64 protein-coding genes, 3 tRNA genes and 1 pseudogene (2 of these 68 only partly in view) are annotated in these 53,892 nt (G+C 60.5%); 32 read left to right on the top strand and 36 right to left on the bottom strand.

The window, feature by feature from the left end:
• A protein-coding gene (locus ACZ5PA_RS02930; protein WP_464930795.1) for an NADH-quinone oxidoreductase subunit D crosses the window boundary here: on the bottom strand, positions 1-988 show its 5' portion. 266 nt of this gene lie to the left of the window's left edge; the window shows 988 of its 1,254 coding nt (coding positions 1-988); its start codon is at positions 986-988; the stop codon falls past the left edge of the window.
• Between the two features lie 114 nt (positions 989-1,102).
• Between ACZ5PA_RS02930 and ACZ5PA_RS02925 the strand changes: the two genes are divergently transcribed.
• A complete protein-coding gene (locus ACZ5PA_RS02925; RefSeq protein WP_464930794.1) occupies positions 1,103-1,375 on the top strand; it encodes a hypothetical protein in 273 nt (90 codons plus the stop codon).
• A gap of 147 nt (positions 1,376-1,522) precedes the next feature.
• A complete protein-coding gene (locus tag ACZ5PA_RS02920) occupies positions 1,523-1,813 on the top strand; it encodes a hypothetical protein (RefSeq protein WP_464930793.1) in 291 nt (96 codons plus the stop codon).
• A 560-nt stretch (positions 1,814-2,373) separates the two neighbouring features.
• Here the strand turns inward: ACZ5PA_RS02920 and ACZ5PA_RS02915 are convergent.
• A complete protein-coding gene (locus ACZ5PA_RS02915) occupies positions 2,374-3,504 on the bottom strand; it encodes an MFS transporter (protein WP_464930792.1) in 1,131 nt (376 codons plus the stop codon).
• 345 nt (positions 3,505-3,849) lie between these two features.
• Here ACZ5PA_RS02915 and ccsA point away from each other — a divergent pair, with 345 nt between their 5' ends.
• Genes ccsA through ACZ5PA_RS02900 form a run of 3 tightly spaced genes read left to right on the top strand, consistent with a single transcriptional unit; the run spans position 3,850 to position 5,711 of the window.
• Positions 3,850-4,776 carry a cytochrome c biogenesis protein CcsA gene (gene ccsA, locus ACZ5PA_RS02910; protein ID WP_464930791.1) on the top strand — a complete coding sequence of 309 codons (927 nt, stop codon included), beginning with the start codon at positions 3,850-3,852 and terminating at the stop codon, positions 4,774-4,776.
• A complete protein-coding gene (locus ACZ5PA_RS02905) occupies positions 4,773-5,147 on the top strand; it encodes a hypothetical protein (protein WP_464930790.1) in 375 nt (124 codons plus the stop codon). The genes ccsA and ACZ5PA_RS02905 overlap by 4 nt, the downstream gene beginning before the upstream one ends.
• A 45-nt stretch (positions 5,148-5,192) precedes the next feature.
• Positions 5,193-5,711 carry a PaREP1 family protein gene (locus ACZ5PA_RS02900; RefSeq protein ID WP_464930789.1) on the top strand — a complete coding sequence of 173 codons (519 nt, stop codon included), beginning with the start codon at positions 5,193-5,195 and terminating at the stop codon, positions 5,709-5,711.
• 37 nt (positions 5,712-5,748) lie between these two features.
• Here the strand turns inward: ACZ5PA_RS02900 and ACZ5PA_RS02895 are convergent, their stop codons facing one another.
• Positions 5,749-5,985, bottom strand: a complete 237-nt coding sequence (locus ACZ5PA_RS02895) for a hypothetical protein (protein WP_464930788.1) — start codon at positions 5,983-5,985, stop codon at positions 5,749-5,751.
• 252 nt (positions 5,986-6,237) lie between these two features.
• Positions 6,238-6,456, bottom strand: a complete 219-nt coding sequence (locus ACZ5PA_RS02890) for a ribbon-helix-helix domain-containing protein (protein ID WP_464930787.1) — start codon at positions 6,454-6,456, stop codon at positions 6,238-6,240.
• 80 nt (positions 6,457-6,536) lie between these two features.
• Between ACZ5PA_RS02890 and ACZ5PA_RS02885 the strand changes: the two genes are divergently transcribed.
• From ACZ5PA_RS02885 to ACZ5PA_RS02875, 3 genes are read left to right on the top strand one after another with little or no spacing between them, the layout of a single operon-like run.
• Positions 6,537-7,784: an alkaline phosphatase family protein gene (locus tag ACZ5PA_RS02885; protein WP_464930786.1), complete on the top strand. Its 1,248-nt coding sequence runs from the start codon at positions 6,537-6,539 to the stop codon at positions 7,782-7,784.
• Entirely contained in the window at positions 7,781-8,338 is a 558-nt protein-coding gene (gene cysC / locus ACZ5PA_RS02880) for an adenylyl-sulfate kinase (protein ID WP_464930785.1), read from the top strand. The genes ACZ5PA_RS02885 and cysC overlap by 4 nt, the downstream gene beginning before the upstream one ends.
• Positions 8,339-8,341: 3 nt before the next feature.
• Complete coding sequence (locus tag ACZ5PA_RS02875; protein ID WP_464930784.1) at positions 8,342-9,247, top strand: NAD-dependent epimerase/dehydratase family protein; 906 nt, start codon at positions 8,342-8,344, stop codon at positions 9,245-9,247.
• A gap of 16 nt (positions 9,248-9,263) precedes the next feature.
• On the opposite strand, the gene ACZ5PA_RS02870 is transcribed toward ACZ5PA_RS02875, so the two are convergent.
• Entirely contained in the window at positions 9,264-9,548 is a 285-nt protein-coding gene (locus tag ACZ5PA_RS02870; RefSeq protein ID WP_464930783.1) for a DUF504 domain-containing protein, read from the bottom strand.
• A 27-nt stretch (positions 9,549-9,575) separates the two neighbouring features.
• Positions 9,576-10,124, bottom strand: coding sequence for an ADP-ribose-binding protein (locus ACZ5PA_RS02865; RefSeq protein WP_464930782.1), 549 nt, complete (start codon positions 10,122-10,124; stop codon positions 9,576-9,578).
• A gap of 166 nt (positions 10,125-10,290) precedes the next feature.
• On the opposite strand from ACZ5PA_RS02865, the gene yjjX reads away from it, so the two are divergent.
• Positions 10,291-10,824 carry an inosine/xanthosine triphosphatase gene (yjjX, locus tag ACZ5PA_RS02860; RefSeq protein ID WP_464930781.1) on the top strand — a complete coding sequence of 178 codons (534 nt, stop codon included), beginning with the start codon at positions 10,291-10,293 and terminating at the stop codon, positions 10,822-10,824.
• A 121-nt stretch (positions 10,825-10,945) separates the two neighbouring features.
• On the opposite strand, the gene ACZ5PA_RS02855 is transcribed toward yjjX, so the two are convergent.
• Positions 10,946-11,839: a glycosyltransferase family 2 protein gene (locus tag ACZ5PA_RS02855; protein WP_464930780.1), complete on the bottom strand. Its 894-nt coding sequence runs from the start codon at positions 11,837-11,839 to the stop codon at positions 10,946-10,948.
• 148 nt (positions 11,840-11,987) lie between these two features.
• Between ACZ5PA_RS02855 and ACZ5PA_RS02850 the strand changes: the two genes are divergently transcribed.
• The 3 genes from ACZ5PA_RS02850 (at position 11,988) to ACZ5PA_RS02840 (ending at position 14,756) form a co-directional block, all read left to right on the top strand.
• Positions 11,988-12,320, top strand: a complete 333-nt coding sequence (locus ACZ5PA_RS02850) for a hypothetical protein (protein WP_464930779.1) — start codon at positions 11,988-11,990, stop codon at positions 12,318-12,320.
• Positions 12,321-12,417: 97 nt separating this feature from the next.
• The gene (locus ACZ5PA_RS02845) at positions 12,418-13,149 is read left to right on the top strand and encodes a 5-formyltetrahydrofolate cyclo-ligase (RefSeq protein WP_464930778.1); all 732 of its coding nucleotides are present in this window, start codon (positions 12,418-12,420) and stop codon (positions 13,147-13,149) included.
• 188 nt (positions 13,150-13,337) lie between these two features.
• Positions 13,338-14,756, top strand: coding sequence for an oligosaccharide flippase family protein (locus ACZ5PA_RS02840; protein WP_464930777.1), 1,419 nt, complete (start codon positions 13,338-13,340; stop codon positions 14,754-14,756).
• Between the two features lie 340 nt (positions 14,757-15,096).
• Here ACZ5PA_RS02840 and ACZ5PA_RS02835 read toward each other — a convergent pair whose 3' ends face one another.
• The 4 genes from ACZ5PA_RS02835 to ACZ5PA_RS02820 all read right to left on the bottom strand — a co-directional run bounded on the left by ACZ5PA_RS02835 (position 15,097) and on the right by ACZ5PA_RS02820 (position 17,147).
• Positions 15,097-15,225 (bottom strand): hypothetical protein, encoded by a 129-nt coding sequence (locus tag ACZ5PA_RS02835; protein ID WP_464930776.1) that lies wholly within the window; start codon positions 15,223-15,225, stop codon positions 15,097-15,099.
• Between the two features lie 46 nt (positions 15,226-15,271).
• Positions 15,272-15,490: a PIN domain-containing protein gene (locus ACZ5PA_RS02830; protein WP_464930775.1), complete on the bottom strand. Its 219-nt coding sequence runs from the start codon at positions 15,488-15,490 to the stop codon at positions 15,272-15,274.
• Positions 15,474-15,716, bottom strand: a complete 243-nt coding sequence (locus ACZ5PA_RS02825) for a hypothetical protein (protein WP_464930774.1) — start codon at positions 15,714-15,716, stop codon at positions 15,474-15,476. The genes ACZ5PA_RS02830 and ACZ5PA_RS02825 overlap by 17 nt, the downstream gene beginning before the upstream one ends.
• Before the next feature lie 420 nt (positions 15,717-16,136).
• The gene (locus ACZ5PA_RS02820) at positions 16,137-17,147 is read right to left on the bottom strand and encodes an ATP-binding protein (protein WP_464930773.1); all 1,011 of its coding nucleotides are present in this window, start codon (positions 17,145-17,147) and stop codon (positions 16,137-16,139) included.
• A 237-nt stretch (positions 17,148-17,384) separates the two neighbouring features.
• On the opposite strand from ACZ5PA_RS02820, the gene ACZ5PA_RS02815 reads away from it, so the two are divergent.
• Positions 17,385-18,026, top strand: a complete 642-nt coding sequence (locus ACZ5PA_RS02815) for a DUF996 domain-containing protein (RefSeq protein WP_464930772.1) — start codon at positions 17,385-17,387, stop codon at positions 18,024-18,026.
• Between the two features lie 282 nt (positions 18,027-18,308).
• Here the strand turns inward: ACZ5PA_RS02815 and ACZ5PA_RS02810 are convergent, their stop codons facing one another.
• Both ACZ5PA_RS02810 and acs read right to left on the bottom strand, forming a co-directional pair.
• The gene (locus ACZ5PA_RS02810; protein WP_464930771.1) at positions 18,309-18,707 is read right to left on the bottom strand and encodes an acyl-CoA thioesterase; all 399 of its coding nucleotides are present in this window, start codon (positions 18,705-18,707) and stop codon (positions 18,309-18,311) included.
• Positions 18,708-18,730: 23 nt separating this feature from the next.
• Positions 18,731-20,743, bottom strand: a complete 2,013-nt coding sequence (gene acs / locus ACZ5PA_RS02805) for an acetate--CoA ligase (protein ID WP_464930770.1) — start codon at positions 20,741-20,743, stop codon at positions 18,731-18,733.
• A 322-nt stretch (positions 20,744-21,065) separates the two neighbouring features.
• Between acs and ACZ5PA_RS02800 the strand changes: the two genes are divergently transcribed.
• The 3 genes from ACZ5PA_RS02800 to ACZ5PA_RS02790 all read left to right on the top strand — a co-directional run bounded on the left by ACZ5PA_RS02800 (position 21,066) and on the right by ACZ5PA_RS02790 (position 22,681).
• Positions 21,066-21,178 (top strand) — tRNA-Pro (locus tag ACZ5PA_RS02800).
• A gap of 51 nt (positions 21,179-21,229) precedes the next feature.
• Entirely contained in the window at positions 21,230-21,652 is a 423-nt protein-coding gene (locus ACZ5PA_RS02795) for a hypothetical protein (protein ID WP_464930769.1), read from the top strand.
• Between the two features lie 102 nt (positions 21,653-21,754).
• On the top strand, positions 21,755-22,681 hold the full coding sequence (locus ACZ5PA_RS02790) for a hypothetical protein (RefSeq protein WP_464930768.1): 927 nt from the start codon (positions 21,755-21,757) through the stop codon (positions 22,679-22,681).
• Here the strand turns inward: ACZ5PA_RS02790 and ACZ5PA_RS02785 are convergent.
• Positions 22,671-23,372, bottom strand: a complete 702-nt coding sequence (locus ACZ5PA_RS02785; RefSeq protein WP_464930767.1) for a DUF72 domain-containing protein — start codon at positions 23,370-23,372, stop codon at positions 22,671-22,673. The genes ACZ5PA_RS02790 and ACZ5PA_RS02785 overlap by 11 nt on opposite strands.
• 92 nt (positions 23,373-23,464) lie before the next feature.
• On the opposite strand from ACZ5PA_RS02785, the gene ACZ5PA_RS02780 reads away from it, so the two are divergent.
• Both ACZ5PA_RS02780 and ACZ5PA_RS02775 read left to right on the top strand, forming a co-directional pair.
• Positions 23,465-23,770, top strand: a complete 306-nt coding sequence (locus ACZ5PA_RS02780) for a hypothetical protein (protein ID WP_464930766.1) — start codon at positions 23,465-23,467, stop codon at positions 23,768-23,770.
• A gap of 28 nt (positions 23,771-23,798) precedes the next feature.
• Entirely contained in the window at positions 23,799-24,020 is a 222-nt protein-coding gene (locus ACZ5PA_RS02775) for a hypothetical protein (RefSeq protein ID WP_464930765.1), read from the top strand.
• Here ACZ5PA_RS02775 and ACZ5PA_RS02770 read toward each other — a convergent pair.
• The 5 genes from ACZ5PA_RS02770 to ACZ5PA_RS02750 form a co-directional block, all read right to left on the bottom strand.
• Positions 24,017-24,961, bottom strand: coding sequence for an isoaspartyl peptidase/L-asparaginase (locus tag ACZ5PA_RS02770; protein WP_464930764.1), 945 nt, complete (start codon positions 24,959-24,961; stop codon positions 24,017-24,019). The two genes, ACZ5PA_RS02775 and ACZ5PA_RS02770, sit on opposite strands and share 4 nt — an antisense overlap.
• Positions 24,962-24,964: 3 nt before the next feature.
• Entirely contained in the window at positions 24,965-25,483 is a 519-nt protein-coding gene (locus ACZ5PA_RS02765; RefSeq protein ID WP_464930763.1) for a 30S ribosomal protein S4, read from the bottom strand.
• 2 nt (positions 25,484-25,485) lie between these two features.
• Positions 25,486-25,956: a 30S ribosomal protein S13 gene (locus tag ACZ5PA_RS02760; RefSeq protein ID WP_464930762.1), complete on the bottom strand. Its 471-nt coding sequence runs from the start codon at positions 25,954-25,956 to the stop codon at positions 25,486-25,488.
• 21 nt (positions 25,957-25,977) lie between these two features.
• On the bottom strand, positions 25,978-26,562 hold the full coding sequence (locus ACZ5PA_RS02755) for an ATP:cob(I)alamin adenosyltransferase (RefSeq protein ID WP_464930761.1): 585 nt from the start codon (positions 26,560-26,562) through the stop codon (positions 25,978-25,980).
• A gap of 68 nt (positions 26,563-26,630) precedes the next feature.
• Positions 26,631-26,724: transfer RNA gene (locus tag ACZ5PA_RS02750), tRNA-Ala, on the bottom strand.
• 145 nt (positions 26,725-26,869) lie between these two features.
• Here ACZ5PA_RS02750 and hemL point away from each other — a divergent pair.
• The gene (hemL, locus tag ACZ5PA_RS02745; protein WP_464930760.1) at positions 26,870-28,138 is read left to right on the top strand and encodes a glutamate-1-semialdehyde 2,1-aminomutase; all 1,269 of its coding nucleotides are present in this window, start codon (positions 26,870-26,872) and stop codon (positions 28,136-28,138) included.
• On the opposite strand, the gene ACZ5PA_RS02740 is transcribed toward hemL, so the two are convergent.
• A complete protein-coding gene (locus ACZ5PA_RS02740; RefSeq protein ID WP_464930759.1) occupies positions 28,116-29,315 on the bottom strand; it encodes an NAD(P)-binding domain-containing protein in 1,200 nt (399 codons plus the stop codon). The genes hemL and ACZ5PA_RS02740 overlap by 23 nt on opposite strands.
• Before the next feature lie 57 nt (positions 29,316-29,372).
• Here ACZ5PA_RS02740 and hemC point away from each other — a divergent pair, with 57 nt between their 5' ends.
• Positions 29,373-30,272, top strand: a complete 900-nt coding sequence (hemC, locus tag ACZ5PA_RS02735; protein ID WP_464930758.1) for a hydroxymethylbilane synthase — start codon at positions 29,373-29,375, stop codon at positions 30,270-30,272.
• On the opposite strand, the gene gatE is transcribed toward hemC, so the two are convergent.
• A complete protein-coding gene (gene gatE, locus ACZ5PA_RS02730; RefSeq protein WP_464930757.1) occupies positions 30,269-32,107 on the bottom strand; it encodes a Glu-tRNA(Gln) amidotransferase subunit GatE in 1,839 nt (612 codons plus the stop codon). The two genes, hemC and gatE, sit on opposite strands and share 4 nt — an antisense overlap.
• A 69-nt stretch (positions 32,108-32,176) precedes the next feature.
• Here gatE and rsmA point away from each other — a divergent pair, with 69 nt between their 5' ends.
• Positions 32,177-32,863: a 16S rRNA (adenine(1518)-N(6)/adenine(1519)-N(6))-dimethyltransferase RsmA gene (gene rsmA, locus ACZ5PA_RS02725; RefSeq protein ID WP_464930756.1), complete on the top strand. Its 687-nt coding sequence runs from the start codon at positions 32,177-32,179 to the stop codon at positions 32,861-32,863.
• Entirely contained in the window at positions 32,851-33,705 is an 855-nt protein-coding gene (locus ACZ5PA_RS02720) for an MBL fold metallo-hydrolase (protein ID WP_464930755.1), read from the top strand. Before rsmA ends, ACZ5PA_RS02720 begins: the two co-directional genes overlap by 13 nt.
• On the opposite strand, the gene ACZ5PA_RS02715 is transcribed toward ACZ5PA_RS02720, so the two are convergent.
• On the bottom strand, positions 33,702-34,109 hold the full coding sequence (locus ACZ5PA_RS02715) for a class I SAM-dependent methyltransferase (protein ID WP_464930754.1): 408 nt from the start codon (positions 34,107-34,109) through the stop codon (positions 33,702-33,704). The two genes, ACZ5PA_RS02720 and ACZ5PA_RS02715, sit on opposite strands and share 4 nt — an antisense overlap.
• Positions 34,106-35,224: a tyrosine--tRNA ligase gene (locus tag ACZ5PA_RS02710; protein WP_464930753.1), complete on the bottom strand. Its 1,119-nt coding sequence runs from the start codon at positions 35,222-35,224 to the stop codon at positions 34,106-34,108. Before ACZ5PA_RS02710 ends, ACZ5PA_RS02715 begins: the two co-directional genes overlap by 4 nt.
• Positions 35,225-35,254: 30 nt before the next feature.
• On the opposite strand from ACZ5PA_RS02710, the gene ACZ5PA_RS02705 reads away from it, so the two are divergent.
• Positions 35,255-35,680 (top strand): DUF371 domain-containing protein, encoded by a 426-nt coding sequence (locus ACZ5PA_RS02705; RefSeq protein ID WP_464930752.1) that lies wholly within the window; start codon positions 35,255-35,257, stop codon positions 35,678-35,680.
• 12 nt (positions 35,681-35,692) lie between these two features.
• Positions 35,693-36,373, top strand: coding sequence for a phosphatidate cytidylyltransferase (locus ACZ5PA_RS02700; RefSeq protein WP_464930751.1), 681 nt, complete (start codon positions 35,693-35,695; stop codon positions 36,371-36,373).
• Here the strand turns inward: ACZ5PA_RS02700 and ACZ5PA_RS02695 are convergent.
• From ACZ5PA_RS02695 to ACZ5PA_RS02685, 3 genes are all read right to left on the bottom strand, one after another.
• Positions 36,366-36,701, bottom strand: coding sequence for a PIN domain-containing protein (locus ACZ5PA_RS02695; protein ID WP_464930750.1), 336 nt, complete (start codon positions 36,699-36,701; stop codon positions 36,366-36,368). The genes ACZ5PA_RS02700 and ACZ5PA_RS02695 overlap by 8 nt on opposite strands.
• On the bottom strand, positions 36,698-37,426 hold the full coding sequence (locus ACZ5PA_RS02690) for an NAD(+)/NADH kinase (protein ID WP_464930749.1): 729 nt from the start codon (positions 37,424-37,426) through the stop codon (positions 36,698-36,700). The genes ACZ5PA_RS02695 and ACZ5PA_RS02690 overlap by 4 nt, the downstream gene beginning before the upstream one ends.
• 53 nt (positions 37,427-37,479) lie before the next feature.
• Positions 37,480-37,554 (bottom strand) — tRNA-Ala (locus ACZ5PA_RS02685).
• A gap of 113 nt (positions 37,555-37,667) precedes the next feature.
• Between ACZ5PA_RS02685 and ACZ5PA_RS02680 the strand changes: the two genes are divergently transcribed.
• From ACZ5PA_RS02680 to ACZ5PA_RS02665, 4 genes are read left to right on the top strand one after another with little or no spacing between them, the layout of a single operon-like run.
• Positions 37,668-38,366, top strand: a complete 699-nt coding sequence (locus tag ACZ5PA_RS02680) for an HAD-IIB family hydrolase (RefSeq protein WP_464930748.1) — start codon at positions 37,668-37,670, stop codon at positions 38,364-38,366.
• Positions 38,363-39,604, top strand: coding sequence for a TiaS agmantine-binding domain-containing protein (locus tag ACZ5PA_RS02675; RefSeq protein WP_464930747.1), 1,242 nt, complete (start codon positions 38,363-38,365; stop codon positions 39,602-39,604). The genes ACZ5PA_RS02680 and ACZ5PA_RS02675 overlap by 4 nt, the downstream gene beginning before the upstream one ends.
• A gap of 17 nt (positions 39,605-39,621) precedes the next feature.
• Positions 39,622-40,431, top strand: a complete 810-nt coding sequence (locus ACZ5PA_RS02670) for an MBL fold metallo-hydrolase (RefSeq protein WP_464930746.1) — start codon at positions 39,622-39,624, stop codon at positions 40,429-40,431.
• A gap of 57 nt (positions 40,432-40,488) precedes the next feature.
• Positions 40,489-40,644: a hypothetical protein gene (locus ACZ5PA_RS02665; RefSeq protein ID WP_464930745.1), complete on the top strand. Its 156-nt coding sequence runs from the start codon at positions 40,489-40,491 to the stop codon at positions 40,642-40,644.
• Here the strand turns inward: ACZ5PA_RS02665 and ACZ5PA_RS02660 are convergent.
• The 9 genes and pseudogenes from ACZ5PA_RS02660 to ACZ5PA_RS02620 all read right to left on the bottom strand — a co-directional run bounded on the left by ACZ5PA_RS02660 (position 40,641) and on the right by ACZ5PA_RS02620 (position 47,907).
• On the bottom strand, positions 40,641-41,150 hold the full coding sequence (locus ACZ5PA_RS02660) for a DUF359 domain-containing protein (RefSeq protein ID WP_464930744.1): 510 nt from the start codon (positions 41,148-41,150) through the stop codon (positions 40,641-40,643). The genes ACZ5PA_RS02665 and ACZ5PA_RS02660 overlap by 4 nt on opposite strands.
• A complete protein-coding gene (locus tag ACZ5PA_RS02655; RefSeq protein ID WP_464930743.1) occupies positions 41,147-41,860 on the bottom strand; it encodes an MBL fold metallo-hydrolase in 714 nt (237 codons plus the stop codon). The genes ACZ5PA_RS02660 and ACZ5PA_RS02655 overlap by 4 nt, the downstream gene beginning before the upstream one ends.
• Positions 41,861-41,939: 79 nt before the next feature.
• On the bottom strand, positions 41,940-42,941 hold the full coding sequence (locus tag ACZ5PA_RS02650) for a formate--phosphoribosylaminoimidazolecarboxamide ligase (protein WP_464931267.1): 1,002 nt from the start codon (positions 42,939-42,941) through the stop codon (positions 41,940-41,942).
• Positions 42,941-43,981: a formate--phosphoribosylaminoimidazolecarboxamide ligase family protein gene (locus tag ACZ5PA_RS02645; protein ID WP_464930742.1), complete on the bottom strand. Its 1,041-nt coding sequence runs from the start codon at positions 43,979-43,981 to the stop codon at positions 42,941-42,943. Before ACZ5PA_RS02645 ends, ACZ5PA_RS02650 begins: the two co-directional genes overlap by 1 nt.
• Before the next feature lie 73 nt (positions 43,982-44,054).
• Positions 44,055-45,399, bottom strand: a pseudogene (locus tag ACZ5PA_RS02640) (PFL family protein).
• 54 nt (positions 45,400-45,453) lie between these two features.
• Positions 45,454-45,726, bottom strand: coding sequence for an ACT domain-containing protein (locus ACZ5PA_RS02635; RefSeq protein ID WP_464930741.1), 273 nt, complete (start codon positions 45,724-45,726; stop codon positions 45,454-45,456).
• 34 nt (positions 45,727-45,760) lie between these two features.
• Entirely contained in the window at positions 45,761-46,669 is a 909-nt protein-coding gene (locus ACZ5PA_RS02630) for a dihydrodipicolinate synthase family protein (RefSeq protein WP_464930740.1), read from the bottom strand.
• 26 nt (positions 46,670-46,695) lie between these two features.
• Positions 46,696-46,866 carry a hypothetical protein gene (locus ACZ5PA_RS02625; protein ID WP_464930739.1) on the bottom strand — a complete coding sequence of 57 codons (171 nt, stop codon included), beginning with the start codon at positions 46,864-46,866 and terminating at the stop codon, positions 46,696-46,698.
• Positions 46,867-46,896: 30 nt separating this feature from the next.
• Complete coding sequence (locus ACZ5PA_RS02620) at positions 46,897-47,907, bottom strand: pelota family protein (RefSeq protein WP_464930738.1); 1,011 nt, start codon at positions 47,905-47,907, stop codon at positions 46,897-46,899.
• 71 nt (positions 47,908-47,978) lie between these two features.
• Between ACZ5PA_RS02620 and ACZ5PA_RS02615 the strand changes: the two genes are divergently transcribed.
• On the top strand, positions 47,979-49,079 hold the full coding sequence (locus tag ACZ5PA_RS02615; protein ID WP_464930737.1) for an FAD-dependent oxidoreductase: 1,101 nt from the start codon (positions 47,979-47,981) through the stop codon (positions 49,077-49,079).
• A 29-nt stretch (positions 49,080-49,108) separates the two neighbouring features.
• Positions 49,109-50,866 (top strand): ATP-dependent DNA helicase, encoded by a 1,758-nt coding sequence (locus ACZ5PA_RS02610; protein ID WP_464930736.1) that lies wholly within the window; start codon positions 49,109-49,111, stop codon positions 50,864-50,866.
• Here the strand turns inward: ACZ5PA_RS02610 and ACZ5PA_RS02605 are convergent.
• Positions 50,853-51,368 (bottom strand): hypothetical protein, encoded by a 516-nt coding sequence (locus ACZ5PA_RS02605; RefSeq protein WP_464930735.1) that lies wholly within the window; start codon positions 51,366-51,368, stop codon positions 50,853-50,855. The genes ACZ5PA_RS02610 and ACZ5PA_RS02605 overlap by 14 nt on opposite strands.
• 85 nt (positions 51,369-51,453) lie before the next feature.
• On the opposite strand from ACZ5PA_RS02605, the gene ACZ5PA_RS02600 reads away from it, so the two are divergent.
• Positions 51,454-53,256 carry a DNA topoisomerase gene (locus ACZ5PA_RS02600; protein WP_464930734.1) on the top strand — a complete coding sequence of 601 codons (1,803 nt, stop codon included), beginning with the start codon at positions 51,454-51,456 and terminating at the stop codon, positions 53,254-53,256.
• Between the two features lie 19 nt (positions 53,257-53,275).
• Positions 53,276-53,892, top strand: the 5' portion of a protein-coding gene (locus ACZ5PA_RS02595; RefSeq protein WP_464930733.1) for a diphthamide synthesis protein. 310 nt of this gene lie beyond the right edge of the window; 617 of the gene's 927 nt are visible here — the first part of the coding sequence; it begins with the start codon at positions 53,276-53,278; its stop codon lies beyond the right edge, outside the window.

Here is a 53,892-nt window from a genome sequence, read left to right as displayed (position 1 = left end):
GCTCCCTATCCTTCGGGGGTATTTTATGGGCGGCGTTGTGGCCTATCAAGGGCCCGTCCATGGGCATTACCTTGAGGAGCTGTCTGATTATCTTAATGCTCTCCATCACCTCTTCGAACCTCACAAGGGTTCTGGCCAAGGAATCGCCGCCGTCTTGGACCTTCACCTCCCACTCCACTTGTTTATAAACGCCGTACGGCATATCGCGCCTCGTGTCCCAGTCGATGCCCGACCCCCTGGCGCCCGGCCCCGTGGCTAAATACGCGGCGGCCTCCTCCTTGCTGAGATATCCCACGTCCTTCAGCCTGTAGTACCCCACTGGGTTCTTTATGACGAGCCTATAAAATTCGTCCATCTTCCTCTCGAGGAAGTCGAGGAATCCGGCCAGCCTCTCGTAGAACGCCTTCGGCGGCGCCCTCCTGACTCCTCCCGGCAGGACCCAAGTGGGGGTGGTCCTGGCCCCCGTGGCGATGGCCCAGAGGTTCACCAAGAGGTCCCTGAGGCCGAAGCCGTACATGAAGCCCGTCGAGGAGCCTATCATTATGGCGTGTAGCGCGAGGTCGTACAAATGTACAGATATCCTGCTCATCTCGCCGAATAGCGTACGGAGGTATTCGGCCCTCTCGCTCACGTCGTATCCCATCATCCTCTCGACGGCCATGGAGTAAGCCCACGTCACGTTTATGGCGTCCGGCAACGAGAGCCTCTCGAAGAGGGGCACGTTCATTATGAAATGCCTAGTCTCGCCCAACTTCTCCATGGTCCTGTGCACGAAGCCGGGGTCCGGCCTTATGTCGACGATTATATCGCCGTCCAGCTCGACGAAAAACCTAATATGGCCGGATGTAGGGTGCTGAGGGCCGAAGAGGAGTTCCAGAGTCCTCTTGCCGCCGGGCCCCGCCTCGACCTCCTTGAGGACGAGGCCGTATTGCTCCATCTTGAGGCCCATATACCACCCGTTCCCTATTAAAATATCGATTTTGGCCATTGCTAGACCCCCTCCTCGCCCTAAAGGGCGAGGCTTTCAGTTGTACCCCATGCCGGCAGACGTCTCGTACTCAGTCCGATACAAGCTTAAAAAGAGATAGCGGATATAATATTCGTGGAGGACGTAAACGCCGATAATTTATCCGGGTTGTTGAAGCTCATCTTGGACTTCGGCGGTAGGGCCCAGATAGGGGAGTTGGCCAAGAGCTTGCACTTGACGCTGGACGAGCTCTATAACGTGTTGAGCACGGCGGAGGGCCTGGGGGCCGTCAAGCTGGAGAGGGGCTTTGTGACGTTGACGCGAAGAGGCCTAGAATTGCTCCGCATGAGCTTCGGGGATCTACACCACATGGTCAAGCTGAAGGCCGAGGAGCTCCTTCAGCCTTAGCGAGGCGTCTTTTTCAAAAGAACGCATAAATCATTATATGTAAAAACGATTTTGGATTTTTATTCTCTGGATATTATTCTAAATATTAGTAAAAAGTCGGTTTTCTAGGGAAAGAAATATATTTATTTTGGCAATTTGCTGGGAGTAGTGATCCCGAAGGAGCTCTCCGAGTTCGCAAAGACCTTGGCCAGGCAAGTGGCGGAGAGGGCCAAGGCCGAGGGCGCCGATATAGAGGACGTGTTGTACTACGCGTTCTTGTGCACAATAGGCGTGCTCAACGACGAGATGGAGAGGGTTCAAGTCGTCAGAGGCCGTCGGGGCGTCTCCAAGAGGTTGCCGTCGCCGGAGCCCATCGCCGAGGAGATACTGATATGCGTCAAGGAGTCGCTGGAAACGGGAAGGCCTAAGGTCGAGAAGTACGACTACTACGCCCTTTAGCCCAAGGCCTCGGGCCGATCGCGCTAACCCTCGATATTTATGAAAAGGATTTGAGAGTAAAAATAGATAATTATTTATTATATAAATTTAAAAATAAGTTATTATTAGTGGATTTTATTTAAATCTAATAATAATAGTAGACTCAACAATAATAAAAAATATAAGTGAAATATGAAAATTTCGAGGCCACAAGCAGACTGAGGCGAATTAATTGAGCCTGTTCTCTAGTCGGCGCGGTTAAACCGGCGATAGCCCCTGGCGGACGCAAGCTCGATCGAGGCGACGACTTGTCGAGGCAGCGTCGGCGCGAGGACGCTACGCAGGGCGAGGTCGAGGCGGACTGCGCTGTCAATCCTCGTGCTGTGTTAGCTGGTCCCAGCTAGCACGCGCCGTAGTTGAAAAGGTATCAGCTGCCCTATATCAATTCCTTCGCCGATTTTCTTTTAACCTGCATTCACATGAGGCGTTAATATGCTGGTAGTTGAAATATTGTCGCGAACTCGGCGAATGTTAACGGCGACCTCTAAGCGGCTTCCGCGCTCCTGGTAGGCGCGCCCGCCTCACCTCAAGTCCAACAGGATTTGGTATATCAACGCGGACGCCAATATGACGAAGCCCGAGAAGAACCATAGATAACGATAGCCAAGCGCCAATAGGAGATACGCCGCAACGCCCGGGGCCACGGCGCCGGAGAGCTGCCAGAACAAGTTCGCGAGGCCTGCGATGCTCCCCGCCCTCTCTTTACCTATTAGCGAAACGGCCGTGGAGTTGGCCGGCGTTATCACGAACCTGACGAAGCCCATGGCCGCGGCCACAGCGATTATCCACACGCCCTTGAGCGCTCCGAGGAGCATAGCCAATACGCCGTATATCGCCTCGAAGACCACCAAGGTGTTCTTGACGTTCAGCTTGCCGATTATGTAGCCGGCCGCCGCGGTGGACGGTATCCCCAGCAAGGCGAGCAGCGAGTACGCGAGGCCAGCCAAGTAGTCGCCGAATCCCAAGGCCAAGAAGTAGTCGTACGCGTACAACGTTATTATCCAATAAGACAAGAAGAATAGGAAGCCGGAAAGGCTAACGACTATGGCGTTGCGGCTCTTGAAGGCCGAGAAGTCCACGGACGTCCTGCCGGCTCTCGGCGGACTGGCGCCGTCGACGATTAGGCACAACGAGGATACCGCTATCGCCGCGGCCCCGATTATGTAGTACGCCCACCGCCAGCCCAAGCTCGTGCTGATGAAGGGCAACACCGCGCCGGCCAGTACTATGGACAACGGCCACGCGAGGCTGTAGTAGCCCATCGCGACGGGCAACTCCCTGCCCTCGAAGTTCGCGGCTATCAGCTTGACGGTGCCGGGGTATATCCAACCGGCGGAGAAGCCCATGAGGAAGCTGGCCGCGTACTCGACCGACATGTTGTTGCCCAGCCCCGAGATTATGGACGAAGCCGCGAGGCCCATCAACGCGGCCGCGACCACGCGTCTGGGATCGGCCCTATCCGATATCAGCCCCGACGGCAGCTGGACGATGACGTAGCCGACGAAGAACAACGAGAAGACCACGCTGTTCTCCACGACGGTGGGCCTCAACGACGAATAGGCCGATACGATGCTCCAGGCGAGCCTCGAGAAGTAGCTCAAGAAGAACGACGCCGAGGCGATCCCCACGACGAACCACTTCTTGAAGCCCACTGCAGGCGAAACACGCGGACTTATAGATGTGGACCGCCGGAGCTGGCCGTTTGGATGAAACGGGATAGGGGATTATTGGCGTTTCCGAATAGCCGGTCCTCAGCGGGCCCAGACCCGAAGACCTCCAGAGTCGCCGCGTCTGACGAGCTCTCGTCTTCGCCGAGTTGCGCCTCCTTGCCCGCTGTCCATATGCCGCAATTTCCCCCCTCTTTGCGAAGATTTCCTTGTTCACCACTTGGCCGAGACCTATGCGGCTCGACGCGCGAGGCTAAAATCGACTAGACGTAAGGGAAACGTCGAGGGCTATATGATACAACATATATATATAGAGGAATCCTTGCGCGTATGCGGTGGTGGTCTCTTCTCGTGCTTACTGACGTGATCTCTGCTCTTTATCTCGTGAACTGGGGCCCCTTCCCCCTCGTGGTGAAGGAGCTGGGATCCCCCACAGCCTATCTCAACGTGTACGTCCACGTGCCGGCGGCCGTCACGATGTATGCGATGGCCGTGTTGGCCTTGGCGGTGGCCTTGTGGGGGGCGTTGAGAGGTCCCTCGGAAAGGTCGGTGCGGTTGATGGACTTCTCTGCATACTCGGTGGCGATCCTGGCGTGGTACGCCTTCATCAGCGGCACCATCTGGGCGGCTGAGAGCTGGGGCACCCCCTTCGCCTTAGATCCCAGGCAGATGTCCGTCCTAGTCCTCGCTTTAATCTTCTCCCTATACCCGGCCATTAGGAGAGGCGTGGAGGACCCCGACAGGAGCATAAAGCTCGGCCAATCCTATATCATAGCCGGCTTCGTGTTGGCGGTGGCCTCTCTCCTAGCCCCCGTGTTGGTCCAATCGCTCCACCCGGCGCCGGGCACCACGTTGCCGGGTCCTCTGGGACATTACATGGGGGTTAGGATTGTGTTAGTCCTCGCTATTTTCGTCCTACTCATTTGGAAAAAGCCCGACAAGCTCTCCGCGTACATCTACTTGGCGGGAGCCGCGGCCGCCTTGGCGTTGATGTATCCTTGGTTCCTCTACCACCCAGTGCGGGTTATGAACGTGACGTCCTCCTCCATAATCCTAGAGGACGGGAGGGTGTTGGAGGTGCCCCCTGAACAAGTGTTAACTCCTGTGTTTTTCAACGGAACGCCCACGCTTCCCAAGAACTTCGTGGCCCTGGCGGGGGGCCGCGTGGAGTTGGTTAGACACTACAGCGCTTACGTGAACGCCGCGTTGTACTTCGCCGCAATGGCCTTTATATTCTGGACGAGGAGGAGGCTATGAACAAGTGGATAATAACGGCGGCGTTGGCGGCCGTCTTCTTGGCCGCTGGCGTCGCGTCGCTCTACTTGGGCTCCCCGAAGGACGTGTCTGATCTCAAGAACTTCCGCGGAGGTTTTGTGAAGGTGTCGGGGCAGTTGGTGGAGTACGGCAGAGAGGGCGATTACATATACCTAATACTGAGGGGCAGAGACGGCTTCACGATAAAGGCAGTGGTGCCCTACAAGGAGGTCTTGGAGCTCGCCGGCCCCTCCTTCCAGTTCAGCGACGAGGTGGTGGTGGAGGGCGTGTACGACCCCGCCACTAGGACGTTGAACGTGACCGCTATTTTGAAGGGCTGCCACTCCGCATACTACGCACCGGTCAAGAGCTGACGAAGCGGCCTAAAAAGGCGTCGGAGCGGCCTCTCTTCGGATTTTATGACAGGCGCCAAAACCATATTAACAGAGGGCTATCTACACGTGGCCGAGTTGGCCAAGCCGTGGGTCGATTTGGAGAAATACAAGCGGGATAGGCTGAAGGAGGCGTTGTACGAGGCCGAGCTGGCCGAGGAGTTCCTGAAAAACGGCCTCCTCCGCAACGCGGCGGGGAAGGCCTTCCAAGCAGTAAAGGCGTATCTGGCAGCAACGGCGGCGGAGAAGAGGGAGAAGCTCGCCGATAAATTCCCGGGCGAGAGGAGGGCAGGGCCGCGGCGGAAGGTCGCCAAGGTGGACTTGATAATCGCCCTCATGCCCACCACGCGCATGAAGGAGGTGGCCGCGTATTTGGAGGACGCGGAGCTGGAGCTAGTGGTGGAAAAGGCGCTGGACCTCCACCAGTTCCAATACAACGGGGTAGACGCCGAGGGCGTGTACTCCCGCTATCCCAGGACAGAGCTAGTGGAGAAGGACATACGCGATATAGTGCAATACATCAAACGCAAGGCCCCACGCCCCTAGCAGATCCGTCGTCGACTCCTCAACGCCTCCACCGCTCTCAAGCCCTCGCGTTCCTCGGCCCATTACGCCCTCGACGAGGCCGCCGCTTCGACGAGATCGCCCATATCCACGGCGACTTCTTCCCCATCTCGGCGGACGAGGTAGCGTCCGGATCAGGTCGGCGGTATTGATAGTCGTGCAGGTCTAACACCTTGTCCATCTCGTCGACTATGAGCTTGGCGGCGTTAGTCGCGGGAACGCCGAAGACCGAGGCCGCGCCCGTCTGGAAGGCCACAAAGGCGAGCTTGAACTTCTGAGGCCTCCTAGACGACGTAGTGGTGGCGGCGTCAGCGTTTGTCCCCCGGTCACCACCTGGGTCGGCCTCCTCAACAGCTCAGACAAGCCCCACCCCAGCCCGATGCCCACCAACAGCAATGCCCCCATCCCCAAGAAGGCCCTCCTGGAGACCATGGATTTGCGAAAACGATCGTGTTAAATATTTTTATGCTAAATTATAGTTAAATAAAATTATATTGTAAAATTTTAATTATAAATAGCCCAAGGCCTCGAGCTTCTTCCTCAACTGCTCCAGCTCTTCTTGTGTCAGCTCCGGCCCCGACCTCGTCTGTTTCTTCAACGCGACGACCTCTCTGAGCACGTACACCGCGAATTCCGACACAGAGGAGAAGCCTGTCCCCTTTATGAGCTCCTCTATTTGTCGGTAGAGCGAGACGGGGATCGAGATAGTGGTGTACTTCCTGGGCACGTACTCGCGTACTCGCTGCTTTATAACCACACTCGGCGTAATTTAGGATAATGTTTAATAATTTAGAGTAATTAAGCCCCATGCTATTCGTCCTCGCGCTGGACGGCGTGCCCTACGAGGCCTTCGAGCGCATGAGGGACGAGCTGCCCAATTTGGCCGAGATCGCGGACAGAGGCGCTAAGGGCGTCATGCGGGCTGTGGACCCGCCGATCACGGTGCCGGCTTGGGCCTCGATGTTCACGGGCAAGGACCCCGGGGAGCTCGGCATATACGGCTTCCGCCACTTGGACAGAAGGACGGGGCGCGGCTACATCGTCACGTCCCGCGATTTGAGGGAACAATACATATGGGAGAGGAGGGGCCTCCGCTCCGTGGTCATAGGGCTGCCGCCCGGCTATCCCCCGAGGCCTTACGGGGTCTGGATCTCCGACTTCATGACGCCTGAGGGAAGGCCTTGGACCCATCCCCCCGAGCTGGCCGAGGCGATCGGGCGTTATATTTTCGACGTGGAGTACCGCACGGATAAGAAAGAAGAAGCATTCGGCTCCCTTGTGGAGATGACTAAGAGGCGCTTCGAGGTTGCCGAGAAGCTCATGGAGATGTTCGGCTGGGACGTCTTCGTGTTGCACGAGATAGGGACCGACCGCGTCCACCACCTCTTCCAGAAGTACTGGGACCCCGAACACCCCCTCTACGAGCCCGGCAACCCGCACGAGGACAAGATACCGCGCTACTACAAGCTAGTCGACGAGCTGGCCGGCCGGTTGATAAAGCGCTTGCCCCGCGACGCTGAGGTGCTCGTCGTGTCGGATCACGGAAACCAAGCGCAGAGGGGCGTGTTGGCGATAAACGAGGTGTTGGCCCAATGGGGCTTCGTCGAGTTCAAGGCCGAGCCCCGCCGCGGAGTGGACGTAGATGAGGTCGTGGACAAGAGGCGGTCGAAGGCATTTGCTTGGGGCGGGTACTACGCGAGGGTGTTCGTCACGGCCGAGGGCGAGGAGGCCCACGACGTGAAGAGGGAGTTGAAGAGGAGGCTTCGGGTCCTCAAGGCGCCGTGGGGCTATATCCAAAACGCCGTGTACGAGCCGTCGGAGCTCTACAGAGAGGTGAAGGGGGACTACCCTGACCTCATGGTCTACTTCGACTCGGTCAGAGTGAGGCCGGTCCAGACCGTCGGCTACGAATCGCCGTGGCTCGAGGGCAACGACAAAGGGCCCGACGACTCGCTCCACAGCTTCAACGGCTTCTACGCGGCGACGTGGGGCGACAAGCGCAAGAAGGACGTCCACGCGCTGGACGTGGCAAGACTCGTGGAACAAGCGCTATGAAGTGCCTGGAGAGGGGCTTCGTGGTCTGGCTCACGGGCCTGCCCGCCTCAGGCAAGTCCACCATAGCGCTCCTCGCCGCGGCGCTCTTGAGGGAGGCGGGGATTAGGACCGAGGTGTTGGACGGGGATTGGGTTCGCTCCACGATAAACACTGACGCGGGCTTCACGAGGGAGGAGAGGAGGCGACATCTGCTACGCGTCGCGTGGATCGCCCGCCTTCTGGCGAGGAACGGAGTGGCGGTGTTGGCGGCCTTCGTCTCGCCCTATAGGGACGTCAGGGCCGAGGTGCGGCGGATCGTCGAGGAGGAAGCCCCCTTCTTGGAGGTATACGTCAAGGTCTCCCTAGAGGAGGCCATCAAGAGGGACCCCAAGGGCTTGTACAAGAAGGCGTTGGCCGGGGAGATAAAGAACTTCACAGGGGTGGACGACCCGTACGAGGAGCCCGAGAGCCCCGACTTGGTCATATACAACGAGGGCGTCCCGCCCGAGGCGGGCGCCAAGGCGTTGGTCCAGCTCTTGGCGCAGAGGGGTTTAATAAAAGGCAGAATCGAATAGCTAGTGAGGATACTCGTCTACGGCGGCCTCGGATTCATAGGCGCCAACGTCGTCGACGAGCTATCGGGCGAGGAGTTGTACGTGGCCCATAGGCCCGGATCGCCGCGGAGGAGGCCGAGGATAGCCGAGTTCGTCTCCAGCCGTGCCGAGCTTCTCGAGTACAGAGACCCGGCGGCGCCTCTGGAGGCCGTCAAGCCGGACGTGGTGATAAACCTAGTGGGCGAGTACTTCGGCAACCCCGACGTCATCAAGGACGCCAACGCCGAGTTCCCCAAGAGGTTGTGCGAGGCCGCTAAGAGGGCGGGCTGGAGGGGGAAGGCGATACACATATCGGCGGCCACCGTCAGAGGCCCCGTGGGCGATCCCATCGTCGAGGAGGAGGTCCACCTACGAGGGATCGCGCCAGTCTCGGACTTCGACAAGTGGAAGGCCGAGGGCGAGAGGGCGGTGGCCCAGTGCTTCGAGGATTGGGTAATTGTGAGGCCCGTGTTGGCGTACGGCCGTTTCAACGACCACCCGGAATGGGTCGCGCTCACTGGCTTAGTCGAAAGAGGGATAGCCCCGATGATAAACGCCGCCGTCTCGGCCATATCTGCCAGAGAGCTCGCGAAGGCCATAAGGCTCTCCTTGGGCCTCTACAAGGAGTTCTTCTTCGCGACGGAGTGCCAGCCCAGGCGGATCTCCGACTTCGTCCTCGCGATCGAGAAGGCGTTGGGGAAGAGGGCTCTACACGTCCCCGTGCCCGCCGCGATGATGAGGATCGCCGCGCCTAAGGAATTGAAAAGACATCTCCCGTTCGTGAGCCGGAGGTTCAGCTGCGAGAAGATGCGGAGGTTGTTGGGCCTCGCGCCGAACCCCGACTTCCAGAAGGAAGTGGCGGAGATGGTCGAGTTCATAAAAGGCCGCTAGGGGCCGCGGAGGCGCGTCAAGGACGACGCCTTCGGCCCTCGGGAGGTCCCCTCGGCGGGACGTCGTCGGCGAGCGGTCCGCGCTTGAGCAACACGTTTCCCTCGTCGTCCTTCACCTCGACGACTCTGTGATAGGGGATATACGCGCCTCTCTTTGTGGTGAACCCGTCGCGCCCTATCTCCTCCACTTCGTCCGTGGACACGACCTCGGCATCGCCCGGGGAGCCCCTGTTGATATAAGTTATGAGGCCCCGTCGGCCCGTCCACTTGAGCTTGTTCAAAAGGCTTCTGATAGGGTTCACGTCCTCTTCGTAGTCCTTATTATAAATCTACCGCGCCCCGAAGACTCTCTTGAAGGCCTCTACGTAGATCCTATAGGGCTCCTCGCCGTATAGGCATACTATTATCCTCTTCACGCTCCTCAGCTTGGGCACCGCGCGCTTGACGGCCTCGGCGGTCTGCTCGGCGGCCGGCCCGTAGGGGCAACCGAACACGCCGGTGCTGATAGCCGGCAACGCCACGCTGGAGAGGCCCAGCTCGTCCGCCTTCAATATGGCGTTCTCCACCGCCTCGCCGATCTTCTCCACGGGCTCCGAGCCGCAACGGGGCCCGACCGCGTGTATGACGTACTTGGCCTTGAGCCTTCCCGCCGACGTCACCGCGACCCCGCCGACGGGCACCGGGCCGTGTCTCCTAACCCACTCCCTGCTCTCCTCCTGGATTACGTAACCGCCCTTTCTGACTATGGCCCCCGCGACCCCGCCGCCGTGTTCGAGATACGAGTTGGCCGCGTTAACTATGGCGTCGGCCTCGACCTCCGTGATATCCCCTGTGATCAACTCGACGTATATGCCGGGGGCCGCCTCGAATCTCTCCATATCGTCGAGTACGCCTAGGCTTATATAGATGGCGGCCTCGTCCGCGAGGCCCGGGACCCCACCGCCGTAGGTGCCACGAGCGCGGGGTGGCGCCTTGAGGAGGACCCGTCTGCCCTCGCCGCGTCCATGCGCCGACAGTGTTTTAAACCGGCGCGTTGCGGACGACGTGATCGTCGCCGTGGCGTCCAAAAACCCCAACAAGCTGAGGGCCGTCGAGTCGGCATATCGCACGTTCGGCATAAGGGCCCGCGTCGTGTCCGTGGACAAGCCCTCTGGCTTGCCGCAACAGCCGATAGGGCTAGGCGAAGTGGTCAGAGGCGCCGTGGAGAGGGCCAAACACGCCGTCTCGGCCGCACCGGGGGCCGAGCACGGGGTGGGGATAGAGGCCGGTGCCGTCGAGGCCGAGGGCTTCTACTTAGACGTCACGGTCGCGGCGATAGCGGACGGCTCGGGCCTCGTCACGATAGGCGTGGGCCCGGGCTTCGAGGTGCCGGTCGTCTTCTTGGCCGATGTGCTCAAGGGGGCTGAGCTGGGGAGGTTGGCCGAGTCCTTCTTCGGAAGGCCCGCGGTGGGCTACAGGGAGGGCCTCGTGGGGGTTCTCAGCAAAGGGAGAATAGAAAGGAGAGATCTGAACGCGCTCGCCGTGGCCATGGCCCTTTTGCCGAGGTTGCCCTATAATTCCCGTCTGTATAACCGCTAGGGCCCGTCGACAGCGGCCCGCGAAAGAGCCGCGCCGTTTCGGCCGTCGGCACCTCGCTCGCCGCGGTCGTCGCGGACGACGGCTCCGAACGATCGCCGCCCCTAACGCGCCTATGAGTAATTCAAGCCGTCCATCGCCTCTTGATGGCCTTCATGAGGCGTATCTCCATGCGTTTGAGGTAAAGGGCGAGGAGGGCCATGGCGATCGAGGAGATCCCGCCCGCCAGCAACGCGACTGCGATGATGCCCCAGACGAAGTGCTTCACGCCCTCGAAGATCCACTCGTAGGCCACCCAAGACGCGAGCAGGAATCCCGGGATCACGAGCAGGGCGGCCCCGGAGAACATGAGGAATACGGGGTTGTATCGGAGCGAGAGCAAGAGGATATCGCGCGCGATCTGGAAGCCGTGGCGCACGCCCAGCTTCTTCCGGCCGATGCGCCTCCTGTAGGCGATGGGGACCTCGCAGATCTCGCCGCCTGTGGACGCTACATGCGCGGCTATCTCGGCCTCTATGCTGAAGCCTGTCGACGCGAAGTCCATGTCAGCCACGGCGCTTCGCCGCACTGCGTACATCCCACTGAGGACGTCCGAGAGGCGGGTCCCGAAGATTAAGTTGAACCACTTAGTCAAAGCCCAATTCCCCAGCTTGTAGATCGCCCTCTGCGCGCCCGGCTCGACCATCTTCCTCGCGCCGATGACCTCGTCGCATCGCTCGGCCAAGGACAAGAGCTCCGGGACATGGCGAGCGGGGTAGGTGAAGTCGGCGTCCATGAACACGACCACCTCGGCCCTCGCGGCCCTCAAGGCGGTCTTGACCGCCATGGCCTTGCCTCTGCCCTCCTGGAGTATACAACGCACGCCCGCCTGCGCGGCGACCTCGCACGTCCCGTCCGTCGAGCCGCCGTCGACTACCAAGATCTTGTCGCGCGGTATGCCGGACGCGAACAGCTCGTCCAGAGTCGCGGCCAGCCCCTCCCTCTCGTTAAGCGTCGGCAAGACTACGACGAAGTCCATGGCTCACGATGTGCCGAGAAGTCGCCGATCGGCCCGGCGAGGCGAACGGCGTTGCGCGCCTCGGCGAATTCCATACCTTCGGCAGAACGGCTATTTAAAAAACTCCCCTCGGCGGAGAATATATAAATATAGGGCTATAGAATAGGACATGGCCAAGGTCTTGGTAGTGATAATGGACGGCGACGTGAAGATGGAATTGGCCCTCAGGATGTCGGCCAATGCCGTTGAGAAGGGCCTATACGAGGATTTGAAGATCGTGTTCTGGGGCCCCTCGCAGGAAAAGCTCTTGTACCTCTCGGGCGAGCCCAAGGATAATTTCGAGCGCTTGCTCAAGAGAGGGGCCGTGGACAGTGCTTGTATCAACTACGCCAAGGCCAAGGGCATCGAGGAGAGGTTGAGGATGTTGGGAGTGCCGCTAGAGCCCGCCGGGGAGAGGATAGCCCATTACGTGGGCAAGGGCTACCAAGTCCTGGTGTTCTAGAAGGGCCGCTGGCTCGCGCCCGCTGGGCGCCGGGCTCGTCACGGCCTATTGCGAGGCGGGACGCGCTAAAGCTTTATAGCGGCTAGGGTTATTGGGCGTGGCTAAGGACGCGAAGGCGGCCATACGCGAGAGGATATGGCGCCTAATGGAGGAGAGGGGCATAGCCGCCTTCCCCCGCCCCGTCTTCGGTCGGATCCCGAACTTCAAGGGGGCGGAGCGGGCTTGCGAAAAGCTAGTGGGGACTAAGGCCTTCGTCAAGGCAGTCGCGGTCAAGATAAACCCAGACGCGCCTCAACGCCCTTGCCGCGAGGCCGCCCTGGCGGCCGGGAAAATCGTGGTGATGCCGACGCCCAGAATTAAAGAGGGCTTTTTAGTCCTAGACCCCGGGCTAATGCCCAAGAGCGCCTACAAAGAGGCGTCGACTATAGGCGGGGCCTTCAAGTGGGGCAAGCCGACGAAGCCCTGGGACCTCCCCCGCGTCGACTTGGTCGTGGTGGGGTCAGTCGCCGTGAACCCTAAGAGCGGGAGGAGGCTGGGCAAATCACACGGCTACGCCGAGCTGGAATGGGGCATACTCACGGCGCTGGGAAAAGCCGGGGAGGAGACGCCGGTCGCCACCACTGTCCACGACGTCCAGCTCGTCGACGACGAGATACCCAAAGAGCCCTTCGACCTCCTCGTCGACGTGATCGCAACGCCGACTCGCGTTATATACGTGAAGAGGGTCGACCCCAAGCCTAGGGGCATCTACTGGGAGTACGTCACAGACGAGATGTTGTCCGAGATCCCCCTCCTCGCCGAGTTGAGGAGGCTCTTAAAAGGGCGGTGACGGCCGCGCAGGTCGCCCGGGAGAGCCGTCTCCGCGCCCTAACGCGAAGCGGGCCGTAGCCGGCGCAACGCGCGGAGACGCCTTAGCGCCCACGGGCAGGACGCTTAGGCCCCCCCGGGGGGGGGGGGCGTCCCGTCTTAGCTCGGCGAACGGCGGCGGTCTACTTTAAAATAGCCCCTCTGCTTCCCGTGGAATCGCCGGTGAGAGGCATAGGGCTGGGCTATGCCGCGAACGTAGCGAACTACCTCTTCGCCGTGTTGTACGTGGTCGTCCTTACTAGATATATCCCGTTGGAGGAATACGGCCTATACAACTCGTTGCAAGCGGCGTTAGGGCTCTTGGGCCTCCTCCTCCCGAGCTTCGGCGTGGAGATAGCCATAATGCGGACAGGCGCCGCGGCGTGGAGGAAGGGCGAGGACGCCTCGCGCTACCACGCGGCCTTGATCTTAGTTATTTTAACCTTCACCGCCGCCTATTTGGCGTTGGCGAGCGCCCTTCTGCCCCGCCTCCTCACCTCCTTTCCGTCTAAGTACTTCGAGCTGGCCCTCCTCGTCTTGGCGAGCGTAGTTTTTTCAAACGTATCCACTGCTTTGTCCGTTGGGCTCTGGATGGTGGGTAAGTTCGAGAGCCAAGCGGCGGGGGCCGTCCTGTACAGCTTGACGTTCAGGGCCTCGGAGATAGTGTTGATAGTCCTGACTAGGAGCGTATACGCCATACCCATTTCGATAATACTAGGCCAAGCCGCCTCCATCGCCTACTACGCGCGGGCCTTAGGCCGTATCCCCAATCCATTAAAAGGACTGCCCATCCTCAAGTCGGGCTTCAAGCGGTTCTTGAGCCTAGGCGTGCAGGAGTGGGCGATAGCGTACGCTAGCTCGATCGCCTCCAACGCCACGTCGTATCTCCTCTTCCTCCTGGCGGGCCCCTCGGCCGTAGGGCTCTACAACTTGGCGGCGTACGCCGCAGGGGTCGTGTCGGGGCTCGTCAACTCCGTCTACTCGGTATACCTCGCAAGGGCCTCCCAATTCGGAGGCCTCCCAATAGCGCTGGACTATTCGAGGACCTCCGCGATAGCCTCCTCGGTCTTGGCCGCCTCGGCATCTGCGTTTGCTCCGTTGTTGCCCATAATAGGCGTAGTGCACGGCCAATACGCCGCCGCTATCCCATACGCCATGGCCCTCCTCGGCGCCGCGGCGGCCGCGGCCCCTCTCAGCATCTTCAGAGGGTATTTCTGGCTCACCGGCAGGGGCTGGAGGTCTGCGATCATCCTCGCGGCCGGATACGCGGCGGGCGTCGCGGTCGTGGCCATGTCGGCTTCCGCGATGGGCGCGTGGTCCGCCGTAGCGGCCAGCTACGTGTCGGCCGCCGTCGCCACGTCCCTCTTCGTCTCGCAAGAGCGGGAGCTGAGGAGGGGGATTCCTCTTGTCTTCCTATTGCCGGGGCTAGCCGCCTCTTTGTCGTTCGCCCTATGGCCTTGGTCGCAACTGGCCTTCTCGGCGCTCCTCCTCGCGGAGCTCTTAGTCCTTAGGCCGATACCGCGAGCTGCGGCGCTTCAATTGCCGGGATCTCTCAGACGCATCGCTTTGCGCTTCGCCCAGCCCTCGTAGCCCAAGCCCAGACGGCTGGAAATAACAAGCGACGCCTCTCCCAAGCGCTGGAACTTCCGCGGCCGCGATCGGCTAACGGATTAGCGCAACCGCGAGCCGCTCGATTCAAAAACCCGGAAAGACAATACGGGCTGTGATGAGGATTCCACGTATGGAGCCGTGAAGAGGTCCTCGAAGGCTGATCGAGAGGCTCGGCTATACGCCCTCATGACGGCGGCTCTTGCCACGACGCCGCGAGGCGTCCCGGCCCCGGAAGGGGCGACCTAGGATGACGGTCGCGGCCGAGAGGGCGCCGAGGCTTATGAGAGGCGCAAGACAGCGCGGGCCGAGTTGAAAGAGGTTAGACGAAGACCACGCCCAACGACTTGTCCCTCTCTATCGCCCTCTCTAGCTCGGACTCTTTTCCGAAATACGCCTTCACGCCAAGTAGTTTGGCCAACGCTATCGAGTAACAATCGCCGAGAGCCATCGCGTATTTGCGCTTGCACTCGGCCGCCGCCTGGTGGAGCTCCGGCCTAATCCACCACCTTCAAGGCCCGCGACTTGACGAGCAGCTCGACCACGCGTCTGGCCGCTTCGTTGCCCATGCGCTTGCACAATACGTACTTCACCTCGGCCAAGCTCACGGCGGACATGTAGGGTATAAGCCTCCCCGAGGTTATCTCGGCCTCGAGGTCGGAGAGCTCCCCGTCGAGAACGCCCAAGACGACACTTGTATCAAGGACTGCCCTCATCCTCGAGCCTGCCGCGCCTCAGCTCGGGGTAGAGCTCGCCCGGCTTCACGGCGCTACGGACGAGCCGCAACGCCTCGGAGAACGCGCCCATGTCGACGGCGTATTGGTCCAACAAGAAGTTAATGGCCTCGTCTATGCTCACTCTCCTACCCCACTTTGCCTCGAGCTCGCCGATCAATCTCCTGAGCCTCTCTTTCGTCTCCCTCCTAATCTTAATCGATTCCACAAATACTACCCACCTTTAAAGGGCTTCCACGCGGCGCCGACCGGCGTTTAACCCAACGCGAGGCCCGCGGCCTTCTCCTTGGCGGTTTGGAGAGGCCTCGCGATTGTTCCTCGACGGAGCCGCTCATCGAACCGGAAGCGCCCACGCGCGAGAATGGAAATAGACGCGGGCCCACGACTAAGTGGAGACCAGGACATATGCGCCGCTACTCCGCGGACTTCTCGGACCCGCAGGCGTTGCCGCAAGCCCATGAGGCCGCCCGTCGCTGAGGCCGAGGCCTCCTCGTAGCAGTGAAGGCCCCGTTCGGCTCCGCCGTGTTCTACGCGCTCCGCGAGTTCCTCGTTCGGTCTAGGCGCACTAGCGCAAGGCCTCTCGATCGCACAGCTCCTTGCCCGAGCGCCGTCTGCGAGCTTGAGTTCCTTATGTCTCAACGACCCTCCTCACCGCCTCCTTGTGTAGCGGCGTCTGCCAAGCGTAGTAGGTGCCGATGCCTAGCTCGAGGTCCTTCTCGGGCGGCGGCTGGTCGATCCACGTCCTCTGTTCCCTATACCATATTTTGACGATTAAATTGTTCTCGATTAATTTATCCACTAACGGCATTGCCTTAGCCGCCTCTTCGTGGATCACGTCAGGGTCCTCGACAGCCCGCCTCAGTATTTGCACTTGCTCCTTGTCCAAGGCCTTCACCATGATGTCAAGCTCTCTGTCCTTGACAATGTCGTTAATAATGCCGTTAACGTCCCAGCCCGACTTGTACAGTCTCTCCAACATTTCCGGATTCCCCCCGGTCCACCTCCAGACGTCCTCAAACGGCGGCTTCTGCTCGGGCACTCGCTCGTACAACTGTCTAAACCCCTCCTTGGGCATATTCCACACTATCTTTATCTCGGCCCACCTATGACGCCCAACGCGCCTCCAAGTTACTCCTTCGCTCGATGATACGAGTATTACGATTTTTTCATACCTCACGGGAGGGTATTCTATCATGTTCAGAAAACCCTTGACGAGTAGCTCGGCTTTATCGAGCCCCACAGCTTGGAATACGTCGTCTGCAAGCAATGCAATTTTCTTCGCTAGCTTTTTCTTGACGGCGTTGTAGAGAAGCTCCACGGCAGCGTCTATCAACTTCGCCGCGTCTCCGACGAGCAGAGATCCTAGGTCGACGATCAGCTTCCTGAGCCCCTCTGTGAGAACCACTTTATCCTCCCCCGATCTGGACAAAGGGTTTATATACGAGACCTCATAGCCGTGGTCTCTAAGGACCTCTACGGCTTGTTTAAGCAATGCGGTCTTGCCGCAGCCCTCGGGCCCGTAGACCACCAAGGGCCACCAAGTGCCTCTTTCCGCTAATTCCTCTATCTGCCTGATGGCCACTTCCCTATCTACGAACTCGATCTCCTGCCCTGCGAAATTCAGCTTGATGCGCTTCATTTTCGATTCAATCATTGCGCGGTAGCCTAATATGTTTAGATATCGGCTACTATGCTCCTTGCCTCGAGGTCCGGCACGGTCAACTGCTCGCACATGCAATATAGCGGCATCTCAGGACGCGCTTGCCGCGTACGACTCGTTGGTAGGCGAACATAAGTAGCTAAATGCTGCTTATACGGACCGCCGATAGGCAATCGGCTACGTTGCTACAATATTTAATGAAGGCTATGTGCTAACGTGACCTCGAGCGTTGATGTCGAGGAGGTGAGGAGCGCGGGCCTTGTAGGCCTCATCGGCGTGATCTTCATGATCCTCAGCTTCGCGGGCGCGTTTGGGCCGTACACGGCCGCGGGCTTGGGCCTAGCAGGCATCATAATGGTCCTAATAGCCCTCAACAAGCTGTCCAAGGCCTTTGGCAGACCCGGCATATTCAAAAACGCGTTATATGCCGTGGTCGCGATAATCGTCGGAATTGTAGTCGTTATCCTGGCGCCTCTAGCCGTTTTCGCGTCCGCCGTCCCATTCGTTCACATAACCACCTCAATCTCGCCCCATCCACCTTCTACTCCCATCCCATCTGCGACCGCTATCAAATCATCTGTTGCGCCCGTTATCGAACCCTCGACGATCGCTGTCATCGTGGCGTTGGTGGCGGCCGCATATGTGGTAATTATAGTCTCGTATAGATTTCTCAAAAACGCCTACGTGGAGCTGGCCGATGCCAGCGGAGTTGGCGACTTCCGTAGCGCTGCTAAGTGGTATTGGTACGGGGCATTAACGGCCATAATCCTAGTAGGCTTAATATTGATATTAGTAGGGGACGTATACGCGTTGTTGGGCTATAACAAGCTGAGGACCTACAAAGGGCCTATCGCTTGACCCTGGACGGTTGCGACGTCCAACTCCACGTTGACGCTCTAGACGTCATGGGCAAGTTGAGCGTCGGCGTCCCGATACGGCATACCGACGCCCGAGCCCCTTCCAACAAGACGTACGCGGAGAAGTAGGGGGGCTACGCGGGCCGTCCCAGCCCCGCCAACGCCCCTTTAACCCTTATCGCGAACTCCGAGGCCCTCTCCGAGCTCGAGCTCGCGCAGTGGTGTAGGCCTCCGCCGGCTTGTCCAACGCGAGGAACACGAGGCGGCTCCGGCTAACGCCGACTTACTGCTCCACGCTCCTCCAAGCCTCTATGAGCTCCGGCGGGCACCTCGTGGACCTCAGCCTGCCGCCCTCGTTCTCCACGCAGACAGCGACCACGTGCCCGATTGCCGAGAGCGCGCCTGTGGTCTCGTTGTATATCTCGAAGCCGTACTTGACCGCCTTCTCCTTGAGCTCCAAGGGCCTCAACACGACGCGAGCCACATCGCCGCGTCTGAGGGGGGACTTAAACACCGCGTAGGCCTCCACCCTGGGCATGCGGCCGTGCACGTCCAGAACCCCCTTGGATCTGTAGAGCTCCTCCTCGGCGTGTTCCACTATCGCGAAGAACTCCGAGAAGTGGACTATCCCGGCGGCGTCGGTCTGGGACCAGTATATGTGGAATTTAACCTCGAAGGGCATGGACTATCTATCGCATTAAAAAATCAGAGTTGGGCCCCCAGCTCCCTCCTAGCCTCCTCGTACGCCCTTTTCACCTCCTCCACCGATGCCTCGTCCTCCAGCGTGGTCACATCGCCTATCTGGCCGCCGACGGTCACCGCCTTAAGCACTCTCCGCATTATCTTGCCCGAGCGCGTCTTGGGCAACTTCGTGACGAAGAATATCTGCGAGGGCTCGGCTATCGGGCCCACCGTCCTCCTCACGTGCTCCCTCAGCTCTTTCCGCAACTCGTCGGTGCCGGCCACTCCTTGTTTGAGCACCACGAAGGCTATGGGCACTTCGCCCTTGATGGGGTCGGGCACCCCTATCACCGCGGCCTCTGCCACTGCGGGGTGCGAGATCAGGGCGGACTCCAGCTCGTAGGTGCCCAAGCGGTGCCCGGCCACTTTTATGACCTCGTCCGCTCTGCCCAAGACCCATATATAGCCGTCCTTGTCCTTTATGGCGTAATCGCCGGCGTAGAACATGCCGGGGAACCTAGACCAATAGGTCTTTATGTACCGCTCCGGGTCTCCCCAAATGCCGTGCAGCATGCCGGGCCAAGGCCTCTTGATTACCAAATAGCCCTTGACGCCGGGCGGGACCGGCTTGCCGTTCTCGTCGACGACGTCTATGTCATAGCCTGGCCTAGGCGGGCCGTTGGTCCCGGGCTTCATGGGCAATAGGAAGAACGCCGGCGCTATGTCGAGCGGCACGGAGCCGGTCTCGGTCATGCCCCACGTGGAGCCCACGAAGATCTTCTCCCCGCCCAACACTCTGTACATCCACCAGAAGGCCTCTGGGTTCTGGGGCTCCCCCACCGTGAAGACGGCCCGGAGGCTCGACAAGTCGTGTTTCCTGGGCCACTCCTCGCCGTAGCGCATGAACATGCGGATGGCCGTGGGCGAGGAGAAGAACACGTTGACCCCGTATCTCTCTATAATGGCCCACCAACGATCAGGTTGCGGGTAATCGGGGGCGCCCTCGTACATGACCTGGGTGGCGCCTACTAGGAACGGCCCCGTAGCCACGTACCACGCGCCGGTGCCCCACCCGATATCCCCAGTGCACCAGTAGACCTCGTGGTCCTTCACGTCAAAGATCTGCTTCATATCGGCGTAGATAGACACCGCGAATCCGCCCGTGTCGTGGACTATGCCCTTGGGCTTGCCCGTGGTGCCCGACGTGTAGAGTATATGAGAGGGCTCCTCGCTCCTGACCGGCAGAGGCTCCACGTAGGCGTTGTGGGGCACTCCCCGGAGGACGTCCTCCCAGAACCAATCCCTGCCCTCGGTCATGGGCACGTCGTTTAGGCCGAGCCTCTTGACGACTAGAACCGCCTCGGCCCCCGGCGCCTTCTCCAAGGCCTTGTCCACTATGTCCTTCAGCCTCACGACCTTCCCCCTACGCCAGAAGCCGTCCGCGGTTACGATCAACCTCGGCTTGAAGTCAGCCAGCCTATCGGCCAAAGCGTCGGCCGAGAAGCCCGAGAATATAGTAGTGTGGACAGCGCCTATGCGCCATATGGCCAATATGGCGATGAGGACCTCCGGTATCATCGGCAAGTACAAGGCTATGCGGTCCCCCTTCCTTATCCCGAAGTTGTTCCTCAACATGTAGGCCACTCTGTTGACCTCCCTCCACATGTCGTAGTAGGTGAACTTGCGGCGGTCCGTGGGGTATCCCGACTGGTCCACCGGCTCGCCCTCCCATATCAAGGCCAGCTTGTTCTTGCGCCAAGTCTTCACGTGTCTGTCCAACGCTAGGTACGAGAGGTTCAACTCCCCTCCCACGAACCACTTGTAGAACGGCGGGTTCGAGGCGTCCAGCACCTTCTCCCAGGGCTTGAACCACTCGAGCTCTCTGGCTATCGAGGCCCAGAACTCCTCTAGGTTCTCGACGGACCTCTTGTGGAACTCCCAATAGGCCTTTATGGCTTCGGGGCTGGCCTTATATCGCTCGTTGATGACATAGGCGTCGAAGGGGAGCTTCACGTCGAGCTCTTGCCCAGATGACATGTTTAAAGACATGGAGGATAATATATAAATTATTATAGCTTTTTGTCTAAATAAAAAACTTATTGATAAAGATTAATATAAATAGAATTTATTTATTCCGATAAGAGGTAAAGGGTTACTTTAATGTAATTTATATTAATTTATTCTATATTTAATAATTATTAAATATTTTATTAGGAATGAATATCATAATTATAGAAAATAAGATATATAGAACTATTTATCGCCATCGGCCAGCCCTTGCGGCCCGCCGAGCGGAGCTGACCGCGGGCGCGAGCGTCTTCAACAAACTTTATAAACACTCGAGGTCGAGAAGGGCGGAGGGGCCGTAGTCTAGCTTGGGAGGATGCCGGCCTGGGGCTGAGCCCCGTCATCAGATCGCCGGTGAGCCCGGTCGGAATACCGGGGCAAGTTCAAATCCCGGCGGCCCCACCATTTGCGCCGGCCTTTGACAACGCCTTAATTTTTAGAAAAGTGGTTTATGTCATGGAGATCCCCGAGGTCACCGAGGCGGAGCTCGAGAACCCTGCGTTCTCCGCGGCCGGGCCTGCGGAGTACACCGTGTCGTTCGGCACGCCTTGCAAGGTGTCGGCCAACGTGAGGGTTGACGTACTCTTGCTCTCGTGGCCTAGGTTCTATTCGAGGGCCCTCGTAACGGTTTACAAATGCGGCGAGTTCTGGCCGCATTTTGACGTCAAGTCGAGGGCGCTCTCCTTCGGCAAGACCATATACCTCCTCGTGGACTCAGTAGCTAGACATAACGAAAGCGATGCGGAGGTGGTGCCGTTGGAGAGGGGCGTGTTCTGGAGCTATTTGGCCAAGCTAGGCGCCATGGCCTTGTGCAAGACGGTCAAGGAGGTCCTCAACGTGCAGGGCAAGTGCAGGATATACGCCTCAGCCGGTACGTGAACACGTCACCGATCGGCATCGGAGGCTGTCATCCCCGACGGCTTGGACTCCTTAAATAAAAAGTTCACGTAAACGCTTTAAAACGCGTACGCCCGCGTAGTTATGTTGTGCATAAGTCTAGAGGCTTGCCTCTCGGAGTACAAGCCCGAGGCTGTGGACGCCGCGACTCGCGTGTTGGGAGGACGCGGGCTCTTGCAGTTGGCCTCCCGCGTCAAGTCGTTGAGGGTCGTGACGCAAGGCCCTGTCCTCAACAAATTGAGGGTCCTCGAAGTCCTCGACAACTTCGACGTAGAGGCGCGCTACGCTCGGCTCTTCTCTTCGTTCTACGTGTTCCGGGGAGGCGGAAGGACTTGCGCGGCCTTCGGCGGCGATTTGCTGTCAGACGCCGTGGAGGGCTCCTCGAACGGCCTATTCGTGGCCAACTGCGGCGAGGACGCGTTGGGCGCGGCGGATTTGTTCGAGAAGATATGGGCCAAGGCCAAGGGGCTCCTCGAGGTCGATCCTTATCTGTTAGGCCGCACCAAGGACTGGGGCGCTTTTAGAGTCGTGGTCGAGCTGAGGAGGCTCAAGGTCGAGGGCGAGGACGACGAGGAGATAGCGGACAAGATAATGAGGGGGCACGCACGGAGGATATTCGGCATAGACGACCCCGACGAGGTGGCCCGCAGATTTTGGTCGGCCGTCTTCGCGGCGCGGAACACGCCCGTCAAGCTCTTGGACGACCCATCGACGGGGCTTCCGATAACCGCGCCCCTCGTGTACTATTCGGTGAGAGTGCTCAAGGGCGCAAGCGACAAGTGCCAAGACGGGCCGTGTTTGAGGACCACCGTCAAGCTCGTGGAGCGTGCGTTGCGCCACGCCCCGCAGTCTAAGCTACACGACGCCTGGAAGGTCGCCTTGAAGAACGGAGCGGATCGGAGGCGCATTGAGCGCTCGCCGTATCTGCCAGCCTTGTTGTTGTTGACCGGGAAAGTCGAGATAGGGTACGATAAATCCATCGACGCAAGGTACTACAGGCTCAGGAAGTGAGGAGCTTCTTGAAACGAACAGCGTCCTCGAACATGTACACGTTGTTGAACATGACATATGCGTCCAGCCCCCTCACTAGCTCCGCCAACCTCTTGAGGTCCTCGTCGGTGTACTTGTAGCGGTAGTTCACCTCGCCTTTGCCGAGGCCGTGTAGCCTGAAGTAGTGGACGGGCGATCTGGGCACGCCCCTCCTCAACGGGTCGACCACGAGGGACACGCCGACCTCGGCCAAGATGTAGTCCAAGCCCTCGATTTTCGCCACCTCCCCCCTGGGCTCCCAAGCGTAGGTCCCCTCGCCGCTTATGCTCTTGAAGAACTCAAGGGCCTCCCGGAGCATATCGGCCCTCATGCTGGGCGGCGTCTGGAAGACGTAGACGCGCGGCTTGAGGCGCTCCACGCGCTTCTTGAACTCATCCCAGAGCTCGAGGTTCTCCTTAGTGGGCCTAAGATAGCCGTGGCCTTCGCCGGGGCGGAAGCCCTTGGTCCTCTTATAGGTAGGGCTGCCGGCGGGGTGCGTTAGGCCTTGAAATACCTTGACAGTGAAGACGAAGCCGGGCGGGGCCTCTGCGGCGAGCCTCTTCATTTTCTCCTCGTCGGGCATGTTGTAGAAGGTCTCTTGTAGCTCAACTCCGTCGAGGCGTCTATAAACCTCCCTCCTTCCCCTGGGAAAGCCGCAAGTGCCGACTATCACGTTAACTGTTGGGCATATAATTTAAAGGCCCTACTGGGCTTGTGGCGGATACGAACTCTATATATTCAGGGTTGAGGAGTTGCTACGCGAGGATGGAGGGCATTTACGTGAGGCCGGGCCCCATGGACTTGGGGAAGGCGGCCGCCCACCTCTACCTCCATTTAAGGGACCTCGAGAGGGGGTTCACCTACGACCACGAGTGCGAGCGGATCCCCATGGACTGGGACCTCTTCGAGGCCAGATCGAAGTATCTAGTCGAGATTTGCAAGAAGCAGAACGGGAGGGATTGCGACGCAATAGAGGAGCTGGTAAAGGAGGCCTTGAGGCACAAGGGCCTCCCCCCATGGGCCGAGGAGCTGGCCTTACAGAGGATAATACGGGTGGGCAGGTTGGCGTAAACTTAATAATCGGTATTCCTCCAGTGGAATGGGCGAAGAGGAAGGACGTAGGAGGAGTAGAAATGTGGATCTCGAGGGGGAGCTCTCCAAGCTCCCCGTGGACGTGTCCAGAGAGGACGACGAGTTGGTCGTCAAGGTCGGCAAGGGCCGTAGGTTGCCGGAGGACGAGTTCAGGAACACCATCTCGAAGCTCAAGAAGATGGGCTTTAAGTTCGATCCGGACACCAAGACTTGGCGCAAGAGGGCCTAGGGCCAGACCTCGTCGCGGCGAAGCGCAATCCTTTTGACCTCCTTGCCGGAGCCCCAGCCCCGGGCCATCGCGGCCGTGTTGAACGCGGCGGCCACCTTGCCGGTTTTGTCCACTCCGAGAACGCCGATGGTGTCCGGGCCGAACCTCTCGGTGACTGCGCCGACTACTTCCTCGAGCGCGCGGTCGATGTCGACGCCAGACTTGACCAATAATGCCGCCTTGAAGGAGGCCATGGAGAGGATTATAGCCTCGCCCACGCCCGTGGCGGAGAAGGCGGCGACGCCGTTCTCAGCCCAGAAGCCGGCGCCGGGTATCGGCGAATCCCCGACGCGTCCATCAAGCTTGAGCCAAACCCCTCCAGTAGAGGTGGCCGCTGCGAGGTTCCCGTCCTTGTCGAGGGCCACTGCGCCGACCGTATCGCCTATGCCGAGCGCCTTGGCTAGCTCCAGGACCTTTCTGTAATGCCAACGTCCGGCCGAGGCCTCTAGCCGCATCTCGTCGAATCTCGCGTTCTTCCTATCGTCGTAGAATCTGCTCCTGGGCGTCAACAAGCCGGCCGCGCGGGCTAGCTCCCTCGCGCCCTCCCCGACGACTAGAACATGCTCGGTGTTCTCCAAGACGTATCTGGCGAGCTTGACGGGGTTCTTGACGTCCTCCACGGACGCCACGGCGCCGGCCCTTCCCGTTCTGCCGTCCATAACGCCGGCGTCCATCTGGACTCTGCCGGATATGGTGTACGACGACCCCACGCCTGCGTTGAAGACCCCCGAGTCCTCCAAGACGACGACTGCCTCGACCACGGCGTCCAGCGCGTTGCCTCGCGCTAAGGCCGTCAAGCCCGCGGAGACCGCGTCGGCTAACGCCTTGCGGACCCGCGACTCCTCCTCAGAGCTTATCCTCCACCTCCCGGCTCCTCCGTGTACCGCCACTACGGGCTCCATCTATTAGGCCGCTTGTTGCTGGGCCCTGGCGGCCAAGGGGCTGTTGGGGGCGAAAGATATCTTGTCCTCGAGATCGCGGGGGACTAGAAAGCCTGGAGATCTCACCCTACGGCCCTCTATGGCTATGTGGCCGTGCACTATGAGCTGTCTGGCCTCGTAGGGAGTCTTCGCGAAGCCTTTCTTGTAGACGATGGTCTGTAAACGCCTCTCCAACACGGCCCTGACGTCGAGCGAGAGGATTCTATCCAGCGGGATGTTCACGTCCTCTATGAAGCCCATCTTGTAGAGCCTCTCCTTGAAGGGCAACTCCAGCTGGGCCCTCTCCTCGGGCCTCATGGAGAGCAGAGATCTGGCGCGCCTCACTACGTACTTCAGTATAGACCTCGCCTTCCAGAGCTCCCGCTTGTTCCTAAGCCCGTACTCGCCCACTAGCTGTAGCTCTTCCGAGAGCAGTTGGGCGTTCCAGAGCTTCTTGGGCTTGCCGTCGAGATATGTCTTTCTACTCTTCTTTTTGCCGCCCATGGTTACTGCTTGGAGCCGCCTCCTGCTTGGGCCTCCTTCTTCTTAACGACGCCCGCGGTCGGGCCGAACCTGCCGGTGGTGACGGTGCGTTGCCCCCTCACCTTGAGGCCTGCGGCGTGCCTAACGCCCTTCCAGCTCCTGAGCTTCTTCATGAGGTCTATGTCGTTCTTGGCAGCCAAGATCAAGTCGGAGCCGATGAGGTGGAGGTCCCGTCCGCTGAAGGGGTCCTTGCGCCTGTTGAGGAACCAAGAGGGGGCTATCTCGTGGAGGTTCCTAACGGCCCAGTCCAGCTTCGAGACTTGCTCCTCGCTCAAGGAGCCGAGAGGCGCGAAGGGGTCCACGCCGAGCCTTCTGCATATCGCGAAGGCCGTCGATATGCCTATGCCCTTTATGCGGGCCAACGCGTATGCAGTGGCCTTGGATCCGTCCAGATCGGTATCGCCTATGCGGACGATGGCTCTTACCTCGGACACGGAGGTGCGAGAACGATCTGTTTAAAAGTTTAGCACGACGGCGTCGTCGCCGCGGCTCGGCATCGGCACGTATTTGACAACGCCGTTTCTGGCGAAGACGATATGGCTTCGGGTCCTCATGAGCTCGAAGAGGACGTTCCCCACGTGGTTCAGAAGCGTTATGACCTCCCTGCCTTTATCCAGTTGGGCCAACCTCCTCTCGGCCCAACGGACCCAAGCCCTCGCGGCGTTTATGTAGGCGCACGTCTCGTCGAGGCAGACCGCCCAGCCCAGCGGGGCGTCGGGGGCCATGGAGTAGACGAGCTTCACAGCTCTGTTGAGCGCGCGGAGGGCCATGGCCAAATACTTGCCGTCGCCCGTGGAGAGGTAAAAGCCGGCGTATTGGAGGGTCCACAAGGCTAGCCACAACGCTCTGCGGGTTCTGCCCTCTGCCTTCACTGCGGCTAGGTTTACGTGGACCGCGGCGGCCTCCAATGCGCCGAAGAGCTTGACTATCGCCGAGGCCTTGGACACGCATTTGGCCTCGCCGAACCACAAGACCTCGGTCTCTCCGAGGTCTCCCGGACAAGAGCCGGCCAGTATGCACGGCTTCGCCAACTTCCCCACGAACAGCCGTGGGCGTTTATTTAAAAACAAGTAAGCGCGTTGATTTGCGCCGATAGCGCGTCGCCGAGTGGTGGACCGGCCGGGATTCGAAATCCCGGGGCTCAACCCCTCCCGGGATCTCCCGCGCGCAAGGCGGGCATCCTTCCGCTAGACGACCGGCCCGTCGCGTTTTACACGAGTATTTTTAAACCTTCTCGGCGATAGCTCCGGGACGACGAGCGGACCGAGGTCGGCCTAACGTCGGCTGGGACAGGAGCGCCTCGCGGGCTGGGCTCAACTATAAAATAGCAAGCAGACGCCACAGCTCATGGACGTCTGGGAGAGGGCCAAGGCTGTCTTCCCCGGCGGCGTGAACTCCCCAGCCAGGGCCTTGAAACACCTCCCCAAGCCTCTCATCGCCAAGGGGGCCGACGGGCCCTATTTGTTCACCGACAGAGGCCGTCTAGTGGACCTCTGTTCAGCCTTCGGGGCCGTGATCTTGGGCCACAACCACCCGAGGGTTAGAGAGGCGGTGGCCAGGCAACTCGAGAGGGGGTGGATCTACGCGCTCTTGACAGAGGAGGAGATAGAGCTCGGCGAAGCCGTCAAGCGCCATGTGCCGTCCATCTCCAAGATCCGTTTCGTCAACAGCGGCACCGAGGCCACCATGAACGCCATAAGGCTCGCCAGAGGCTATACCAAACGCGACGTGATAATAAAATTCGACGGCAATTTCCACGGCTCGCACGATTATGTGTTAGTCAAGGCGGGCTCGGGGGCTGCCACTTGGGGGGTGCCCACCAGCGCCGGGATACCCGCCGACGTGGCGAGGCTCACAGTCGTCGTTCCGTACAACGACGTCGAGGCCTTCAGACGGGCTGTGCGCGAGGTCGGGGATAGGCTAGCCGCCGTGATAGTCGAGCCCGTGGCCGGGAACTTCGGTTTGATAATACCCGACGCGGAGTTCCTTAAGGCGCTACGCGAGGAGACGGAGGCCGTCGGCGCTCTCTTGATCTTCGACGAGGTCATAACGGGCTTCCGGCTGGGCCTCTCGGGCGCCCAAGGGCTCTTCGGCGTAAGGCCCGACCTCACGACTTTGGGCAAGGTGCTGGGCGGGGGCTTCCCCATAGGGGCCTTCGGCGGAAGGGAGGACGTGATGGACTTGGTAGCGCCCAGCGGCCCTGTCTACAACGCGGGCACCTACAACGCCCATCCCGTGTCGGTGGCTGCCGGCCTCGCCGTGTTAAAGGAGCTAGAGACCGGCGCTCCCTACGAGGTCGCCGACGCCGCCGCGGCCAAAATCGCCGAGGGGATCGAGGAGGTAGCGGGCAGATACGGCTTCGACGTGGTGGTCAAACGGATAGCCTCCATGTTCCAACTCTACTTCAAGAAAGGCGATGTGAAGACGCCGGACGACGTGAGGCAGAGCGACGAAAGGCTCTATTTGAGGCTACACGAGCTGGCGCTGAGGCGCGGCGTCTACCTAACGCCTAGCCAGTACGAGGTGAACTTCACAACCGCGGCGCACACGAAGGACGTGGTGGAGGAGGTGTTGAGAGCCCTTGAGGAGTCCTTTAAGGAGCTTCGACAACGTTGAGCCTCTTGGCCCGTTTTTTGGCCTCCCTCAGCAGTTCCAGGACCTCCTCGACGCGCCCCGCCTCGGCGAGTTCCTTCAAGGCCTCAACGAGGGGCAACACGGCCCTCTTGACCGACGACCTCGCGGCCGTGAACGAGTCCGAGCCGGCGCGTTCGGCCTCCTCTCTGGCCGCCATCTCGGCGAATTTCATGTATTCGCCTAACTCCATCTCCACGACCCTCTTGGCCACCGCCCTCTCCATGGCGTCCACCTCGGCCAACGCCATGGCCCTCACCCTCTCCACCTCGGCCATCCTCTCCTTATTAAAACGCGCCGCTATGCCCTCCAGGTCGTCCACCTTAACGACTTCGACGGGAAGATCCCTGGACGCGTTGCCAGGCACGCCCAAATCGACTATGGCCTTGACCTTGGCGCCCTCGGGTATCTCGGTGATCAACGGCTCGAAGGACAAAGCAGTGGCGAACACCACATCGCACGTCTTGAGGCACTCGGCTATGGTCTCCTTGTTCAACGGCTTGGCCACAGCCCCGTACTTCTCGGCCACCTCGACCGCCTTCTCGAACGTGCGGTTCAAGACGTAGATCTTGCCGGCGCCCTTGTCCTTCAACTCCTTCACGAGTCCGCTTCCCAAGGACCCCGCGCCTATTACGCCGACGGTTAGCCCCCTCAAATCCCCGAACTTCTCCTGGATGTATATTATCGAGAGGCTACCGAGGCCGCGGGGCCCTCGCGAGATATTGGTCTGCGTCCTGGCGGCTTTGCCGAACCTGATCGCGCGCTCCACGACGGTCTTGAGAGGCTCTCTGGTTATGCTGGATTTGACTTGGCTGTCATAGGCCTCTTCTATCTGGCCCAATATGTCGGTCTCCCCTATCAACATGGAATCCAGCCCAGCAGCCACCTCCAGGAGGTGCAGAGCCGCCTCACGCCCCCTCCTGATCCGTACCCTATCGGCGTATTCCCTATAACGCGATAGGACCAACTCCACGACATTCTGGGGCACGTCCCAGGCGTAAACCTCGACTCTATTACACGTATGAAGGACGAAAAGAGGCACTGGGAAATGGGGCGATATCCCCAAGATCTCCATGACGCTTCTGCCCAGCTCGCCTAGCTTGTCGGCGGGTATTTCCTTGAACGTTATAGAGGCCGAGAAGAGCCTGTCCAACAGCGCCACCTCCTTGTCGATATGAGGTTAATTTAAGCATTATTTTTATACAAGTTCGGCCCCTCCGTGAGGATCAGAGTAGCCACCAGGGGCAGCAAGCTCAGCTTAATACAGACCGAGGTCCTCCTCGAGAGCATAAAGGAGGTGGAGCCAGACGTGGACTTCGAGATAGTCGTCGTGAAGACTACGGGCGACTTGGTGCAAGACAAGCCCCTTTACGCCATAGGCGTCAAGGGGATCTTCGAGAAGGAGGTCAACATGGCCGTGTTGAGGGGCGAGGCCGACGTGGCGGTGCACTCGTTGAAGGATCTGCCCGCTGAGATTCACGAGGACCTCGTGATCGCGGGCTACTCCAAGAGGGATCCTCCCTACGACGTCTTGGCCAGCAAGGAGGGCTACGATCTGCGTAGCCTGCCCGCCGGCGCCAAGGTCGGCACATCCAGCGTGAGGAGGGCGGCCTTTTTGAGGAGCATAAGGCCGGACCTCCGCGTGGAGCCCATTAGGGGCAACGTGGACACCAGGATCAACAAGCTACTCGACGGGCTCGTGGACGCGGTGGTGTTGGCGGAGGCGGGGATTAAGAGGCTATACGGCGATTATCCGCCCGTGAAGGTGAGGAGGATCGAGCCAGAGGACGTGCCCCCGCCCCCCGGCCAAGGGATAGTGGCGGCCGTGGCGCGCAGAGACGACGGCTGGATCGTGGACTTGTTGAGGAAGGCCAGCGACCCCAAGGCAGCGGCCGAGGCGAGGGCCGAGAGGGCCTTTCTCAAGGAAATAGGCGGCGGTTGCCACGTGGCCATCGGCGGCTTGGCCTCCTCGCGTCCCGGCGGCTTGGAGTTCTTGGCGGGCTGGGCCTCCCAAGACGGGGCTAGGAGAGTCTTAGTCAAAGCGCTCGGCGAAGAGCCGGAGGAGGTCGGGGCCAGGGCGGCCAAGATGTTGAAATCGGCTCTGCGGTCTGAGCGCTAGCCGTTTCCGCCGGAAGTCAACTCCTTCAAGGCCTTCATGACGTCCCCCGCGTCCGCTCTGCCCCGATACCTCCTCATGGCCTCTCTGAGCGCCTTGTCTGGCCCCACCTCCTTTATCAGCTCCTCCACAACCCTCTTCACCTCCTCGTAGGGCATCCTCAAGAGGCCTAGGCGCTTCGCCGCGTCTAGGGCGCCCTCGCCCTCCTTCATGGCCCTCAACACCTCCTCGACGGCCTCCTTCGTTATATTCCCCTTGTCCAGCTCCGACAACACCGAGTCTATCTTCTCAGGCGTTACATCGACCCCTTCCCTCGCCAAGGCCCTCGCCGTGTTCAATAATATGTTGGCTATCTGCACCGGCGGCACTCTCTTGTACTTCTCGACGAACTCCTCGAAGTGCTCCAGCCACGGCGACTTCACCAGCCTCACCGCCATGTCTTTATTCACGCCCAAGGACGTGATCTTCTCGATCTCCGCCTCTAAGCTCCGGGAGGCTATCTGCTCGGCCCTTTTCTCTATCTCTATAGTTATCCTTATCGGCGGCAGGTCGGTCTCGGGGTACATCCTAGCGGCGCCCGGCCTAGGCCTCATGAACCTGGTGGTCCCGTCGGGGTTCGCGGCCCTGGTCTCCTCCGGCACGCCCTCGAAAGCCTGCCTCAGCCTTTGCACGACCACTTCGACGGCCTCGGCCACCTCTTCTGGGCTAGAGCCCGAGAGGAGGACGAAGGAGCTCGTCCCCAACCTCTGCTCCACGGCTCTGACCTCGTCGGACGTGACCCCGTAGCCGGGCAGCTCGTCTGAGTGCATCAGCCCGCCCAGCTCGGTCCAAGCCCTCACATAGTCGGCGAGCTCTGTCCCGAAACGACGGCCCGGCTGTAGCTCGAGCCCGAGGAGTTTCTGGAAGCCGGGGGCCTTCACGGCGTACACCACGCCTCCTGCGTCCAAGGCCCTCCTTAGCACCTTCGACTTGGTGTTGTTGAACAAGTCGGTCACGTCCACGTAGCCGCCTTCGGGGAGCGGCGTGCCTCTGTTCCTCAACTCGTCCCTTATCTTGAGCAAGTTGACTTGGCGGAGCGCCTCGTACTCTATGACCTTGGGTATGAGCTCCAGCTTGGGCACGCCCTTTATCTCAGTCTTGGCGCCTCCCGTTATGGACACGTTGACGTCTTGCCTCACGGTCCCGAGCCCCCTCTTGGCTCTGCCGGTCAACTTCACGCTGTATCCTATAATCCAAGCCACCTCCTCGACTTGTTGCGGGTCGTACTCCATGGGCGACGTGGATATCTCGACCAAGGGTATGCCCAGCCGGTCCAGCCTATAGTAGACGTATTTCCCCTCCTCCTTTATTTTCCTAGCGGCGTCCTCCTCGAGCGCTATGGTGTCCACGCCTATCTCGTAGCCCAGTATCTTCGTCCTCCCGTCGTGGGCCACCAACACGGTGCGCTGGAATCCGGAGGTGTTAGAGCCGTCCACTACTATTTTCCTCATCACGTACATCTCGTCGTAGAGCTTCGCGTTGAACATCTTGGCGACCGCCACGGCTGTGGTCAACGCCTCTTCGTCGGGCAGATGGGGAGGCTCCTCGTCCAGCTCCACGAGGCAAGTGGTGTCTCTGTAGCCCTCGTATACGTATATACGCCTCTTCCTCACCTCCCAGACCGCCGCTGGGTCCACAGAGCCCAACTCGCTGAGGGCTACGTAGAGCCTCCTGGTCACCCTGAAGTGCGGCTCGTCGTCCCTCAAGACGGGCGGACATTCGCAGAAGAGCTTCCGCCGCGTGTTGAGCTGGACGTGTATCTCGAGGCCCGTCTTCAAGCCCAACGATCTGTAGTCCACGTAGAGCCGTCAAAGACCCCTTATAAAGACGAACTGCCGGGGGGTTTTAATTACTACAATGGATAGCTCGTGGGCAAACGCCTCGGCCAACACATGTTGAGGGATAGGTCCATAGCCGAGTATATAGCCGGCCTAGTGCCGGCGGGCTCCACTGTGTTGGAGGTCGGGGCCGGCACAGGGGTCTTGACCTTCGAGTTGGCCAAGAGGGCCTCCAAGGTCTACGCCGTGGAGCTAGACAAGGCTCTGGCGGCCTACCTCTCGGCGAGGGCTCCCCCAAACGTCGAGGTCATAGTCGGCGATGCCTTGGAGATCGAGTGGCCTAAAGCGGATTTCTTCGCATCCAACATACCGTATTACATAACGTCGCCATTGCTCTTGAAGTTGGCGGAAAGGAGGCTGCCGGCCGTGGTGATGTTGCAGAAGGAGGTCGCCGAGAGGTTGACGGCCGAGCCCGGCTCGGAGAACTACGGCAGGTTGACGATCGCCATCAGGTGCAACTACGACGTCGAGATCCTCAAGCTGGTCCCCCCTCGCGCGTTTTCGCCCCCGCCTCAAGTGCACTCGGCCGTGGTCAAGCTGACCCCCCGCGATCCTTGCGTCGACGACTTTAAATCGTTCGAGAAGTTCACGGCCATGTTGTTCTCGCAGAGGCGGAAGCTAGCCAGGAAAGCGTGTAGGGAAGCGCCCGAGGGGAAGAGGGTGTATCAACTATCGTTGAGGGAGATCGTGGAGCTGTTCGGCAAATGCCGATCTTGAAGCTCCTCTTCCTCGGCACAGGGGGCGCCGTCCCGAGGGCCAACAGGAGGATGCCCGGGATCTACTTAGAGGACTGGGAGGGGCATCGCGTGCTCTTAGACGCAGGCGAGGGCGTGCAGTACGCCTTGATGGCCAACCGTATATCGCCGGCGTCGTTGAGCTACGTGGCGGTGACTCACGCCCACGAGGACCACGTGTTGGGCTTGCCCGGCCTCTTGAGCACGGCCAAGATGGCCGGGAAGAGCCTAAAGGTGTTGGCCCCGCCCAAGCTGGCGTCTGCGTTGGCCAAAAACGGCGTCGACGCGTCGACCTCGGCCTCCGATAGGCACATGTCCATTAAGTGTGTGGAGGTGTGCCACACCGTCGAGGCCTGCGGCTGGCTCTTCGAGTGGGACGTTGGGTTCAAGCTGGACCTCTCCAAGGTCGAGGGCTTCCCCAAGGAGGCCTTGACGAAGCTCATAAAGGGCGAGGCCGTCGAGGTGAACGGGAGGGTCGTCAACCCGGAGGACGTGGCCGAGCCGGGGCATAGGAGGTATAGAAGGCTTTTCTACACCGGCGATACGGGGCCTTGCCCCAAGGCGCTCGAGGCCGTCGGCTGGACGGACGTGTTGATACACGAGGCCACCTTCGCCGACGACGTGGACCCGGCCAAGGCCCACGAAGAGGGCCACTCCACAGTGCTCGACGCCTTGGAGGCGGCCAAAGCGCTGGGGGCGCGTTTGTTGATCTTGACCCACATCAGCGCTAGGTACGAGGACTTGGGCAGACACAGGGCGCTCGCCGCGGCGTATAAACACGCGGTGGTCCCCGAGGACGACGACTGGGTCCTCGTGAAGTTTTAGCCCAACACCAGCCAACGCCCCAGCGTCTCGGCCACCACAACGTCGGCGAACTCCCTCAGAACGCCTGCGTCCTCGAGCTTCTCGAAGACCGTTATGGCTAAGGCCGCGTCGAAGCTCCTCGGCCTTATGGGTAGCCTATAGGCGTCGGCCGCCAACACGTCCACGCCTATATCTCTCGCCCTCCTCAACATGCCCAAGGATATGTCGACGCACAACACGTAGCGGGGGGACAAGACGGACGCGCCGAGGCCCGTGCCGCAACCCACATCGAGCACTCTCTCCCCCTTGATGTAGGCGAGGGCCTTCAAGTACTTCACGACTTGTTCTTGGCCGTACAGCTCGTCGTAAACCCCCGCCAGCTTGTCGTAGTATTCGGCTATCTCCAAGAGCGCTCTCGCCGTCATCTAGTGATCACCAAGTCCTTCATCTCCTCCAAGACCTTCGCCCCGGGCCCTTGGAAGAAGTTACGCACGGGCTCCAGCGCCTTTATCAAGGCCTCGGCCGCGGCGTTCTTCAAATCCGCTGGGTGTATCTGCCCCGCTACATACGCCCTCTCGAGCTCCTCGTAGGTCCAGAACTCCAGAGGGCCTCCGTACTTGGCGGGCCTCTCCAACACGAACGGCTCTTTCCTCTCCTCCCTAAACGCCGAGATCCTGAGGATCTCCAAAACGGGGTTGTACTCGGACTCCCTCGGAGGGCAGTAGGCCCTGGCTATCTTCTGTCTGATCTCATCGGGGCCGTCGTGGACGAATATAGCGCTCTGGGGTATGGACTTCGACATCTTCATCTCGCTGAGCTCCTCCTTGCTCTTGGGCCTCTCAGTTATGTTAAGCGCCGGCAACAGCTTGTGGTGGAGGGCCACCGGTTTTATCCTCTTGCCGTCCACGGTCAACGGGTAGAACCTCACCTTCAACGCGACCTCCCTCGCTAGTATGTGCGCCCTCCGTTGGTCGATCCCTCCGTGAGGTATATGGGCGCCCAACGCGAAGACGTCGGCCACTTGAAGGGGCGGATAGACGAGGTACGCGAGGGGTATAGACTCCCCCATCTTGCGGCCCAGTATCGTGAGGCTGTGGCGCACCTCAGACAAGGTCAAGTTCCTCACTATGTCCATCAAGAGGAACCAATACTCGTCGTTGTGGTGGTACAGATCGGAGCCCAAGACGAACCGCACGCCGTCCGGCTGGCCGCCCAGCGCCTCTATTATCTTCTTGAAGGTCTGGACGTAGTAGGTAGCCGCGACGCGCCTGATCGCGTCTAGATCTCCGCCCAGCTTGTTGTTGAGCCAAGAGTGTATATCGGCGAGGAACACGGTGGGCCTTACGCCGGCCTTCTGCAGATCCACCACCTTGGCCATGCTCACGAGGCCTGTGCCTATGTGGATATAGCCAGATATCTCGAAGCCGATGTAGTGGTTCAACTGATGGCCGATTTCCAGAAGCGCCTTGAGCTCCTCGAGCGTCAAGACCTCCTCGGTTGGGTACCTCGTGATGAGCCTCAGCCTCTCCTCGACGTCCATGGCTATTATTTAAAAGGGTATTTGAAATAGATGCCCAGCGACGTGATCATCGCGAGGGGACACGAGAACATCACCGCCAGAAACCCGCGGACGTTGGAGATAACGCGCGACCCGTATGTCACGAAGAGCGGCGACTGCATAGTGGCGTGTTGCGCCGACAAGGCGGGGCCCGACTTGGCCGAGGAGCTCCGCGAGGCCTTGGCGAGGCCCGGCGTCGTGAGGATCGTCATAGAGGCGGGCGGCGTCAAGGAGGCCATCACGGGGAGGACGCCGCTCTCGCCGCCCACGAACCCCTATAGGCTAGTGGTGCGCAGAAGCAGATACGTCGACGACTCGACCTTGGCCGTGGAGGCCGACAAGGCGGCCGCCGATCTGTCGAGGGAGTTGGTCTCGAGAATAAAGGAAGGGGTGGTGGTCAAGGTCGAAGTCTTCGTTGATAATTTAATTAAAGTTTAGGGCGGCCTCTACGTGGACTTGAGGGGTCTTTTGGTCCGCAAGGCTTTCCACATAGTCGGGGCGATCCTCTTGGCAATTCCCTTTTTCGTCGAGGTGAATCCGCCTTTCTATTACGCTATCCTCGCCTTGGCGGCCGGCGCATTCTATTCGATACAAGTCAAACGACCTCAACTGCTCGTGGACTTGAGGCAAGAGATCTTCAAGAGCCTCGAGAGCGTTTTCGACAGCCTGGACAAGCTCGTGCCGGTGGGACGCGCCGATTTGAAGGTCCAATACGACGAGCTACTCTACTCCATCGAGAGGGCCATAGAGGCGGCCGAAAGGGACTACGAGAAGAGGGGCGGCTATCTGGGACTGCTCATGGGGGCCGTGGGGATCCTCGTGGCGTACAACATATTCGGTCCCGCATATCTGTTGCCGGCCGTCGTGGGCTTGGCGGTGTACGACGTCTTCTCGGCGCTTGTGGGCATGGTGTTCGGCAAACACAAGCTTCCGGGGACCAACGCCACAGTCGAGGGGATCCTCGGCGGCTTTGCGCCGACCTTTGTGGTCTTGGCCGCGGTTGGCTATAGGCCGTGGGCCGCGTTGCTCATAACGGCGTTCGTGGTAGTGGCCGAGGCGTACGGCGTAGAGGACAACTTGGCCATCCCCATAGCGGCCGCCGCGGCGGCCTATTTGGTCGCATTTATTTAACGAAATAAAACCCCCTGGCCCTAACGCCGAGCCTTTTAGCGGCCTTAGCGAGGGCCACGTCGTCGGTCAAGAGAAGGCAGCCGGTCTCGAGGGCCAAGGCCAACACGGAGAGGTCCGCCTCGCTGAGGCCCCGCGTCTTCTTGGCCAACTCGGCCATCCTCCTCGCGTCAACGTCGACCACCTCGACGTTCAGCACCTCGAGGGCGGCGCGCGCTCTGGGGTCCTTTAGCTCCTCCACGACCTGCCTAGTGGTCAATAGACGGCCTTCGAACGCCCTCATGTCCCGTCCGTGTATGAAAGCGCTGGCGTCTAGGACGTAGCAGCTCATGGAGACAAGAGCCTCGACAACACCCTCTCGTAGTAGTCGTATTCGCCGAACACGGCTAGCTTCAACTTCTTGGCGCTTTTCCTCACAACGAAGGACCTCCCGCGAAGACCGCCGTAGCCGTCGCAAGTCAGCTCGGCCTCTTGGCTAGTCGTCACCTCGAGGGGCTCTTGCGGGACCACTATGGACCGCAAATACAAGGTATAGGGGGCTATGAAGGATATCACGAAGGCCTCCAGCCTGTAGTCCACGACGGGACCCCATGTCGATATGGCGTATCCTGACGAGCCTTGCGGGGTCGAGATTATCACGCCGTCGGCCCGCCCGCTGATTATAGGGGATGAGCCGGTTATCTTGAAGGCGAGGAGCTTCTTGTAGTCGACGTTGCGTATCACGACCTCGTTAACGGCGATACAGCCGCCCGCGTCGATAACGGGGAGCTCCACGACGTCGAAATCGCGCGAGAGAATCCTCTTGGCCATCTCCTCCATGGGCATCTCGCCTATCCTCGCGCTTCTGTAGAAGTTTATACGGCCACCCCCCACGTGTACTAACAAAGAGTCGAGCACACAAGGGTGTTTGTGTATGGTCTCCAAGAACGTCCCATCGCCGCCCACCACCACCGTGACGTCCGGCTTATCGGCGCAGTTAAGCTCCGCAGCTCCTATCAAGGACTTGAGCTTGGATGCGAAGTCCGCCAGATCGTTCCGGTACGCTATGGCGATCACGGACAACTACACGTGTATAATTAGATGATGGTCTGCCCTCCCCAATCGCCGAGTGGTGGACCGGCCGGGATTCGAACCCGGGATCTCCCGCGCGCGAGGCGGGCATCCTTCCGCTAGACGACCGGCCCGTCGCGTTCTATACGAGTATTTTTTAAACCTTTTCGGCGATAGCTCCGGCAGATTAGCCTTCGCCGTAACTGTAGCCGCTGGTCAAGTTTATAAGTAGCCCGATTAAACGCCCGTGTCCATAGCCCTCTTCGCCGACTTCGACGGCACGTTAGTCCCGCCCGAGATGGTCAGGAGGGATCCATCGTTGCCGCTCGAGCTGGACTTGGCCTTGAGGGAGTTGTCCCACAAAATCCCCTTAGCTATTGTCACGACTAAGGAGTGTAAGTTCGTCCAGCCGTTAGTGCCCTACGCCAAGGCCTACGCTTGCATAAACGGAATAGAGGTGAGGGCCGCCGGCTACGTGGCGGTCGCGGAGGAGCTCAAGTCGGCGGAGCTGGAGCGCCTACTGGCGTCGGCAAAACGCTTGGACGCGATCGTCGAGGCCAAGAGGACTTGGGACGGCAGACTCGCGGGGATAACAGTGGATTGGCGAGAGCGCGGGGACCCGCCAGAAGGCCTCGAGGAGGTGCTCGCGGAAGCCGAGCGGCTCGGCCTTAAGACGTTGAGGTACGCCCGCCACCCCCTCGTCGATATCTACGGCGCGGATAAAAACAAGGGCGACGCCGTGCGGTTGTTGAAGGCCCTCTTGGGGGTCGACTATGCGGTTTACATCGGCGATAGCGAGAACGATCTGCCTGCTTGGGCCGAGGCCGACGTGAGGATAATAGTGAGGCACAGCCTTAACAAGGACCTCGTCGTGGAGGGGGCCGTGCCGGTGGCCTACGAGGAGCTGCCCCGTTATATTAGGCGAGTACTCTCAAACATGGCGTGATAATCCGCATAGGCGTAGACGACACCGACTCGCACAGAGGCGGTTGCACCACATACGTCGGCTATACTCTAGTCAAGGAGATCCTCAAAAAATACGGCGATATCCTCGCGGATTACCCGCGCTTGATTAGGCTCAACCCGTACGTGCCCTTCAAGACGAGGGGCAACGCGGCCGTGGCCCTCGTCTTGGACGCCCCTGAGGGGGCAGAGGAGGACATCTGGGAGCTCGCCATTAAGGTCGTGTCGGAGGGCGCGGACCGCGTCGGCAAGACGAGCCCCGGCGTAGCCATGGCCGTCGGAGTTGTGCCCGAGAGGGCCAAACGCGTTTACAGACTGGCCTTGTCCCAGGTAGTGCCCAGGAGCGTCGTCGAGAGGGTAGAGGGCGTTAGGCTCTGGGGAGGGAGGGGCGTCATAGGCGCGACCGCCGCCGTGGGCGCCGAGCTTCCCGCCTCGACCTTCGAGCTCCTGGCGTATAGAGAGGGCGAGCGCCCGCCGATAAGCCCACGCCTAGTCGCCGCCATGGAGCTCTTGACATACCCCTTCACGTTCCACAACCTCGACGGGAGGAGAGTCCTCATAGAGCCGAGAGGCCCGGACCCCGTCCTCTACGGCATAAGGGGCCTCTCCCCGCCCCACCTCGTCTACGCGGCGCGCCTCCTAGAGGAGAACGGCATAAGGGCGGCCGGCTGGATCGTCTACCGCACCAACCAGGCCACAGACGCCCACGTGGAGCTGGGCGACTTGCCGGATAGGCCCCTCCCCTACTCGGTCTACAAGACCCGGGCCCTCGTGCTCTGGGCCGAGAGGCGCAAACGCCACGTCTTCGCCGGCTTGTCCAACGGCCTAATCGCCGTCGCTTATAGACACTTGGGCAAGCTGGCGTCTCTTCTGGAGAGATGCGTCGGCTGTTACGTGGAGCTCAGAGGAGGCGTGAAGCCGAGAGGGGATGGCCTTTATCTCTATGTAGAGTCCATGGAGGTGATATATAGACTAGTGAGGACGACCCCCCGATGTCCATACTGCGGAGGGTCCCTCGAGAGCTTGGGCAGAGGCAAGGGGAGGCGTTGCACTAGGTGCGGCACAGTCTTCAGATCGGTCGAGATACGCTACTTGTTGTCCACGGCGGAGCGCGGCTACTACGTGCCGAGGCCCGGCGAATGGCGCCACCTCCTCAGACCGCCTGGGCTTGAGCCCAAGCCCTTGGAGCTCGTCGGCAAGGCGGAGGGTTGGATTAAATAAAACCGGGATGAAGAGACATGGAGCTCAAGAAAGGCGTCGTCTTGCTCAAGGGCTCGCCGAACACGTTGATAGTCGGGAATTACGTAGTAGACCCGGGCAATCCCGCCGACAGAGCCATCGAGATCCTCAAGGCGGTGGGCGGCGCCCCCAAGGTGCTCTTGACCCACTACCACGCGGACCACCTCGCGGCGGTGCCCGACGGGGCCGAAGTGTATGCGCCTTGGGGCGAGGAGATGTTGGTGTCCAACACCAGGGCTCGCCTCTTCTTCACCCACGGCTTCTTCGTGCCCGACGCCCTATATGTGGGAAAGGACATCCGCGTGGCCGGCGTGCTCAAGCCCGGGGACAAGGCGGATTCCATAGAGGTCGTGGACTTGAGAGGGCACACCTTCGGCCACGTGGGCTATCTAGTCGAGGGGGTCCTCTACGCCGGCGACGCGATTTTCGGCGACGCGGTCCTCAAGAGGTACGGAGTCCCCTACCTCAACGACGTGGACCTCTTCTTGGCGTCTCTGGATAGAATAGCCTCTCTGGAGCCCGAGGTCCTCGTGATGGGCCACGGCCCTGTGGTGGGCAGCAAGAAGCGGCTGAAGGAGCTGGTCGAGGCGAACAAGGCATCGGTCGAGAAAGCGCAGAGGCTCATCGAGGCCATGTTGCCGGGGGAGCCCACGCAGATATCCGCTAGGCTGTTGAAGGAGCTGGGCGCCGAGAGGAGCTGGGAGAACGTCTTGCTCACGTCCGTCATAGTGAGGGCCTTCTTGACAAAGCTCGCCGCCGAGGGTAGGGCGCACCCCGACGACGAGGGCGTCTGGCATATCGTCAATTAACGATAATTTGCTTTATCAAGAGCCGAAAGACATATTAATGCGGCTCGACACAAGCCCATGCAGCCGAACCCCAAACTCGCCGATGAGTTGGCCCGGATCTCGAGCGAGCTCTACGAACACGGCTACATAGACGCGGCCAGGCTCATCGAAGAGGCCAGGAAGCTGGTGTTGGAGCTCGAGAGAGAGGCCTTCCTCACGCCGGCGACCGACTAACAACTCTCCATGTATTTTACGAGATCTTTTATCTCCTTGTATTTCCCGGCCGGTATCACTATAAGCGCACCTCTATAGTGGCCGTAGACGACTGCCGAGTCGTCGGGCGCGAGCGCCAAGAAGGCCAGCGCCAACATGTCCTCCTCGCCCTCCACCACCAAGAGAGTCCCGCGGGTCCTCAAGGCCTCCTCCACGGCGGCCCAGGCCTCCTCGGTTATATAGCCGGGCGGGTTCCTCACTCTGATCACCCGCGGGAACGCGGCCAACACCTCCACGCGCTCCTCGCGCCTCGTCTTGAAGTCCACCGCCGCGGCGTCGGGCATATGGCCGTTGGATATAAAATTCGCCGTGACCACGTCCCCCACGGTGTATATGCGCCTGGCGCCGAAGTCCTCGGCTATGGACACGGCCAACTCCACCGACCGCGGCGGATCGCGCCAGATGGCTATGGGATACGGGAAGGCGAAGAGGTCCCTTCTGGCGGCAGGGACCCTGAGGCACTTCACAGCTCCACGGAGGCGCAGGGGTATGGCAGATATATGTCGACCCCGGGCGGCACAATGGGCGTAAATAAATAGTAGTGCACGGGCATCAACGCCTTCACGCCAGCTCTGGCCGCTAGCTCCACGGCGTCCCTCGTTGTGCTGTGGCCCACCGAGTGGGCTTGTTCCTCTTGGCCCGGATTGCCCGAGACCTCGTGGATGAGCAAATCGCAGCCCTTGGCGAGCCTCTCCAAGCTCTCGCTCGGCGCCGTGTCGCCGCTATAGGCCAAGCACTTGCCCTTATGCTCTATCCTCACGTGGACCGCCTCGACCGAGTGCCTCGCCGGCGCGAAGGCTATCTTCGTCTCGCCCTCTTCGTATATGCCGTCCGGCGCCAGCTCCACGGGGTCCATGTAGTCCTTCAAGTGGGGCATGCGCACCGCCTCCAACAGCTTACTCAACGACTCGAGGACCGAGGGCATGGCCACGACCTTGATCTTGGACTTGCCGACGCGCGCCATGAGGAGCAGAGTCGGCGCGCCCAAGATATGGTCGCCGTGAGGGTGCGTGAGGACGAGCACCTCGGGCAACGGGAGCCCGCATTGGGCTAGCCTCGCGTAGGTCCCCTCGCCGGCGTCGAGGAGGACGCGCTTGTCTGTCTCCACGTAGATACCTGGATACCCCAGCCAAGGGCTGGAGATCCAGCCCCCGAGCCCCAGCACCACGACCCTCACGTCGCCTCGAATTTCTATATTAATATCACTGACAGTTCGTGATGACCCTGACCAAAAGCGAGCGGTGAGCTGGCGGCAGCTAGCTGACTACGTCCTCCAGTCTGCCCTTGTCCTTGGCCAGCCTCAGCTCGTGGGCTATGCGCTCACCCATGTCCATGGGCTTGTCGAAGTACAGCACAGAGTAGGGCGAGCCGACGCCCATGTAGACGTTGGTCCCGGCCACTATCCTGCCCGAGAACTCGAAGACGATTATGGACAAGTCGTCCTTTATTATGGACTCGAGGCTATAAGGGCCTTTCATCTCCTCGCCGAGGGCCTCCCTCACGGCGTCTGCGAAGGCCTCGCCGTATTTTTGGACTACGGGCAACAAGGACTCCCTCAAGACCAAGGGGAAGTTGGCCACGACCACGAAAGTCGGCTCCACTAAGCCGAAAGACCTCCCGTCCACGTTGGTCTCGTACCTCACGTCCATGCCGAAAAGCTCTACCCGGCGGTACATCGGGGAGGCGAAGAAGTGGTAATACGCAGGCACCCCGAAGATGTACTCCTGGATTATATAGGGCTCCTTAACTGCCTTGAGCCTCTCCAAGAGCTCCTCCTTGTTCTTGGCGAAGAAATAGCCCCTGCCGCCCTTGGCCCCGAACAACTTGACGATCACAGGCCCTTCGGCGTCTTGCGGCGTGAAGGTCCGGGGGATAGGTATGCCGGCCCTCTTGAGGAGCTCCATCTTCTTGAACTGATCGGCCTCTATCTCCACCAAGCGCCTCACGCCGAAGGTGGGCACAGGCGCCTCCAACGCTTGCCTCCAGCCTACGTACTCCACGTAGGAGCCGTGGGGTATCAACACTGCGTTCTTCTCGGCGAGTTTCTCGGCCACGGGGCGGAAGTTGGAGAGATCGGCCTCCCAGACCTCGTCGATGAAGCCGAACCTCTTGTAGAACCACGCGGCGTTGGGCTTGGCCACCGCTATGGTCCTGAAGCCGTAGCGTTTAGACGCCCTCAATATCTGCAAGGCGGTGTGGGACGCTACGGTGGCGACCGCCAGCTTGTCGAGGTCGTATCTCTTGAGCAACGCCTCTATCATGTTGTCACCTCCTCGAGCCTCCCCTGCCTCAATGCCTCCTTTATCTCCATGGCTATCCTCCTGCCCATGGAGATGGGCCTTCCCCAGTAGAGCTTCGAGTACTGTCCGCCGATGCCCACATAGGCGTTAGTTCCCCCGCCTATTCTGGGCGCCACGTCGTAGACCACTAGGTCCAACTCCGGCGTTACGACGAACTGGAGGGTGAACGGCCCTATGACGCCTGGTTTGACCAGCCTAGCTGCCGCCTCGACGAAGCGGTAGCCTATATCGAACACCTTCTCCAAGAGGCTCTCCCTTATGGTGGCGGGCTCGTGCCCCACCTCCACGTACCTAACATCGGGATCTACGTCGAGTTGGTCCTTGGCGGGCAAGCGATAGACGCCGTCCAGGTTCGATTGGATCCTCCTGTCGAAGCTGTGGAGCTCCAGCCGCCTATATATGGGCGAGTAGAAGAAGTTCGCGTTGAAGTGCGCCCCGAGCACAAGCTCCTCTATGGCGGCGCCCGGGAGGTCCTCGAGCTTTATGATCCCCCTCTCGGCCAGCCTCTTCGCCTTGCGCGCGAGGTCGTCTCTGTCCCGGGCCACGAAGAAGCCGCGCTCCACCCTCCTAGAGGCCTCGGGGAGCTTCACTATCACCGGCCCGTCCACCTCGTCGGGCGAGGAGAAAGTCCTAGGCCTCCTTATCCCCGCCTCGTCCAAGAGGCGGTAGTAGTTGTGGGGCCCAGTCCTCTCCTCCCACCTCAACAGATACCTATTGCCGAAAATGGGCACGGGGAAATCCCTCTCTATCGCGTCGTAGCCCACGTACACGGCGAAGGACCTATTGGGCACGAAGACAGAGCCCTTCAACCTCCCAGCCTCTTTCACTATGTCCTTGTAGTCGTCGAGCACTATGAGCTCGTCAACGACGGGGAACTCCCTATACGCCCTCTCCCTGCCCCTCTTAGCCACTGCGATTGTCCTGAACCCCTCGTCCTTGGCCCCGTCCAACACGTCCAAGGCGCTGTGGGACGCCAGAACGGATATCGATACCGACATAAGGCCTTTAAGCTATTACCTTAAAAAGTTTGCGGACAAGCTGATAGGACCGGTGTTCCTATTAAATAAATGATTAACCAGACCTCAGCCTCCAGACGCCGGGCGGCACGACGCCCTTGCGCTTGGCCAACGGTATAGCGTCGAACTTCCCCACGTCCATGACCACCACCTTCCCGTAAAGTCCGCCGAGCTCGTAGACGTCCCCGGGCCTTCCGCCGGGGATCGGGATCAGCCTCACGCCCAAGGGCTTATCCAAGGCGGTCGCCAAGGCCATCACGTCGGCGATGAGGGCGGCGACTACGTCCGGTTGCGTATCGCCGGGTATGCCCGCCATGTCTATGCCCGTGTTGCACACGGCGGACATCGCCTTGAGCGCGTCGAGCGTGAGGACCCCCTCCTCAGCCGCCTTAGCCATCAACGCGTCCTCGCTGACGGGTATGAAAGCCCCGCTGAGCCCTCCTATAGTCGACGTGGCCATGGCCCCGCCCTTCTTCACGGCGTCGACGAAGAGGTAAAGGGCCAATACGGAGCCGGGCGAGCCGGCCCTCGGGAGGCCCATGGCCTCGAGGATTCCCGCTATGCTGTCGCCTACCTTCGGCGTAGGGGCCACCGAGAGGTCCACCGCCCCGAAGGGGATGCCCAGCTCCTTCGCCACCTCCCTCCCCACGAGCTCCCCTAGCCTCGTGACCTTGAACGCAGCTCGTTTTATCGCATCGTGGAGCGTCCTCAAGTCGGCGTCTTTCAAGCTCCTCACCACCGCCTCTATCACGCCGGGGCCGCTGACCGCTACGTTGATGACGGCGTCGGGGAGGCCTAGGCCGTGGTGGGTAGCCGGCATGAACGGGACGTCCTCGGGGACGTTGGCCGTGACCGCGAACCTGGCCGCGGCCTCCGGCCTCATCGAGAGCACGGCCTCGGCCGCGCGGAAGACCGCGTCCATGTTCATGCCCGTGGAGGTCGACGCGGCGTTGACGAAGCCCCGAGCCTCCTCGTCGAATTGAGGGCGTCGGACAAGGCCTCGATCAACGCCGCGTCGCCTCTTGAGATCCCCGCGTGGACGAAGGCCGAGAATCCCCCCACCATGTCGACTCCGTAGGCCTCCGCCAAATCGTCGAGGGCCTTGGCTATCTCGACGGCGTCTTCAGGGCGGCCGAGGGGCTCCACATGATGCTGACGGGGCTCACGGCGAGCCTAGCGGTCACTATCCTAACGCCCAGTTTGGCGGCGACCTTGTCGACCGCCGGCCTGAAACGCTCTAGGTAGGGCCTCAAGAGCCCCCTAAGCGCGGATATCGTAGAGCTTAAATCGCCCCGTATGGCGGGCAGGGTGTTCACGCTGAGGGTCACCGCGCGTATGTCGAGCTCCCTGAACAGTATCATCTCGAGGACCTCGCCTATCTCCTTAGGGTCGAACCTCATGGGCGTTGGGGGTCGCCTCCTTAAAAACTCCGCGAGTCGTCTGGGGATTCGGCGTTAGACCCTCTGCATGTAGCGGAACACGTCTATGTGGTGCACCGCCACCATGACGCCCAGCTTTTTCCCGACCTCTTCTAGCTCGGCGCGGAGCCCCGCTATGTCCACGTCGGCTTTGGATATATCGACGAGCATTATCATCGAGAAGATGTCGCGGACCACAGTCTGGGCTATGTCGACTATGTTGGCGTTGTGCTTCGCGAGGGCGCTGGCTATCCCGGCCACTATGCCCACTCTATCCGCGCCGAGGACCGACACGACCACTAACTCCACAAGGGCGACTATAGATCATATATAAAAATTGGGGCTACCGCAATAGGGGCGCGAGCTTGTCGAGTATCCTCCTCAACTCCTCCTTGTCCTTGTCGTCCACGGGGGGCAAGGGCTCGCGCGGCGGGCCCATGTCTATCCCAGTCACGATCTGGGTGGCCAGCTTGTAGAGCGTGGGCCACTTACCTCCGAGCTTGCCCGTGAGCCCGCAACCGCCCATGAAGCGCCACAGCTCCATCAACTTCTTGTGGATCTCCACAGCCTCGGCGATTCTCCCCTCCTTGACCATGCGGTAGAGCCTCAACTGGAGCGGCCCGAGGAAGTTGGGGCCGCCTAAGATCCCGCCGTGGGCCCCCACGATGAGGCTGGGAACGAAGAACATGTCGACGCCTTGGAGCACCGATATCCGGCCCCCCACTAAGTATATCAACTCCATGTGGTATCTGAAATCGCCAGAGCTGTCCTTGACCGCCACGACTTGGCTGTACTCGGAGGAGACCAGATCGAAGACCTCGGCCGGTATGTTGTAGCCCACGGCCAACGGTATCGTGTAGAGGACCACTGGCACGTCCACAGCGTCTAGGACTTTTTTGTAGAAGGCGTATATCCCCGCCCAATCGCCTTGTACGTAGTAAGGCGGCGTGATTAACACGGCATCGACGCCGACGTCCTTGTACTTGCGGGCGATCTCTATAGTGCTTACGTGATCGCCAGTGCCGGTCCCGGCTATGACGGGCACTTTGCCTCCGCCCACCTCCACGGCCAGCGCAGCAACCTTTACCCTCTCCTCGGGCGTCAGCTTGGCCACTTCGCCCGTAGACGACGAGGGGAAGAGGCCGTAGCCCTGCGACGCGAGCCTCTCCATGAGGGCCCTCAAGGCGTTGTAGTTCACGCCGTCTTTGGTGAAGGGCGTGACCGTGGCCGCGATGACGCCTTCCAGCCTCATGTGAAGAAAGACGCGTGCGTTAATATCTATTCCCGGCGTGCCAACAGCCCGTACGCGATCGGGGCGAATAGGCCTATCGCTATGCCCAAAACGGCGAGCGCTTTGACGCCCCGGGATGAATAGTCGAGCAACAACACAGCGCCTAGGGCTATCGCTAAGGCGCTGAATACATATAAGAGGACCCTCAACTTCTCCATAACTGTTAACGGATTATATATCTAAAAGCTTTAATAGCGAAGGATCGCGGCGCAACCGCCCATGGCCTTCAAGACGCCGCCCGCCTCGCCCTCGGCCGGGATTATGCGTATGGCGCCTCTCGCCGAATAGACGAGCCTCAAGACTTCGGCGCAATCCTCGGCCAACTCCTTCATGGCCTCATCCACCACTACCAGCGTGCGGACCCTCCCTTGCGAGGCCGCCTCCTTGACCGCCTCGAGCCCCACGGCGATTAGCTCCGGCCTCTCGGCGGCCAGCCTCAAGATCTCGGAGAGCGCCTCAGATCCGAGGACCTCCTTGTACCGCTCGAAACCTTGCCCTCTCTGGAACTCGTAAACGCCGCCTAGCCCTCCCGCGGATTGAGGCGCTAGATCCCCTCTTATATACTCGGAGGCTATTTCCAAATAGAGCTGAGGGCCCGCGAGGACAAGCCTATCGGGCTTAAGCCTCAGCCTGTACTGCTCGACGGCCCTCGCGACCTCCTTGAAGAAGGGCCTCACGGCCTCCTCCTCGGAGCCGACGTCGGCGCTCTTAGGCTTTCTATTCTCGAGCACGCCTAACAGCTCCACGCCGAGAGCGGTTACGTGGGCTATAGCCGCCTCCTCATCGTCGATCGACACCAGCAAGATCCGGGGCAACGAGGCGGTCGCCAACTTCGCTATCTCGTCCACGAGCTCCATGGGGTAAGCCTCCGGCTTCTCGACCTCTATCTCCCTGCCGGGGAGCACGTCGAACGTGTGGCGTCTGCCCTTCACGCCCTCGAGATCGCCTTGGGCCTCCACCACGACCCCCCTTATCCTGAGGCTTCCTCTGAACTTGTGGTACTCGAGGGCCTCGACTCTTATTCCCAAGTAGACCTTTATCCTCTCGCCCTCTTTTGCCCCCTCGGGCTTATACTCCCTCACTGTCCAGCCCCTCACGATATCCCCCCTGTCCACGAGCAGATAGACGAAGTAAAGGTCCTCCCCCCTCTCGGGCACGACGTCTATCACCCTCCGCCTCTTGTCCACCGAAAGCCTCACGGCGCGAGCGCCTTTCCAGGATTAAATAACTACCGGCGCCCATGGATATAAACGCGTGCGAGGGCCCCTCCATGAAGGCCGTAGTGGTCGGCGCCGGCGTAGTGGGGCTCTTCGCGGCTTATTACCTGAGGCGCGAGGGCCTCGACGTCGTGGTAGTCGACGGGCTAGAGCCCGGCGAGGGGTCCCGCGCCGCGGCGGGGATCCTAGAGTTCACCCGCTTCAAGATAAACAGGATAAACGTAGTCGGCTATCCCACGACGTATCTCTCCATGTTGTCGAGGGGGGCCGCTAGAATTCGGCACGTCGACATCAAGTGGATGTTGGCGTATATAAAATCCTACGGAAAAGACCCCGGCGAGCGCGTCTGGGAGGCCGTGAGGGAGATGGGGAGGTTCTCTTGGGCCGAGTACAGAAGACTGGCCGAGGAGAAAAACGACTTCGATTACGCCGAGGAGCCCCTCTACGAGTTGGTCCACGATGTGGAGGCCGAGGCAGAGGAGCTAAAACGCGATCCCTTGAGGCCTAAGTTCGAGGTCGGAGAGCTGGGCGGCAAGCCCGCTATCGTCTACCTAGAGGCCGCGAAGCTCTCCACGGATCTAGCCGCGAGGAGGTTGTGGTCGGAGATCGGCGCTCGCCGCGTGGCCGCGTTCGCCGAGGCTGTAGGCGATAGGTTCGTGGTAGCGGGGGGAAGGAGGCTGGAGGCCGACGTAGTGGTCGTGGCTGCCGGCTGGAGGACGTCCCGCCTCCTGGGGCTGCCGGTGGCCCCGTTCAAGGGCTACGGGTTCAGGGTGAGGCCCTCGAAGAGGCCCAGCGTTATGTTCATCGATCTGGCCGACACCGGCGTCGCGGTAGTCCCGCTCAAGGATTGGGTCAAGGCGACTGGGCGGTTCGACTTGGATTCGACCGAGGACCACTCGCCGGCTGAGAAGGTGTTGGCGGGGGCGAAGAGGCTGCTCGGCGATCTCGAAGTCCTCGACATGGCCGTAGGCTATAGGCCATGCACGCCGGACGGCCTCCCCGTGGTGGAGAGGAGGGGCGAGGGGCTCGTCGTGGTTGCCGGGGCTTGTAGGCTGGGCTGGACCTTCGGGCCCGCCTTGGGCAAAATGGCGGCGGACCTAGCGCTCGGGAGGATCAAGGAGACCGCGTTCCCCTCGTCTAGGTTCGGGCGATAGGCTTTTTATTCAGCCAACGGCATCAGCGCGTGGAGCGTTTTTTCCCATACCGGGATTTCAGGCCCTTTCAGAGGGAGCTCGCCGAGGCCATACTCGACGGCTTCAGATCGGGCAAGATAGTGTTGGTTAACGCCCCCACCGGGTTGGGCAAGACCGCCGCGGCCTTGGCCGCCGCGTTGGCCTACGCCGAGGAGGTCGGGGCCAAGGTGGTGTACTTGGTCAGGACCAAGAACGAGATGTTGCAGCCTATCAAGGAGCTGGCGAGGATTAGGGCCAAGGGGGTCGACTTGAAGTACGCGTTCCTCAGGAACAAGCAAGATATGTGTTGTTATAGGGAGCTGAGGGGCTTGCCGTATGCTGAATTCCTCGCCGAGTGTCGCTACTTGAGGGGCTTGGGCAAGTGCAAGTACTTCCCGCCGAGGCCCTTCGAGCCCGCCGAGTCTTTGGCCCCCCGCGCATTCGTGAAGGCCGCTTGCGAGGCGGGGACGTGCGCCTACGAGACCGCCAAGGCCCTTGCGCTCTTCGCCGATGTTGTCGTGGCCACGTACTTCTACGCCTTTAGCCCCAGGGCAGATCGTTGGGTCGATCTCCAGAGGGCTGTCTTGATAGTAGACGAGGCCCACAGCTTGCCTGACGCGGCTATGTCGATAAACTCGGTCTCCATAACCGAGGGGGAGGTGAGGAGGGCCCGGGCCGACGCCGAGCGACACGGCCAGAGGGAGGTCGCCGCCTTGCTCCAAAAGGCACAGAGAGGCCTCAAGGAGTTGAGGCCGGGGCCCGTGTCCGTGGGCGACGTCCTCGCCCTCTTCGAGGAGCCGTCCCAGATAGAGAGGGCCGCCGTCGAGGTGGTGAGGAGCAAGGCCGACGAGGGGATTACGCCCTATTCGCCGTTGGTGGCCATCGCTGAGTTCTTGAAGACGTTGAAAGAAGGAGGGAGGTATCTAGTCGTCGCCGAGGAGTCAGAGGACGGCTTGAGGCTGAGGGCCATGCCCTACGACGTCTCGAGGCTGATAGCCAACGTTCTCGCCTCGGCCAAGGCCGCGGCGTTGATGAGCGGGTCGATGCCGGTCGATTTGTTCGTCAAGGCGGTCCCCCTCCCCAAATCGACAAGGGTTTTCGACGTGCCGTTAGACGAGTACATAAGGCCGGGCAACTTCGTCGCCGTCGTCGACAGGTCGGTGACCTCGAAGTTCTCGTCGAGGGGCGAGGACATGTATAAGGCGATGGCGCGCAGAATAGCGGCGGCCATCGCGGCGTCCCCAAGGGGGGTCTTGGCGGTGTTCCCCAGCTACGACGTGTTGAAGGCCGTGAGGAAGTACTTGTCCTTCAACATACCGCTCTACGTAGAGGCCAAGGACACGGACTTGGAGGAGATAGAACTGGGGTCCAAGTTCGCCGTGTTCGCAGTGGCGGGGGGCAAGTTGGCCGAGGGGGTCGAATACGTCAGAGACGGCGTCAACTTGTTGTCCACGGTGGTGGTAGTCGGGGTGCCTTATCCCGAGAGGGACGTTTATCTGGACAAGAGGGTCGAGGAGCTGTCGGCCGGGCTAGGCGTCGACGTCGCTTGGAACGCCGTGTATCTCTACAACGCGATCGTCAAGGTGAGACAAGCCGTGGGCAGGCTTTTCAGATCGCCGGACGACAAAGGCGCCTTAGTGTTCCTCGATTACAGATTCTTGGAGCCCGACGTCTACGTGCAGTTAAAGGACCTCCTCAAGGGCGCCCGAATAGTCGAAGACGACGACTCCTTGAGGCGGGCCCTGGAGGAGTTCTTCACCTCTTCTTGAAAAAGGCCCTCCAGATGGCGAATAGCGCTATGGCCAACACCACGTCAGTCGCGGCGAGGGTTATGGAGAGCATCTCGACGGCCCTTCCGACATCCCCCAACGAGAGTATAAAGGACATTACGCCCAAGACGGCGCCGACAATGCCCACGACGGCTCCGACCAAGGGCAACATCTGGGGCACAGACGTCGGGGGCTGTGGGCTGGGCCTCCTGGGCGGAGCTGGCGACGGGGCTTGTTGCGTGGGCTGTTGTAGAGGCAACGGCGGCGGTGGAGGAGGCGGGTACGCCCTCTGCGTGGCGCGAGGGGGCGGATAGGGGTACGGGTAGGGGCCTGTGGCAGCCGGAGGAGGCGGCGGGGGCGGCGGAGGGGGCGGCAACTGCGGCGGGGGCTGGGCTATCGGCTGAGGCGGAGGTTGTTGCGGGTACGGCTGTTGGGCAGGTTGCCTCTGAAGCGGCGGCCTCTTCAAAGGCCTCTCCTCGCCTCCTGTCTCCTCGCTCGACATGGCCCTAGCTACTCACTGCTATAAAAAAGTTGCGAAAAAGCCGTATTCGTCCCTCGTCTTTTTATATGGAAGGAGGAGTAGTCGCGTGTTGATAGTCGCCGAGAAGAGGTCGGTGGCGCAAGCCATAGCCAAATTCCTCGGGGGCTCGTACTCGCAGTTCAAGGTAGCAGGCGTGACCGCCTATAGGTTCAAATACAACGGGCTCGCGGCGATCAGCCTAGGCCTCAGCGGGCACGTGTTGGACTTCGACTTTCCGCGAGAGCTGAACAAATGGAGCTCGGTGGATCCCGCCAAGCTGTTCGAGGAGGCCGTCGTGTTGGTGCCCCGCGACGAGACGTTGAAGTACTTATTCGCCTTGAGGGCCTTGGCCAAGGACCAAGACGAGGTCTACTTAGCCCTCGACGCCGACTCGGAGGGCGAGGCCATCGCCTACGAGGTGGTCCTACAGGTCAGAGTCGTGAACCCCTCGGCGCGTTTCAAACGCGTGCGCTTCAACGCGGTCACCAAGAAGGAGATAACGCGTGCGTTCGAGAGGCCTGTGGATTTGGACCTGAAGACCGTCGAGAAGGTCTTCGCGAGGATGGCCAGCGATTTAACCGTGGGCGCCGCCTTCACGAGGCTCTTGACCCTCTCGGTGAGGGAGGTCGACCCCAAAGCGCTCCCCTTCGGCAAGTTCTTGAGCTACGGCCCGTGCCAGACGCCGGTCCTAGGCCTAGTGGTCTCCAGGGAGCTCGAGCGCATGAACTTCAAGCCGGAGGAGTACTTCGTGGTCAAGGCGATAGTGGAGGCGGGCGGCCAGAGGCTTGAGATGCGCTCCAAGCCCTTTAAATCCAAGGAGGAGGCCGAGAGGGCCTTGGCGGAGGCCAAGAAGGCGCCGGGCCGAGTGGCCGAGGCGAAGTACGAGAGGGCCGAGGTCGAGCCGCCCGCCCCCCTCGACACCATAGAGCTGGAGAGGCGCGCCAGCAAGTGGCTCAACATAAGGGCTAAGGCCGCCTTAGACATCGCCGAGGAGCTCTACAGGCTCGGCTATATCTCGTACCCGCGCACCGAGACCACTATCTATCCCCCCACCCTGGACCTCAAGTCGTTGTTGGAGGAGCTAATCAACACGCCGTTTGGGGAATACGCCGAGAGGTTGTTGAGAGGGCCCTTGAAGCCCACCAGAGGCAACAACGACGACAAGGCCCATCCGCCGATACACCCGACCAAAGGGGCCGGGAGGAGGGAGATAGAGGCGAGGCTGGGGCAACGCGCGTGGAGGATATATGAGTTCGTCGTGCGGCACTTCTTGGCCACCTTGAGCCCCCCTGCGGTGGTGGAGAGGCAGAGGATAACGGCGGTCCTCGGCCCCCTCGCGCTGGAGGCCGACGGGAGGAGGGTCCTCTCCAAGGGCTATTGGGAGATATATCCCTACGAGGAGGAGGAGGACAAGCCGCTCCCCCGCGTTCGCAAGGGCGATGCTGTCGTCCTCGTGTCGGCCAAAATAGAGAGGCGCGAGACGGAGCCGCCGCCCAGGATGACCGAATCGGAGCTCTTGAGGCTCATGAGGAAATACGGCATAGGCACAGACGCGACTATGCAAGACCACATACACACCAACGTGATAAGGGGATACATGAAAATAACGGGCGGCAGATGCGTGCCGACGCCCCTCGGCATGTCCTTGGCCACGGCGCTCATGAAACACGCGAGGCCGATCATAGACCCCGAGGTGAGGTCCAAGATGGAGGCGGCCCTCCAAGAGATAGCGGCCGGCAAGTTCGACGCGGCTAAGGTCGTCGCGGCGATAAGAGAGGAGTTCAAGAGGTACTACAAGACGCTTGAGGACAAGAAGATGGAAATAGCCAAGGAGCTGATCGACGCCTTGAAGAGGACGCAAAGAGATTAATTGAGGATTCCTCAAGTCCGTGGAGCTCGGTAACTTGATAATCCCAGATGAGGTCTTAACGCTCCTAGGCCCCGACGCCCTCTTGGAGGCGCCTCCGGGCTTCAAATGGGCGGCCGTGGAGCTGGCTAAGAGGACCGGCGCGAGGCTGTCCGGCAGGGCGGTGTGGGGCAGTTGCGACGTGGGCCTCGACGACGCCGTGCGCGTGGGGGCCAAGAGGGTAGTCCATCTAGGCCACGGCGTTCCCCCCAACATAGCCCATCTTTTGAGGAAGAACACTGGAGGAGTCCTCGAGAAGATCGACGTGGACACATACGTCTTGAGGACGAGCGACGTGGAGGCCTATTTCGTCCCCGTCTACTACGCGCCTCCGCCCAGCCTGCCGCGGCCGCCCGCGGGCAAGGTGTATTTCCCCCTCCCCTATAGGCTAATAGCCGAGGAGTTGGCTAATCAGTACTCCATGGAGATCGCCGAGGAGCCCATAACCGGATGTTGGGTGGGGGAGCCGCCGGGTCGCTCGGCCGTCGTGGTCTCCTCGGGCGTCTTCTACCCCTTGGCCGTGAAGATGTTCTACCCCAACGCCGACGTGTGGGGCTACGACCCGTTCAAGGGCAAGGCCTTCCCCATCGAGGGCGAATA

This window comes from Thermoproteus thermophilus (assembly GCF_055392855.1).
Note: the sequence above shows the minus strand (reverse complement) of the source record. Positions and strands in the feature narration are given on the sequence as shown.

Excerpts from the sequence above, each read along its gene's own strand:
- ccsA (WP_464930791.1), top strand. The coding sequence starts at position 3,850 with ATGCGGTGGTGGTCTCTTCTCGTGCTTACTGACGTGATCTCTGCTCTT.
- ACZ5PA_RS02905 (WP_464930790.1), top strand. The coding sequence starts at position 4,773 with ATGAACAAGTGGATAATAACGGCGGCGTTGGCGGCCGTCTTCTTGGCC.
- ACZ5PA_RS02900 (WP_464930789.1), top strand. The coding sequence starts at position 5,193 with ATGACAGGCGCCAAAACCATATTAACAGAGGGCTATCTACACGTGGCC.
- ACZ5PA_RS02885 (WP_464930786.1), top strand. The coding sequence starts at position 6,537 with ATGCTATTCGTCCTCGCGCTGGACGGCGTGCCCTACGAGGCCTTCGAG.
- cysC (WP_464930785.1), top strand. The coding sequence starts at position 7,781 with ATGAAGTGCCTGGAGAGGGGCTTCGTGGTCTGGCTCACGGGCCTGCCC.
- ACZ5PA_RS02865 (WP_464930782.1), bottom strand. The coding sequence starts at position 10,124 with ATGGAGAGATTCGAGGCGGCCCCCGGCATATACGTCGAGTTGATCACA.
- ACZ5PA_RS02855 (WP_464930780.1), bottom strand. The coding sequence starts at position 11,839 with ATGGACTTCGTCGTAGTCTTGCCGACGCTTAACGAGAGGGAGGGGCTG.
- ACZ5PA_RS02850 (WP_464930779.1), top strand. The coding sequence starts at position 11,988 with ATGGCCAAGGTCTTGGTAGTGATAATGGACGGCGACGTGAAGATGGAA.
- ACZ5PA_RS02835 (WP_464930776.1), bottom strand. The coding sequence starts at position 15,225 with ATGGCTCTCGGCGATTGTTACTCGATAGCGTTGGCCAAACTACTTGGC.
- ACZ5PA_RS02830 (WP_464930775.1), bottom strand. The coding sequence starts at position 15,490 with ATGAGGGCAGTCCTTGATACAAGTGTCGTCTTGGGCGTTCTCGACGGG.
- ACZ5PA_RS02820 (WP_464930773.1), bottom strand. The coding sequence starts at position 17,147 with ATGAAGCGCATCAAGCTGAATTTCGCAGGGCAGGAGATCGAGTTCGTA.
- ACZ5PA_RS02810 (WP_464930771.1), bottom strand. The coding sequence starts at position 18,707 with ATGCCCTTCGAGGTTAAATTCCACATATACTGGTCCCAGACCGACGCC.
- acs (WP_464930770.1), bottom strand. The coding sequence starts at position 20,743 with ATGTCATCTGGGCAAGAGCTCGACGTGAAGCTCCCCTTCGACGCCTAT.
- ACZ5PA_RS02795 (WP_464930769.1), top strand. The coding sequence starts at position 21,230 with ATGGAGATCCCCGAGGTCACCGAGGCGGAGCTCGAGAACCCTGCGTTC.
- ACZ5PA_RS02790 (WP_464930768.1), top strand. The coding sequence starts at position 21,755 with ATGTTGTGCATAAGTCTAGAGGCTTGCCTCTCGGAGTACAAGCCCGAG.
- ACZ5PA_RS02780 (WP_464930766.1), top strand. The coding sequence starts at position 23,465 with ATGGAGGGCATTTACGTGAGGCCGGGCCCCATGGACTTGGGGAAGGCG.
- ACZ5PA_RS02775 (WP_464930765.1), top strand. The coding sequence starts at position 23,799 with ATGGGCGAAGAGGAAGGACGTAGGAGGAGTAGAAATGTGGATCTCGAG.
- ACZ5PA_RS02770 (WP_464930764.1), bottom strand. The coding sequence starts at position 24,961 with ATGGAGCCCGTAGTGGCGGTACACGGAGGAGCCGGGAGGTGGAGGATA.
- ACZ5PA_RS02765 (WP_464930763.1), bottom strand. The coding sequence starts at position 25,483 with ATGGGCGGCAAAAAGAAGAGTAGAAAGACATATCTCGACGGCAAGCCC.
- hemL (WP_464930760.1), top strand. The coding sequence starts at position 26,870 with ATGGACGTCTGGGAGAGGGCCAAGGCTGTCTTCCCCGGCGGCGTGAAC.
- ACZ5PA_RS02720 (WP_464930755.1), top strand. The coding sequence starts at position 32,851 with ATGCCGATCTTGAAGCTCCTCTTCCTCGGCACAGGGGGCGCCGTCCCG.
- ACZ5PA_RS02715 (WP_464930754.1), bottom strand. The coding sequence starts at position 34,109 with ATGACGGCGAGAGCGCTCTTGGAGATAGCCGAATACTACGACAAGCTG.
- ACZ5PA_RS02710 (WP_464930753.1), bottom strand. The coding sequence starts at position 35,224 with ATGGACGTCGAGGAGAGGCTGAGGCTCATCACGAGGTACCCAACCGAG.
- ACZ5PA_RS02705 (WP_464930752.1), top strand. The coding sequence starts at position 35,255 with ATGCCCAGCGACGTGATCATCGCGAGGGGACACGAGAACATCACCGCC.
- ACZ5PA_RS02695 (WP_464930750.1), bottom strand. The coding sequence starts at position 36,701 with ATGAGCTGCTACGTCCTAGACGCCAGCGCTTTCATACACGGACGGGAC.
- ACZ5PA_RS02670 (WP_464930746.1), top strand. The coding sequence starts at position 39,622 with ATGGAGCTCAAGAAAGGCGTCGTCTTGCTCAAGGGCTCGCCGAACACG.
- ACZ5PA_RS02665 (WP_464930745.1), top strand. The coding sequence starts at position 40,489 with ATGCAGCCGAACCCCAAACTCGCCGATGAGTTGGCCCGGATCTCGAGC.
- ACZ5PA_RS02645 (WP_464930742.1), bottom strand. The coding sequence starts at position 43,981 with ATGTCGGTATCGATATCCGTTCTGGCGTCCCACAGCGCCTTGGACGTG.
- ACZ5PA_RS02630 (WP_464930740.1), bottom strand. The coding sequence starts at position 46,669 with ATGAGGCTGGAAGGCGTCATCGCGGCCACGGTCACGCCCTTCACCAAA.
- ACZ5PA_RS02625 (WP_464930739.1), bottom strand. The coding sequence starts at position 46,866 with ATGGAGAAGTTGAGGGTCCTCTTATATGTATTCAGCGCCTTAGCGATA.
- ACZ5PA_RS02615 (WP_464930737.1), top strand. The coding sequence starts at position 47,979 with ATGAAGGCCGTAGTGGTCGGCGCCGGCGTAGTGGGGCTCTTCGCGGCT.
- ACZ5PA_RS02605 (WP_464930735.1), bottom strand. The coding sequence starts at position 51,368 with ATGTCGAGCGAGGAGACAGGAGGCGAGGAGAGGCCTTTGAAGAGGCCG.